The following is a 57,671-nucleotide window of genomic DNA, read 5'->3' on the forward strand; positions in this document are numbered from 1 at the left end:
CAGGCACATCGGGGCGAGCGCGCCCACGGAGACGAGGAGGACATCGGGCCTGTCGGTGTCGGCACGGCGCAGCACGTCCATGCCGCCGACCTTCGCGACGGCCTTGACGGCGGGGCCGACGGCGCCCTTGGAGTAGCGCACGACGGTCGGCGCGTCGTCGACCTCGACGGCCTCGCGGAGCTGGAGGCGGACCTGGTCGGCGTCGCGCGGGGCGGCGATCCGCACCCCCGGCACACACTGGAGGATCGACATGTCCCACATGCCGTTGTGCGAGGCGCCGTCCGTGCCGGTGACTCCGGCCCGGTCCAGGACGAAGGTGACGCCGCACTTGTGCAGGGCCACGTCCATCAGGAGCTGGTCGAAGGCCCGGTTGAGGAAGGTGGCGTACACGGCGAAGACGGGGTGCAGGCCGCCGGTGGCGAGGCCCGCCGCGCTCACCGCGGCGTGCTGCTCGGCGATGCCGACGTCGTAGACCCGGCCGGGGAACTCCTCGGCGAACTTCTTCAGGCCGACCGGCTGGAGCATCGCGGCGGTGATCGCGACGATGTCCTCGCGCTCCCGGCCGAGCTTGACCATCTCCTCGCCGAAGACGGACGTCCAGTCCATGCCGCCGGCGGCGATGGGCAGGCCGGTGTCGGGGTGGATCGGGCCGATGCCGTGGAAGTGGTCGGCCTCGTCCTCCTCGGCGGGCTGGTAGCCGCGGCCCTTCTCGGTGATGCAGTGCACGATGACCGGGCCGCCGAAGCGCTTGGCGCGCTGAAGGGCGGACTCCAGGGCCTCGATGTCGTGGCCGTCGATCGGCCCGACGTACTTCAGGCCGAGGTCCTCGAACATGCCCTGCGGGGCGATGAAGTCCTTCAGGCCCTTCTTGGCGCCGTGCAGCGTCTCGTACAGCGGCCTGCCGACGACCGGGGTGCGCTCCAGGATGTCCTTGCCGCGGGCCAGGAAGCGTTCGTAGCCGTCGGTGGTGCGCAGGGTCGCGAGGTGGTTGGCGAGGCCGCCGATGGTGGGGGCGTACGACCGCTCGTTGTCGTTGACCACGATGACCAGGGGGCGGTCCTTGGCGGCGGCGATGTTGTTCAGCGCCTCCCAGGCCATGCCGCCGGTGAGCGCGCCGTCACCGATGACGGCGACCACGTGGTCGTCCTTGCCGCGCACCTCGTTGGCCTTGGCGAGGCCGTCGGCCCAGCCGAGGACCGTGGAGGCGTGGCTGTTCTCGATCACGTCGTGGTCGGACTCGGCGCGCGCGGGGTAGCCGGACAGGCCGCCCTTGGCGCGCAGCGCGGAGAAGTCCTTGCGGCCGGTGAGCAGCTTGTGCACGTAGGCCTGGTGTCCGGTGTCCCAGAGGACCTTGTCCCTGGGCGACTCGAAGACGCGGTGCAGGGCGATGGTCAGCTCGACGACGCCGAGGTTGGGGCCGAGGTGGCCGCCGGTCTTGGCGACTGCGTCGACGAGGAAGCCGCGGATCTCGGTCGCCAGCTCGTTGAGCTGTTCCGGGCCGAGCGGGTCGAGATCGCGCGGTCCCGTGATGCGGGTCAGCAGCGGCACCCGTGCCTCCTTGCAGTAGAGCGTGTAGCGCTGTTCGAGCATTGCCGGGCCTGTCGATTCTAATGTTCCGCCGCTGACGGCGGAGTCCGGCCCGGGAGTCGTACGTCACGCGATCGGCTGTAAATCGACTGGTACGACCGGTAGGACCCACCAGTACCCGGCACACCAGGGGAACACACGTTCCTATTTTTGAACGGTCGCGGACGCGGCCGTGCCCGGCGCCGGGGGGACCGGTGCCGGGCACGGACCTGCGGGTTCAGGCGCGGCCCGCGGACTTCTGGGTGCGCCGGGAGACCGAGTCGATCACGACGGCGGCGAGCAGCACCGCACCGGTGATCATGTACTGGATCTCGCTGGCCATGCCCTCCAGGTTCAGGCCCTGCTGGATCGACTGGATCACGAGCATGCCGAGCATGGCGGACCAGATCTTGCCGCGGCCGCCGAAGAGGCTGGTGCCGCCGATGACGGCCGCCGCGATCACGATCATCAGGGTGTTGCCGCTGCCGAGGCTCTTGGTCGCGCCGCCGGACAGGCTCGCGATGAAGAGTCCGCCGAAGGCGGCGAGCATGCCGGAGATCGCGAACACGGTGATCCGCACCCGGTCGACGTTGATGCCCGCGCGGCGGGCCGCCTCCGCGTTGCCGCCGACCGCGAAGACCTGGCGGCCGAAGGTGGTGCGCCGGGCCACGAAGTCCGCGATCACCAGGACGGCCAGGAACAGGACCAGGGCGAGCGGCAGGCCGCGGGCGCCCTTGGGCTCGTTCAGGAAGTACGCGACCACGAAGGCGAGCACCGCGAGGACGCCGGTGCGCAGCAGGACCTCGCTGAGCGGGCGCGAGGGCAGCTCCGCTTCCTTGCGGCGCCGGGAGTCCCAGAGCTGGGAGCCCGCGTAGGCGAGCACCGCGACCAGGGCGAGCCCGTAGGCGGCGGCCTTGTCGGCGAAGAAGTGCGTGGTCAGGTCCTCGACGACGGAGCCGGTGGGCGTGTTGATGCTGCCCTCCTTGCCCATCATCCAGATCTGCAGACCGCTCCAGCCGAGGAAGCCCGCCAGGGTGACCACGAAGGCCGGTACGCCGATCTTGGCGAAGAAGAAGCCGTGCAGGACGCCGATCACCAGACCGGAGGCGATCGCCACGAACACCGACAGCCAGTCGCCCCAGCCGTGGTTGACGCTGAGTACCGCCCAGACGGCGGCGCCGACACCCGCCACGGAGCCGACGGACAGGTCGATCTCGCCGAGCAGCAGCACGAAGACGATGCCGACCGACATGATGCCGACGCCGGAGGTGAACACCGCGATGTTGGCGAGGCTGCTCGCGGACAGGAACTTGTCGTTCTGGAGCTGGAAGACCAGACCGATGACGATCAGGCCGATGACGACGGGCAGGGAGCCGAGCTCACCGCCGCGCACCTTGCGGACGAACTCCGTCCAGTACCCGGCGAAGCCCTGCTCGCGCACGAGCAGGCGCGGATCGACCGGCGCGGCGGCCGCCGCGGGGGCGGCGGACTGCTCGGCGTCCACGGCGTCGCCCGGGGCCGTGCGGTCCGTGCGGTCCGCGGGGCCCTTCGTGGGCTCGGGGGTCTTGGCGAGGTCGCTCACTTCGCGTCCTCCTTCAGTGCCGTGGCCGTGCGCGCCCTGCGGCGGGTGACGGCGTTGTCCGTGGCGCCGGTGATCGCGGCGATGACTTCCTCGGGCGAGGTCTGCGCGACGTCGAAGACGCCGTTGTTGCGGCCGAGCCGCAGGACCGCGACCCGGTCGGCGACGGCCTGCACGTCGGCCATGTTGTGGCTGATGAGGATCACGCCGTGGCCGCGCTCGCGCAACCGCTCCACGAGGTCGAGGACCTGCGCGGTCTGCTCGACGCCGAGGGCGGCGGTGGGCTCGTCGAGGATGACGACCTTGGGGTCGCCGACCAGGGCGCGGGCGATGGCGACGACCTGCCGCTGACCGCCGGAGAGCGCGGCGACGGGGATGCGGACGCTCGGGATGCGGATGGACAGGGTGTCCAGGAGCTCCCGGGCGCGCTTCTCCATCCTGATCTCGTCGAGGACGGAGGCGCTCCTCAGCTCGCTGCCGAGGAAGAGGTTGGCGACGACGTCGAGGTTGTCGCAGAGCGCGAGGTCCTGGTAGACGGTGGCGACGCCGAGGTTCTGGGCGTCGTGCGGCCGGCCGATGTCGACCTTGGTGCCCTCCCACTCGATGGCACCGTCGTCGATGGGGTGGACCCCGGAAATGGTCTTGACGAGCGTGGACTTTCCGGCGCCGTTGTCGCCGACGAGGGCGACCACCTCACCGGTGTGGATCTCGAGGTCTACGTCCGTGAGCGCCTGGACGGCACCGAATCGCTTGGAGACCCCGCGCAACGCCAGCACGGGCGTAGCGGACACGTGAATCATCTCCTTCGCCGCCTGGCCGGCGGGGATGGTGAAGAGCTGCGGGAGCAGGGGGGAACGGGCGGAGCGAGGTGGCCGGTGCCCGCCCTCCGGCTGCGGGGCGGGATGTGGCTCGGGCGGGCACCGGACCGCTGGGGAAGGTGTCTCGCGGCTCTCGGGCCGCGTCAACACCCGGGCAGGGCGGGAGTTACTTGATCCCGGCCTCTTCGCAGGCCTTCTTGAACTCCTTGGTGCAGATCTCGCTGACCTTGTACACCTTGTCCTTGACGATGGTGTCGGCCACCTCGTCCTTGGTGATCGCCTGCGCGTCGTACAGCTTCGCGGGGATGCCCTTGTAGTCGCCGCTGAGCGAGTTCACCTTGCGGTCGGTGATGTCGTCGATCTTCTTGCCCTTGAGGAGGCGGACCGCGATCTCGGCGGTGGTCTCGGCCTCGGGCTTGATCTGCTTGTAGATCGTGAAGGCCTGGTCGCCGGTCAGCAGGCGCTGAAGGCCCGCGAGCTCCGCGTCCTGGCCGCCGACGGGGACGTCGATGCCGCGCTGCTTGAGGGCGGTGATGATGCCGCCCGCCATGCCGTCGTTGGCGGAGTAGACGCCGTCGATGCCGTCCTTGCCGAGCTTGTCGATGGCGGTGGCCATCTTCTTGTTGGCCTCGTCCGGGGACCAGTCCGGGATGTCCTGCTCGTACGCGATCTTCTTGACGTTCTTGTCGAGCACCGAGTGGGCGCCCTTCTTGAAGAAGGGGGCGTTCGGGTCGGTCGGCGAACCATTGATCATGACAACGTTGGCGCTCTTGGCCTTCGAGCCGAGCGCCTTGACCAGGGCGCCGCCCTGGAGCCGGCCGATCTTCTCGTTGTCGTAGCTGACGTAGGCCGACAGCGGGCCCTCGGCGAGCCGGTCGTACGCGACGACCTGCACGCCCTCCTTCTTGGCGCGCTCGACCCAGCCCTTGGTGGACTTGTAGTCCACCGAGTCCAGGATGATCACCTTGACGCCCTGCGTGATCAGGGCGTCGAACTGCTTCTTCTGCGTCTCGATGTCCTGCGCGGCGTTGTTGTACTTGACCTCGCAGTCGCCGCAGAGCGACTCGATCTTCGACTCCATGATGGGACGGTCGAAGGTCTCGTAGCGCGTGGTCTTGTTCTCCGGCAGCAGCAGACCGATGGTCTTGCCGTCGCCGCCGCCGCCCTTGTCCTCGCCGTCACCGGCTTCGCCGCACGCGGCCAAGGCCAGCGCCATGGAAACGGTGACGGTGCCTATGCCGACGCGGCGCGTCAATGCGTTCATTGGGGGTGCCTCCCTGACGTGGCCGCGTCGTTGCGGCCGAGGTGCTCGAAGTCAACTCGGCCGCTTGACACGCGTCAAGGAGTAAATCCTTAACGAGATGACAACGGTGCCATGCGTTATCTAAGTGAAGGCGGGCGTGGCGGAAGGCAGGCTTCCATCCAAAAGGGTTGAATCCCCCATCTCGCTGAGCGCGAGGGCGAGCGCCCCGAGCACCTCGGCGCGCGAGCCGAGTGCCCCCGGCAGAACGGACAGTTGGCGCGCGGCGCTCGGGATCGCGTACCGCCCCACCGACTCCCTGATCGGGCCGAGCACCAGCTCCCCGGCCTCCGCCAGGGCGCCGCCGAGGACCACCCTGCTCGGGTTGAGCAGGTTGCACAGGTTCGCGACACCGCTGCCGATGTGCCGCCCGACGTCGGCGATCACCCGGCGGCAGCCCGGGTCCCCGTCCCTGGCGAGGGCGACCACGCGCTCCATGGTCAGGTCGCTGCCGTGGCTGGAGTGGAGCAGCGGCAGGACGTAGCGGGCGGCGGCGAAGGTCTCCAGGCAGCCGCGGTTGCCGCAGCGGCAGACGGGCCCCGACTCGTCCAGGGTGATGTGCCCGATCTCCCCCGCCGTGCCGCCGGGGCCCCGGTAGATCCGGCCGCTGATCACGAGTCCGGCGCCGACACCGCTCGCGACCTTGATGTACGCGAGGTCCCTGACCCCGCGCCCGCCGCCCCAGACCAGCTCGCCGAGCGCGCCCAGGTTGGCGTCGTTGTCGACGTGCACGGGCACCCCGAGCCGGTCCTTCATCTCCTCGGCGGGCCTGGTGCCCGTCCAGCCCGGCAGGATGGACGTGGAGCCGAGCGTGCCGGACTCCACGTCGATGGGCCCCGGTACGCCGAGGCCGACGCCCGCGACCTTGGCGCGGTCCACGCCGGCGGCCTCGATCAGGCGTCCGACCAGGCGTTCCGCGCGGTCGAAGCCCTGTGCCGCGGAGGCGTCCACGTCCAGCGGCTCGGACTCCTCCGCGAGCACCTTGTGGGCCAGGTTGCCGAGCGCGACGCGCAGGTGGGTATGGCCGAAATCGATGCCGATGACCATGCCCGCGTCACCGCTCAGGGAGACGCTGCGGGCCCGGCGGCCGCCCGCGGACGTGGGGGTGACCTCGACGGTGCCGCCGTCCTTCAGCTCCCGGACGATGTTGGATACCGTCGCGGCGGACAGGCCCGTCGTCCTGGCGATCTCCGCCTGCGTGAGCGAACCGGCGAGCCGTACCGCGCGCACGACCCGCTCCAGATTTGCTCGGTGCAGTGACGACTGCGACCCCGGAGTCTCCATCGACTCATCCACTCCCGCCTATGGCGGGCGGCGTCGTCGCCGCCCGTACAAGTTGTGAACTCCAAGCTCTGCTGAAGGGGTTGCCGCAGTCAAGTCCTTGACGGAAATCCAGGCCGCCGCACCGCACACACGAAACGCCCCGCGTACGGGGCGCTTCCTGTGGGTGATCGCGTTCGACTACTTGATCGTGTCCACGTCTACTTGATCGTGTCCACTTCTTGATCGTTACCGTCGATACCGTCGTTACTTGATCGTGGCCGCCGTGAGACCGGACTGGACCTGCCGCTGGAAGGACAGGTACACCACGAGCACCGGGATCATGGAGATGGTCATGCCCGCGTACAGGGCGGGCAGGTCCGTCTCGTAGTTCCCCTGGTTCATCAGGCTGACCAGGCCCTGGGCGAGCATGGAGCGGTCCGCGTCGCCGCCGCTCTGCTTCTGCATCAGGGTGAGCGGCAGGATGTACTGGTTCCACTGGCCCAGGACGTTGAAGATTCCCACGCTGATCAGGCCCGGCTTCGCCATCGGCACCATGATCTGGAAGAACACCCGGGTGTGCGACGCACCGTCGATCACGGCGGCCTCGTGCACGGCCGTGGGCAGCGTCCGGAAGAACGAGTGCAGATAGAACACGGTGAACGGCAGCGAGTACGCCACGTACACCAGGATCAACCCTTGATAGGTGTTGAGCATGCCGAGCCGGTCGACCATGAAGTACAGCGGCACGAGCGCGAGGAACACCGGGAACATCGCCCCGGCGACGAAGAAGTAGTACACGAACCGGTTGCCGACGAAGTCGTAGCGGGCCAGGACGTAGGCCGCCATGGCGCCGAGCAGCATCGTCAGGGGCACCGAGACGACCATGACGATCAGGGTGTTGAGCAGATAGTCGCCCACGCCCTTCTCCCAGCCGCGCTGGAAGGCGTCGAAGGTCCACTCGGTCGGCCAGGTCCAGGCGCTGGACTTGATCTGGGAGTCGGTCTTGAAGTTGCCGAGCAGGATCCAGATCAGGGGCAGCACGATCATGACCGCCCACAGCACCAGGAAGCCGTGCGAGAAGGCGTTGAGGGTCTTGCCCTCCATGCCGTCCCGGCCGGGGCCGCTGCCGACGCCGCGCCGGGGCGGCTCCTTGGCCGGGGTGAGCGGCGGTTGAGTCGCGGGAGCCGTCATCGCTCGCGCCTCCCTCAGTACTCGATGCGGTCACGGCGGCTGAGCCGCAGCGTGACGATGGACACGATCAGGGTGAGCAGCAGCATCACCACACCCATGGCGCAGGCGTACCCGCTCTTGCTGTACGTCTGGAAGTTGCGCATCAGGTACGTCGAGATGACCTCGCTGCTGTGGTCGGGGCCACCGCCGAAGTCCTGCGACGTGAGGGTGGAGATGAGCAGGAACGCGTCCATGGAGAGGATGGCCAGGAACACCCAGGCCGTCTGGATCGTCTCCCAGAGCAGCGGCAGCGTGACCCGGAAGAAGGTCTGGAACCGCCCGGCGCCGTCCAGCAGCGCCGCCTCGTAGACGTCCCTCGGGATGGACTGCATGGCGGCGGAGAACAGCACCATGTAGAAGCCCGCCCCGGCCCAGATCATCACGAAGACGATGCACCAGAGCACCAGGTCCGGGTCGTTCAGCCACTCCGTGGGGTGGTTCTTGTCCCCGAGGCCGACGGCCTGGAGCGTGCCGTTGATCAGGCCGGAGTCGTCGCCGCGGTAGACCGCCTTGAAGAGGATGGCGAGGATGGCGATGGACAGGACCTGCGGGAAGAAGAAGATCACGCGGTAGAAACCGGAACCCTTGACGCCGGACACTCCGCCGGCTCCGCCGCGGCCGCCGACATTCACCATGAAGGCGAAGAACAGCGAGAGCAGAATGGTCAGGGTCGGCACCAGGACAAGCAGCAGGGCATTGTGCTGCAGCGCCTTGACGAAGACGTCGTCTTTCGCCAGGTCCTTGTAGTTGTCGAGGCCGACGAAATTGAAGTTCTGGGAGGCGCCGCTCCAGTCGGTGAAGGAGTAGCTGATGGTCTGGATGTAGGGCCAGATGACCAGCAATACATAGAGCCCGACGGGAAGAATGAGGAATCCCGCGATGAACGGGTACTTTTTCCGATGCATAACACCCTGCTCCTGGCCTTGCCGTGGCCGTGCCGCGGCCGCGCCGCACCGCCGGCCGGCCCCTGGGCGGAGCCGGGCCCGGCCGCGCCGCCCGGTCCCGGCCGGCGGATGACGACGACTAGTTCCGCTTCTTGTCGGGGTTCTTCGCGGCTTCCTTGTCGACTGCCTTCTGGCAGCGCTGGAGCCACTGCTTGGGCGTGATGCGCTTGGCCATCAGCTCACCGGTGGCGTTCTGGATCTCGACGTCCAGCTCGCCGTACCACTCCGAGTAGCGGAAGTTGAAGCGCTCGTCGACCGGGCACGCGCCGACGGCGGCGAGGGCCGTCTTGATGCCGGGGCGCAGTTCGACGCTGCTGTCGACGTACTCGGGGCCGAGCACGGACAGCGAGCTGGCCTCCTTGGCGAAGGCGGTGGCGCCCTCCTTGGAGAGCATCCGGCGCAGGAACTCCAGGCCGCCGGGCACGTTCTTGGCCTTGGACGGCACGATGAAGGGCTCGTCGGCGCCGGTGCGCACGGCGTGCAGCTTCATCTTGGAGTCGGGCAGCAGGGGCAGCGGCAGGAACGTCATCTCGAAGTCGGCGGGCGTCTGCTTGGCCTGCTCGTTCTCCAGCCAGGAACCGGACGGGATGAAGACCGCCTTGTACTCGTTCCACTTGGTCTGGGCCTCGGTGTGCTCCAGGGAGTTGGTGCCCGGCATCAGCAGGCCCTTCTCCACGATCTCGTACACCGCCTCGATGGCGCGCTCGGCGGCCGGGTTGCCGACGAAGGCCTTCTTGTCGAGGTTGTCGATCGCCTTCACGGCGTCCATACCGCCGGTCTTGGCGATCAGGTCCATGATGACGATGTTCATGTAGTACGGGTACTTGCCCTGGTGGGCGAGGCCGCCGATGCCCTTGGACTTGGCGTCCTTCATGATGTCCAGGAGCTCGTCCCAGGTCTTCGGCACCTTCCAACCGTGCTTCTTGAAGAGCTTGTTGGAGTACCACAGACCCCACGCCGCGTAGACGTAGAACAGCGCGTGGAACTTGCCGCCGAAGGTGCCCTGCTCGATGGTGCCGGGCAGCATGATGTCGCGGATCTTCTTGCTCGGGTCGTCGATCGACGGCGCGTCGAGAAGCTGCGTGAGGTCGGTCAGATGACCTTCCTTGTGCAGGGTGTCCAGCTTCATCTTCTTGGAGCCGGAGTCGTCGACGACGTCCGGCGGGTTGCCCTTGTTGAAGCGGGGCTGGAGCTTGCCGGTGACGTCCTGCTCACCGCTGTGCGCGACCGAGCCGCCGTACTTCTTCTCGTACGACGACTCCCAGACCTTGGCGTACTCGTCGCCGTAGCCGCCCTTGAAGATGAAGACGTCGAGGTCGTTGTCCTTGGCCACGCCGAAGGGGTTCTCCTTCGACTTCTTGACCGTCTTGGCCTTGTCGTTGTCGTCACCGCCGCCGGAGGCGCAGGCCGACAGAAAACTCATCGTCGGTACGGAGATGATGCCGAGCGCGGCAGCACGCTTGATCAGGTCACGGCGGCCGACACCGCTCGCGTCGGGCCTGCCGGAGGTCCCAGGGGTGGATCCCATGCTCAAGTCCTCGCCTTCTTCCAGGACTCAGGCGGTGAACCGGATCCTCCCCGGCACCGCGGAGTTGTGAAGCTGGGGTCGTGCGATGGTGCGGGATGTGTCCGCCGCCGGTGAACGACCGAAACGGGCCCGCGGTCGGTCGTTCCGGGGGCTGGTCGATCCGGCTCAGTGCGGACGCCGACAGGTATAGTCCACTTGAGGTCTGGCAAGCAAGATCGAATGCAGGTTTGGGCTGCGGTCTTTTCCGAGTTGAGACCTCACGGAGGCGTGCCGCTTCCCCGTTCCGGCCGCGGTTACGGCGGTGGTTCCAGCCGTGGTTCCGGCCGTGGTTCCGGCGCCATATAAGTCCGTACCAATGCGGAATCGGACCGGGCCATTTCAAGCGCCCTCGGCCCCGCTCGCCTTTCCGGGCAGTCCACCTTCGGGGCGCTCCGCCTTCCGGGCCCTCCGCCTTCCGGGACACGCCGCCTTCCGATCCCTTCACCTTCCGGGTACTTCGGCGAACTTCGCTCGCAGAACAGCCGGTTCGGGCACCATGAGCGGTATGCCGCTGACAATCGGTCACCGTGGCTGATTCGTCGTGGCGCATGGGGGGGCTCATGCTGCTGACCGACAACCCGATCCCGGACGCGGACGGGGACCGCTTCGGGTTCCGGGCACACGCCGACGTACTCTGCGAGGCCATCGCCGCCACCGAGGACCTGCCGCTCACCGTCGGGGTCTTCGGACCCTGGGGCATGGGCAAGTCCAGCTTCATGAAGGTCTGCCAGGACCTCCTTGCCAAGCGCGGCCTGCCGACCGTCTGGTTCAACCCGTGGAAGTACGACCAGAAGGACGAGATCTGGCACGCCCTGATCCAGAGCGTGCTCACCGAGATCGCCCAGAAGCTGGAGGAGCGGCGCCTCGCCGGCGACCTCGCCCTGCGCGAGCGGATGGCCGGCGCCCTGGACACCGTCCGCCGCCTCAGCCAGGCCGCCGCCTGGCTCCTGGCCCGCCGGGCCGCCGGGCCGCTCACCGCGGGCATCCTCACCGCCGACGACGTGAACGCCGCGCAGGACGCCCTCACCGAACCGGGCACGGAGACATATCTGCACGTCAACCGCTTCGAGCAGGACTTCGCCGAGGTGGTCGGCACCTACACCGACGGCGGCCGGCTCGTGCTGTTCGTCGACGACCTCGACCGCTGCACCCCGGACGCGGCCATCACCGTCCTCGACTCCCTCAAACTGTTCCTCGGCGAGGCGTCCTGCGTGTTCGTCCTGGCCATGGACTACCAGGTGGTCGCGGAGGCCGCCGCCCGGCGGTTCAACGCCGAGCACCCGGACGAGGCGCGTGGCCGTCAGTACCTGGAAAAACTCATCCACTTCCCGTACCACCTGCCAGGTGTCTCCTTCGAGGCCATCGTCCGCCACCTCCAGGGAAAGATCACCGACTCCCAGCTCTCGGGCTCGCGCGAACTGTGGGAGCTGATCGAGGTCGCCTTCGAGGCCAACCCGCGCCGCGTCCGCCGCTTCGTCAACGGGCTGAACCTGACGGCCGTGACCCTGCGCCTCAACCCCGACGACCCGCCCTCGCGCCGTCTCCTGCTGCACGCGGGCACCCTGCTCGCGCTGCGCATGAAGCACCCGGGATTCTTCGCCGCGCTGCGGGCCGACCCCGGGGTCTGGCGGCGCTACGACGACGCCGAGTTCTACAAGTCGGACCTCAGCGGCCAGGATGCCGCCCTCTCCCAGGAGAACCCGGGGGTGCGGCGGCTGCTCGCGGCCGTCGCCCACCGACGCGAGGGCTTCGACTTCCCCGACCCGCCGACCCCGACCGAGATCAGACTGCTCACGCAGGTGCTCACGGTCACGGGCGGCCCGCCGAACGGCGGTGCGGCGCCCGCCCCGGCCTTCACGCCCGCAGGCGCCACCGGAGAGGGACAGGGCCAGTGACGGAGGCCATGGAACACGCGGACGGCACGGAGCACACCGGCGGCACGGAGCACACGGGCGACACGGGACGCACGGACGACATGGAACGCGACGTCCGGTACGCGGTCGGCCTCGACCTCGGAGACGGCGAGAGCTCCCTGTGCTGGCTGCCGACGGCCGGGCGCGACCAGGCGGAGGTGCACCGCCGCGGCACCGAGGGACCCTCGGTCGTCACCGCGCTCGGGCGCGTGCCCGCGCCGGACCTCGGCCAGAGCGTCCACACCGTCGTCATCGGCGAGGACGCCGTCCTCGCCAGGAACTGCGTGCACTTCAGCGTCAACTTCAAGAACCGCCACGGCCACACCGACCTCCAGGCGGTGCAGTTCGCCCAGGTGTTCCTCGCGGAGTTCTTCGCCGCCCACCCCGAGGTCCGCGAGGACTGCGTCCTGTACGTCGGCCACCCCGCGGGCTGGGACCGGGCCTCCGTACGGGCCTACCAGCGCCAGCTCGGCGTCATGGACGTGCCGGTGCGCCTGGTGGCCGAGTCCCAGTCGGCCCTGGTGCACGTCCGGGACCGCAGGGCGGAGCGCAGGGACCGGACCGGGCTCGACCGTGTCCTCGTCGTCGACGTGGGCTCCTCCACCACCGACCTCACCGTCGTGGAGGACCTGATCCCGAAGAACCTGCCCGTGGGCGCCGAACTGGGCTGCCGGGAGATCGACGCCACCCTGGCCGGGCTGCTGCGCAGGGACTTCGCACAGGACCCGGAGTTCACCAGGGCCCTGAAGCGGGACGGCGGCGCCGACATGCTGGCGCTGGTCTGCCGCCGCGCGAAGGAGGCCCAGTTCACCGGCAAGGACCTGCGGCTTCAGGAACTGCGGTCCGGCTGCGCCCCCGAACTGGTCGCCCTGGTCTCCCTCAGCGTGGAGCGCCTGCGGCAGATCGACGTCCGCGAGCGCGTCGTCAGGGCGCCCGGCGGCTGGGCGGACCGCTTCGCGGCGATGCTCACGGAGGTGCGCGGCCACCTCGGGCCGCCGGGGCCCGAGCTGGTCGTCCTCACCGGCGGCGGCTCCCGCATGCCCGTGGTCCGCGAGTTGTGCGCCGCGGCGTTCCCCGAGGCCACCGTGGAGAACGACACGGAGCCCTCCCTGTCGGTGACCCGGGGGCTCGCCAGCATCGGGCGGCACAGCGTCAACGTGGCCCGGTTCCGCCGCGACATCCTCGCGCTGAAGGACCGCACGGAGTTCGAGGAGGCCATCCGCGCGGGGCTGCTCACCGCGTTCGACCAGGCCAAGGGCACCCTCCTCGCGCACCTCCTGGAGCGGGCGGCGCGCGAGGACACGGGCGGCGAGCAGAATCTGGACGAGCTCATCCGCGAACTCACCGGTATGGACTCGGTCCTGGCCGATCTGCGCGGCACGCTGGAGGAGACGCTGATCCCGCTCGTGCTCGGCATCTGCCGCTCGTACGGCATCCGTGACGACCAGTTCACGCTGGACATCACCCTGCCCGAGATCATCGGTACGACCATCAGCCGCCGCATCCGGGCCCTGTGGATCATGCTGCGCGGCTCCCAGACGGTGCTCGCCGCGGCCACGCGGGTGCCGCAGGTCGGCATGATGTTCCTCAAGCGCATGCTGCGCGGCGGCGTGACCCCGGCGAAGGTGGGCACCGCCGCGGCCACGGCGGCCGTCGCCCTCGCCCTCCCCAAGGGCGCCGAACTCGGCGCCCGCCAGCTCATCAAGACCACCCTGCACCACGCGGCCCTCGACCCCGCCGACGTCGACCGCCTCGTCACGGACGTCGCCGAGGGGATCGCGAAGCAGATGGACCAGCGCGCGCAGGAGGTGGAGCGCTTCCTGGTCTGACCGTGTCGCATCAGTCATCGGGCACCAGGCACCGAGCACCGAGCACCGAGCACCGAGCACCGAGCATCAAGCGTCAGACATCGGGCGGCGCGGGCTTCGGTTCCGGAGAACGTGACGGGTTAACGCCTTCTCAACCTCTCAGTCTGCTCAGAGGATGACCCCCGTCAAACCTCTTCCGTCGAACCCCTTCGGAAGGGCAGACGACGTCCACGGAGCGGAGCAACGATGCTGAAGCAGTTGATGGCGAGTGCGACCGTCATCGTGACGGCCGCTCTGGGGCCGGCCGTGGGGCCGACGGCTGCCGACGCGGCCGCGGAACCGTGTCCCCCCGGGAACCTGTGCGCGTACACGGAGCGCGGTTACGGAGGCAAGCCCGGTCTGGCCGACCGGAACATGGAGGATCTGCTGCGCATCCACGAGTTCGCCAACGCGGTCTCGGTGTACAACTCAGGCACCCATTGCGCCGTGACCCTCTACACCAAGAAGCACTACACCGGACCCTCCCTGACCCTCCAGCCCGGTCACGGGATCGGCGACCTCACAAGTCCCGTTCCACAAGAACGTGGCCTCTGCCCGGCGGTGCTGAGCGAGGTGGCCAGTTATTGGCTGGCGCATGGCTGCTGCTTTGCCCATGATTGCCCTGTTCTGTCCGCCAGCCGGGCCGGAAGCCCGGTGGAAGACGGGAGAAGGAGCATGCTCAAGAAGCTGACGGCGAGCGGAGCCGCGATCGCTGCGGTCGCCATGGGCCTGGCCGTGGGATCGGCCACGCCGGCCACCGCCGACCCGTGCCCCTCGGGTGCGCTCTGCGCGTACCTGAGCACGAACTATTCCGGTGACCCGGGCACGGTGTACGGCAACAACAACAACCTGCTCCAGTACAACAAGTTCAACAACGCGGTGTCGGTGTCCAACAGCGGCACCCAGTGCACCGTGACGATCTACAGCGGCCTCGGCAGGTCCGGCAGCGACGTGGACATCCGCCGCGGCTACGGAATCGGCAACCTCTCCGGGACCCCGTACTACAAGAACGTCGCCTCCAACCACTGGTGTTGAGCACGTGCGCGCCCAGCCGGCGGTCGTGATCGCTCTGTGTCTGCTGGTGGTGGGCGGGTGCTCCCGAGCACCCGCCCACCGGGGCGACGACCCGCCACCCGCGCCGTTCGACGGAGCGACCGTGGTCCCCGCGGAGCAGGCGAAGTCCCTGCACGCCTCCGAGGAGCGCGCCGTCGCCGCCTGCATGCGGCAGCGGGGCTTCGCCTACCGTCCGGTCCCCGCCGGTCGCACGGTGGCGGAGAGCCCGTACGGACTGCTGAGCGAGACGCAGGCCGCAGCGGACGGGTACGGCCTCACCGCCGACCTTCTGGCCGGGCCGCCCGACGATCCCAACGCGCGTGTCCTCGCCCGCCTGGACCCCGAACGCCGCGGCGCCTGGCGCGCAGCGCTGACGGGAACAGGCAGGCACGAGCGCATCCTCAGGGCGCCGGGCAGTCCCGACCTGCGCATCAACACGGACGGCTGCGTCCACCTCGGACGGCGTGTGCTGTACGGCAGTGCGTGGGAGCAGACCGAACTCACCGTCGCGGGACTGACCGCACGAGTGATCGACCGAGTCCTCGCCGATCCGGCGTTCCGCGGCGCGCAGCGGACGTGGGCCGACTGCCTGCGGGCCAAGGGCGAGCCGTTCGCGACCCTTCAGGATGCGCGCGGCGCCGTCCAAAGGGCCGCGCACAAGGCCGGAGACGACCGTGCGGCCCTCCGGGCCGTCGGCCGCCGCGAACTCCAGCTCGCCCGGCGGGACGCCGCCTGCCAGCGGCAGAGCGGTCTCGCCGAGGCCGTGCGCGCCGCCCAGGGACGAGTCGAGGCGGCCTTGCCCGCGTCGTCCCGCCGCCAGGTGACGACATTGACCGATCTGCGGAAGCGAGCACTCGACGCCTCCTCGTGAACCCCCTCACCATGAGGCCCTCCGGCTATGGCCGTCACGCTCTCCCCCTGTGCTCGCCCTGCCACCGGGCGACGCGGCATTCGGCCTCCGTCAACCCCCTTGACACCACGGCCCACTTAAAGCCCTACTGGACCCTGCGCAACCGCTGACAACGTTGTCCAGATCGTTGCTTGGAGGGGACTCAGGGGATGGCACACAGACCTCGACACAGAGGCCGAGGGGTGAATCGGCACGGCGGCCGGGCGGGGGCGGGGCGCCGCGCCCCGGTCGCCGTCGGCCTCACCGCGCTCGCGGTGCTCGCGGCCTCGCAGGGCGTCGCCGTGGCCGGGCCGGAGCGGACTCCGAAGGCGGAGCGGGAGTTCAGTTCCTCGTTCGAGAAGGACGACGCGCAGCCGGACTGGCTGAGCACGGTCGAGACGGGGCCCGACGGCAGGAAGAAGGCCGCCGGGGTCAACGGCGGCTTCTCCTCCGGGATTCCGGGGAGCGTCAACGACCACGTCGTGGACGTGCGGGCGAGCGGTGAGAACGCCGGTGCCGGGGAGACCAAGGAGATGCTGGTCGACGGCGAGCAGTCGACGAAGTGGCTCACCTTCAAGCCCACCGGCTGGGTGGAGTTCGAGCTCGACGCGCCCGCGAAGGTGGTGCGGTACGCGCTGACCTCCGCCAACGACCACCCGGAGCGCGACCCGAAGGATTTCAAGCTCCAGGGGTCGAGCGACGGCAAGGACTGGAAGGACCTCGACAGCCGTACGGGCGAGAAGTTCGCCAGCCCCTTCACGACGAAGAAGTACGAGTTCGACAACGCGACGGCCTACCGGCACTACCGCCTGGAGATCACCGCCAACAACGGCGCGGGCGACGCCCTGCAACTCGCCGACGTGCAGCTCTCCATAGGCGGCAGCGACACCCCGGCCCCGCCGGACGACATGCTGAGCCTGATCGACCGCGGCCCCGCAGGGTCCCCGACGGCCAAGGCGCGCGCCGGGTTCACCGGCAGGCAGGCGCTGCGGTACGCGGGCACGCACACCGCCGAGCAGCGTGGCTACTCGTACAACAAGGTCTTCGACGTGAACGTCGACGTGCGGCGCGACACGGAGCTGTCGTACCGCGTGTTCCCGTCGATGGCGGACGGTGACCTCGACTACGACGCCACGAACGTCGCCGTCGACCTGGCGTTTACGGACGGCACCTATCTGAGCGACCTCAAGGCCACCGACCAGCACGGCTTCCCGCTGACGCCGCGCGGGCAGGGCGACGCGAAGGTCCTGTACGTCAACCAGTGGAACGACGTCGCCGGACGCATCGGTGAGGTCGCCGCGGGCAGGACGGTGGACCGGATCCTGGTCGGCTACGACTCCCCCAAGGGCCCGGCGAAGTTCCGCGGCTGGCTGGACGACGTGTCGCTGAAGGAGACCCCGCCCGCGAAGCCGAAGGCGCGCCCCTCCGACTACGCCTCGACGACACGCGGCACGAACTCCAGCGGCGGCTTCTCGCGCGGCAACACCTTCCCGGCGACGGCGGTCCCGCACGGCTTCAACTTCTGGACGCCGGTGACCAACGCGGGCTCCGTCAGCTGGCTGTACGACTACGCGCGCGGCAACAACGACGACAACCTGCCCACGGTGCAGGCGTTCAGCGCGAGCCACGAGCCGAGCCCGTGGATGGGCGACCGACAGACCTTCCAGGTGATGCCGTCGGCGGCGAAGGGCACCCCGGACGCGGACCGCGCCAAGCGGGCGCTGCCGTTCCGGCACGAGAAGGAGACGGCGAGGCCGCACTACTACGGCGTGACGTTCGAGAACGGCCTGAAGGCCGAGATGACGCCGACCGATCACGCGGCCATGTTCAAGTTCACCTATCCCGGTGACGACGCGAGCATGATTTTCGACAACATCGAGGTCACGGGCAACACCAAGCACGACGTCGGCCTGACCCTGGACAAGGAGAGGGGGGTCGTGACGGGCTACTCCGACGTGAAGTCGGGTCTGTCCACGGGCGCGACGCGCATGTTCGTGTACGGCACCTTCGACCGCCCGGTCACGGACGGCGGCAAGCTGAAGGGCGGCGGCACCACCGACGCCACCGGCTATCTCCGCTTCTCCCCCGGTGCGGACCGCAGCGTCTCGCTGCGCCTGGCGACCTCGCTGATCAGCGTCGACCAGGCGAAGGCCAACCTGGACGCGGAGATACCCGCGGGCACGTCCTTCGGCCGGGTCGAGGAGCGGGCGCAGGACAAGTGGGACGACATCCTCGGCCGGGTGGAGGTGGAGGGCGCGAGCGAGAGCCAGAAGACGTCCCTGTACTCCAGCCTGTACCGCCTCTACCTCTACCCCAACTCGGGTTTCGAGAAGGTCGGCTCGACGTACAAGTACGCGTCGCCGTTCTCCCCGGCGACCGGCGCCGACACCCCCACCCGCACCGGCGCGAAGATCGTCGAGGGCAAGCCGTACGTGAACAACGGCTTCTGGGACACCTACCGCACGACGTGGCCCGCGTACTCGCTCCTCACCCCGGAGAAGGCGGGTGAGCTGGTCGACGGCTTCGTGCAGCACTACAAGGACGGCGGCTGGACGTCGCGCTGGTCCTCGCCCGGCTATGCGGACCTGATGACCGGCACGTCCTCCGACGTGGCGTTCGCCGACGCGTACGTGAAGGGCGTCAAGGGCTTCGACGCGAAGGCCGCGTACGACGCGGCGGTGAAGAACGCGACGGTCGCGCCCGACAAGTCGGGCTACGGCCGCAAGGGCATGGGAACGTCGCCGTTCCTCGGCTACACGCCGTCCGAGACCCACGAAGGCCTGTCGTGGGCGCTTGAGGGCTACCTCAACGACTACGGCATCGCGAAGATGGGCGAGGCCCTCCACAAGAAGACGGGCAAGAAGCGCTACAAGGAGGAGGCCTCCTACTTCCTGAACCGCGCCCGCGACTACGTCAACCTCTTCGACGCCAAGGCCGGTTTCTTCCAGGGCAGGAACAAGAAGGGCGACTGGCGCGTCCCCTCGGAGAAGTTCGACCCGCGCGTCTGGGGCCACGACTACACCGAGACCAACGCGTGGGGCTACGCCTTCACCGCGCCGCAGGACTCGCGTGGCCTCGCCAACCTGTACGGGGGCCGGAAGGGCCTGGCGAAGAAGCTCGACACGTACTTCGCGACTCCGGAGACGGCTTCCCCCGAGTTCGCCGGTTCCTACAACGGCGTCATCCACGAGATGACGGAGGCCCGTGACGTCCGGATGGGCATGTACGGCCACTCCAACCAGGTCGCGCACCACGCCGCGTACATGTACGACGCGGCCGGGCAGCCCCACAAGACGCAGGAGAAGGTCCGCGAGGTCCTCTCCCGCCTCTACACCGGCAGCGAGATCGGCCAGGGCTACCACGGCGACGAGGACAACGGCGAGCAGTCCGCCTGGTACCTCTTCTCGTCCCTCGGCTTCTACCCGCTGGTCATGGGCAGCGGCGAGTACGCGATCGGCTCGCCGCAGTTCAAGAAGATGACCGTGCACCTGGACAACGGCCGGGACCTGGTCGTGAGGGCTCCCAAGAACAGCGCGAAGAACGTGTACGTCCAGGGCCTGAAGGTCAACGGCAAGAAGTGGAACTCCACCGCCCTGCCGCACAGTGCCATCGCCAAGGGCGGGGTCCTCGAATTCGACATGGGGCCGAAGCCGTCCGCTTGGGGCGCGGGGCCCGGAGCCCAGCCCGTCTCCGTCACGGACGACGACAAGGTGCCGTCTCCTCGCGTGGACGCGACGCGGGTGGAGGGGGAGCTGTTCGACAACTCATCCGCCACGTACGCCGACGCGGCCTCCGTCGTCCTGCCGGTCGAGGGCCGCACCAAGGCCGTGCAGTACACCCTCACGTCGGCCGACAAGGCGTCCGCGCCGCGCGGGTGGGTCCTCCAGGGTTCCCGCGACGGCGAGGAGTGGTCGACCGTCGACAAGCGGTCCGGCGAGTCGTTCGCCTGGGACAGGCAGACCCGCCCGTTCACGGTGGGCAAGCCCGGCTCGTTCAAGAAGTACCGGCTTGTGTTCACCGGGGGCCGGGCGACCCTTGCGGAGGTGGAGCTGCTCCGGTGACCTGGGCGAACTCGGCCCACACGACCTTTCCCGGGTCGCGTGGTTCGACGCCCCACTTGTCGGCGAGCGCCGACACGATGAGCAGGCCGCGCCCCGACTCGCCCACTCCCCCCTTGGCGGGCCGGGGCCGGCCGCCGCCGCTGTCGTGCACCTCCACACGTACGGCGGCACCGTCCCGCCGGAGCCGCAGCAGGAAGCCGCGGCCCGGCGGGACTCCGTGCGTCAGGGCGTTTGTCGTCAGCTCGCTGACCGCCAGGAGGATGTCCGCTGCGGCGGGGCCGGTGACGCCCCAGCCGCAGAGGGCCATCTGCGCGTAGGCGCGGGCTGCGGGGACGGAGCGGCGTTCCCGCTGGTAGAACCGGGCGTAGGCGAGTTCGGGGGAAGTTTCGTCGTTCACGTGATGAGGGTCACAATATGTGCCCAAGATGGTGCAGTAAGTGAGGTCGTACGGACCTGCTGTACGGGCTCACACCGGTGGATGGACCAGTTCCGGTGGGGAGTTGTACTCGCATGATCGGCTCGCGACGACGGCCACAGAAGAACGCTTCGGCGCGAAAGCTGGTGGGGGCGCTACTGGCCCTCCACCGGGAGGCGGCGGGGTTCACGCAGAGAACCTTGGCTGATCGCGTCGCCGCCAGCGAGGACCACATCGCTTCCATCGAACAGGGGCGGCGCGCCCTGAAGATGGATATGGCGGTGCTGCTGGACGAAATCCTGAGCACCCGCCGGACGTTGGAGACTGCGGTCGACAATATGCCGGAGGTCGATCTGGTACCCAGGTTCGCTGAGGAGTACCTGGACCGGGAGAGAGAAGCCCTCTCGATTTCCTGGTACGAAGCCTTCGTCGTGCCCGGACTGCTGCAAACGGAAGCGTATGCCCGGGCTGTGTTCCGCAGCCGCGTGCCGGTGTACGACGAGGACAGCATCGAGCAGCTTGTCGCGATGCGCATCGAGCGACGGGAGATCCTGCATCGCAAGCAGCCGCCGATGGCGAACTTCGTGATCTGGGAAGCAATGCTGTCCGACCGATTGGGTGGCCCCAACGTGCACGTTGAGCAAGTACGCCATCTGCGCAAGTGTGCCGACCTTCCCGGCGTCTCCCTGCAGATCCTGCCTCTGGGCCGCACCACGCACGCCGCCCTCGATGGCCCGTTCATCCTGCTGGAGACACCTGACCATCAGCGGCTCGCCTACACCGAGACTCAGCGCGGCAGCCATCTGATCGCCGACCTCGACGAGGTGGCGATCCTGAATCAGAAGTATGCGATGCTGCGGACCCATGCCCGAGATCCCGAGGAGACCAAGGGCCTGTTGGACCGACTGCTAGGAGAGTAATGGGTGGCAGCACCGCACTTGATTGGTACAAGTCCAGCTACAGCGGCAGCGAGGGCGGCGCCTGCCTGGAAGCCGCTTACCAGTGGCATAAGTCGAGCTACAGCAGCGGCGAAGGCGGCGCCTGCTTGGAGGTCACGCGCAACTGTCGCAAGTCCAGCCACAGTGGCAGCGACGGCGGCAACTGTGTGCAGGTAGCGGCAACCGTCGCCACCGTGCACATCCGCGACTCCAAGAACCCGCGCGGAGCGCACCTCATCATCTCCCCCGCCACCTGGACCGCGTTCCTCACGCTTCCCCAGGAAACTCGCGGCTGACCTCACTGCGTGCGCAACCGCTCTGCGATGCCTCGCCATGTCGTCGTAAGCCACCTCATCGCCGGCCCCGACGATGTGGCGATCCTGACCTACAGGTATGGGAGGCTGCGGTCCATGACCCCTACCGCTCACAACTCAGCAGGGAATACGCGCCTGTTGACTGTTGCCAGGAGAGAGATGGGTAACGGCACCGCGCCCGAGTGGTTCAAGTCCAGCTACAGCGACGACGAAGGGCAGGCCTGCCTGGAGATAGCCGAAGCCCCCGCCGTCGTCCACATCCGGGACTCCAAAACCCCAGAGGCCCCGCACCTCACTGTCACGTGCACCGCCTGGACCGCCTTCCTGGCGCACCGGCAAGCCTGACCGGCACATGCGCTACTACATCTACCTCTCCACCGCCAAGGTGGACATGCTGTACGAGCAGATCCCGCCCAAGCTGCTCAAACGCCTCGCCGTCGAGGCCAAGGTCGACCTGAAGGTGCTCAGCCTCGCCGTACAGTCCCCGCGCACCGAGGCGACCATGTACGACCGGCTGAACATCGTCGAGTCGTACCTGGAGCGGGAGTTCGACGTCAGCTGGATGTCGGAGCCCACCGCCTGGTTCCGAGGGGACCTCGGGCTGCGCGTCGCCGGGTACGGCAGCGTGGCGAGCCCGACGTTCATGGCGGGCCGCGACGGTGACACGCTCGTCGCGCTGATCGGGTCGGCCCACCACCTGATCGGGTACGAGCCCGCACCGGACATGCACCGGGTCGGCTGGTCCGGGCTGCCCGCGATGTTCCAGCTTCTTCAGGAGGACGCGGGTCGGCGCGAGGAACACCCAGGTCGACACACCGTGTTCGACGAGGTCCTCTACTTCTCCGAGAAAATGGAGGTGCCGCCCGTGTACTGCGAGTTCCTCGCGCGTCGGCTGATGCACGGTGCCTTGACGTTGGACGACGGCCGGGAGCTGACCATCGTCATCGGCACGCCGCTCTACGTGGCGATGGCGGACGGACATGGATGAGTTCCCGCCGGTCGGTGAGCTGATGGACATGCGCCTTGACGGGGATGTGGCGGGCCTGTGCCGGGTGGCACGGGCCGAGGACCACCGTCGCGCCGTACAGGCCGTGGATCTGCTGGGCGGCATGGCGGCTCCCGAAGCGGCGGACGCGCTGATCGACTGCTGCGGACGGGAGGGTGAACGGTACCGGGGGGTGCGGATGTCGGCCGTGCGCGCCCTGGGGAAGCGGGGCGAGCGCCGCGCGGTGCCCGTACTGGTCGGGCTCCTGAACCGGGGGCGGCCGGTCGACGATCCCCACACCAACCGCAGCCTGTACCGGGCCTTGACGACCATCGGCGGCCCGGAAGCCGTGGCCGGACTCCTCGACGCCCTGGAGGCATCGCAGACGGACGGCCACCGAGCGGAGCAGATCGTCGACGCTCTCGCCGACCTGCGGTCACCCGAGGCCGTCCCAGGGCTCCTCGCCGCGCTCTGGCAGTTCCTGCCGATCGACCCCCTGCCCGTGGTCCGGGCACTCGGCGCGATCGGCGACCCGCGTGCGGGGGCCGCGCTGCTGGTCGTGGCGGACGCCGCCGGAACACGACCGGACGTGCGCCGTGCCGCTGTCGAGGCCCTGCACTTGCTGCCGTGGCCGCCACCCGTCCAGACGACGGTCCCCGAGAGGCTGCTGAGCCGGGCCCTTCGCGACCAGGACCCCGGCACAGTGCACCTCGCGGCCGAGCTGCTCTCCCAGACCTTCGAGGGTCGGACCCACTTGTTCGTAGTCCTGAAGAGGGCTGCCGAGCAACCACATCACCCCGAGTGTCCACCCCACACCGTCGTCGCCGCTTGCGACCGGGTGGCGGAACTCCCCACGGGCTTCGCCTACGACGAGCAACACCTGAAGTACCCCTACGTCTCCCTGCTCACCTCCCATCTGCGGGAGTCCGCCGTCCCGGCCGTGCGCCGGGCGGCGGCCCACGCGCTGGGTGCCCTCGCGGGCGGGACCGCGACCGCCGACCTCCTCGACGCACTGGACGACCCGCAGGCCACCGAGGCCGTGGCGCACGTCCTCGCAGGCCTCCCCGAACCACCCGTCCACGATTTGCTGGCGCGGCTCACCGATGCCACCCGGAGCGTCCCTCAACGCCGGGGGTCCGCGCTGGCGCTGAGCCTCACCGGTCCCCCCGAGGCCGCCGCCCCACTCCTGGCCGTCCTGGCGGACGACGCGGCCCCGACGGCGGTGCGCGCGTCCGCCGCCGACGCACTGGGCACCCTGCGGCACACGGGGGCCGCCGGGTCCCTCGCGGCTGTCACCGCCGACGAGGAGCAGCCCGGCGCACTGCGCGCCCGCGCCGTACGCGCCCTGGGCCTGATCGGCGCACCGGACACGCTGCCGCTCGTCCTTGCCTGCGTCCGGTCGCCGCACGAGACGGTAAGGGAACGGGCCGTGCAGGCACTGGGCTCGTTCCCCGTGCCCGAGGCCGCCGCCGCACTAGGGGAGCTCGTCGACTCCCGTGACTCCCGTACGGAGGACGACGACGGTGTCGCGCTGGCCGCGCTGTATGCCCTGGACCGGATGGGCGGCCCCGCACTGCCCGTCCTGACAGCCCTGGTCGACCGCGTGCCCCCGGACCTCGCCGGCTACCTCGTCGGGGCACTCGCCGACCGCCCCGAACCCGAGGCGACCGCCGCCCTGGGGCGGCTGGCCACGACCCGTGCGCGCGAGACGTACCCATCCCAGGTGTATGCCGCCGAGGCACTGAGCGAGCGCCGTTCCCCGGAGGCCGTCGCATCCCTGCGGGCACTCGTCGTCAACGACGGCTACTACGGACCGACCTACGCTGCCGGGCTCCGCGGACTGACAGCGATCGGCACCGAGGAGGCCGTCGAGCACGTCCTGGCGTACTGCCGCGAGGCGCGGTACCTGCACGAGGGGCATCTCGACGCGCTGACCGCCATCGCCAACGCCCGCGCCGCCGCCCGCGCCGAGAAGGACGTCTCCTGACCTCATGCGCTACTACCTCTACGTCTCGTCCGCCAAAGTGGACATGCTGTACGAGCAGATCCCGCCCAAGCTGCTCAAACGCCTCGCCGTCGAGGCGAAGGTCGACCTGAAGGTGCTCAGCCTCGCCGTACAGTCCCCGCGTACCGAAGCGACCACGTACGACCGGCTGAACATCGTCGAGTCGTACCTGGAGCGGGAGTTCGACGTCAGCTGGATGTCGGAGCCCACCGCCTGGTTCCGAGGGGACCTCGGGCTGCGCGTCGCCGGGTACGGCGAGGTGAACAGGCCGACGCTGATGACGGGCCAGGACGGGGACACGGTCGTCGCGCTCATCGGGTCCGCGCACCACCTGGTGGGCTATCAGGCGCCGCCGGAGATGGGCCGCATCGGCTTCTCCGGGCTGCCGTCGCTCTTCCGGCTGTTGCGGGACACGCCTCCGGAGTGGGAGGACCACTTCAACGTGCGCTCGCGCGGCGGCCGGATGCCGAGTCGGGGTGGCGTCGCCCAGGATGTGCTGCGGGCCGCCGAGACGCTGACGGTGCCGCCGATGTACTGCGAGTTCCTGGCGCGGCAGTTGATGTGTTCCACGGTGACGCGGGAGGACGGCAAGGAGCTGACGATTCTCGTCGGGACACCGCTGTACGTGGCGATGTCAGACGAGGCGCACGTGGTCGAGGGGGTCTGAGTGGCGGCGGCGGAGGCTGCGTCGGTCGCCGATCTGGTGCGGATGCGGATGGACGGTGATGTCCAGGGGCTGTGCCGGGCCACGCGGTCCGGGGAGCATGCGGTCCGGCTGCACGCCACCGAACTGCTCGGCAGCAGCACGGGTTCGCCGGAAGTCGTCGAGACGCTGCTCACGTGCCTGCGGCGGCGGGGCGACCCCTATCCCGGGGTGCGCTGGCAGGCGGCCAGGGCGCTGGGGCGGCTGCGGGTGCGCCGGGCGGTGCCCGAGCTGCTGGTGCTGCTCGGCGAGTCACGCGACGACCGCGATCAGCTGGACGGGCCCGTGGTCGAGGCCCTGGTCGCCATCGGCGGGCCGGAGGCCGTGCGGGGACTCGTCGGGCTGTGCGGCGAGTTGGCGACCGGCCATGGGTACTGGACGATACGTGTGCTGGACGCGCTGGCCGTGCTGCGGCCGCCGGAGGCCGTGCACCCGCTGCTCGTCGCGCTCTGGGAGTACCTGCCCGAGCGGGCGGAGCCCGTGGTGCGGACGCTCGGCGCGATCGGGGACCCGCGCGCCACCTCCGCCCTCCTGAACCTCGCGCACACCCCCTCCCCCGGTACCCATCTGCGACTCGCCGCCGTCAGGGCGCTGCACGCGCTGCCCGACATCGACTGGCCGTCGGCTCACTGGTGGCCGCCCGCCGAGACCCTGCTGCACGCCCCGCAGCGCGACCCGGACCCGGAGACGGCCCGCCTCGCGACGGCGCTCCTTTCCAGGACGGAGGACGGCAGGGCCCATCTGTGGGACGTGCTCCGCCGAGCGGCGGGGTCGCGGGACCCCGAGTGCCCGCCCCACGCCGTGGCCGCGGCCTGCGACGGCATCGCGGCGGAGCCCGCCCTCTTCGCCGTACCGGAACGGGACGAACACATCGCCCTGCTGCGGCACCACCTGCGCGAGGCGCCGGCACCGCCCGTGCGCCGGGCCGCCGCCGAGGCCCTCGCCGCGTACGCGGGAACGGAGGCGGCCGGTCCACTCCTGGCGGCGCTGGGGGACGCGCATATCGGTGACGCGGTGGCGGACCTGGTCGCAGGCCTGCCGGGGCCGCTGCCCGAGCTGGTGGACCTGTGCACCCGGCCGGACGGGCCCGCAGCTCGACGGGCGGGCGCGGCACGGGTGTCGGGCCTGCGCGGGTGCGCGGACGCCGCCCCGGCCCTCCTGTCCGTCCTGACGGACGACACGGCCCCGACCCGGGTCCGCGCGTCCGCCGCCGACGCGCTCGGTGCTCTGCGGTACGCGCGGGCGGCCACGCCCCTCGCCGCCCTGGCCGCGGACGAGGAGCAGCCCGGCACGCTGCGTGCCCACGCCGTGCGGGCGCTCGGCCGGATCGGCGCGCCGGACACACTGCCGACCGTGCTCGCCTGCGCACGCTCACCGCACGAGGCGGTGCGGGGGCGGGCGGTCGCGGCCCTGGGCGGGTTCCCGGTGCCGGAGGCCGTCCGCGCGCTCGGGGCCTCGGTGACCCCGGACACCGAGCCGGACCTCGCCCGCACCGCCCTGCGGGCCCTGGTGCGGATCGGCACCCCGGCCCTGCCCGTCCTCCTCGCGCTCACGGACGACGTGGACGCCCTGCCCGAGGACCTGGGCGAGCGCCTCGTCGCAGCTCTCGCCGCCCACCCCGAGGACGAGGCGACCGCCGCCCTGTCACGGATCGCGGCGGCACCGGCTCCGGACCGGGGGACCTTGTACGCCACGGCGGGCGAGGGACGGCTCACCACGGCGCGCCCGGCACACGAAGCCGCGTCCCTGGCCCTGCCCGCCCGGGCCACAGCCGGGGACCTCACCCCCGCGACGGCACTCCTCGCCCCCGACACCTGGACCGGCGCCCACGAGCCCGCCGCACACGCCCTGCTGAAGATCGGCACAAAGGAGGCCCACGACCACGTCCTCACCCACTGCCTCACCGGGACGTACCTGCGCGACTGGCAGGTAGCAGCCCTGGACGCGATCGCCGAGGCCCGCGGGGTCCGGCTCGGGCCGTAGCCGGACGACAGCACCCAGGGGGGAAGCGATGACCGCACACCGGCAAGGCCTGGCCACCGAAGAGACCTGGATGCTTCCGCCGGCCGACGGTTGGACCTTCGACCAGGTCGAGCACCTGGAACTGCCCTGCGGCTGGGAACTCGTGGACGGAGTGATTGCGCCTCGTGGGCAGACCAGGTTCTGGCACAACCGAGTACGGGACGGCATCGCGGACGCGTTGAAGGCAGCTCGCTGCGAGCCGTACTCCGTGGTCCTGGAGCAGTGCGTCATGGTCGACGACCAGAACGTCCCGAAGCCCGACGTGATCGTGTTCGACCCCCGGGGACTCGACTTCTTCGAGGTCGAGTGCGTGCCGGTCGACCGGGTCTCCCTGGTCGTCGAGGTGGTCTCTCCGGGCTCACGTCAGGACGACCGCGTCCGCAAGCCCGCGCTGTTCGCCGAGGCCGAGGTGGCGTGCTACTGGCGCGTGGAACTGGACCGGGACAACCGTCTCGGCGTGCACGAGTACTGGCAGCACGCCGAGACCCGGGCATACATCCCCGCCCCCATGCACCCCGTGCACCACGACAAGCTGAGCACCGAGCTGCCCTTCCCCGTCGAGATCGACCTCGCGGCGCTGCTGGAGTTCTGAGGCGCGGCGGCTCGACCGAGGTGTCACGGCTCCTCGGACGGCTCCTCGGGGCGTTCCGGCCAGGTGAGGCCGGAGACCAGTGCGCGGAAAGCCGTGCGGTAGGTGGTGGGGCTGGTGCCCGTCGCGCGCTGGAAGTGGTGGCGCAGGTTCGCGGGGGTGCCGAGGCCGCTGCGGGCCGCGATGCGTTCCACCGGGTCGTCGGTGCGCTCCAGGAGCCGCTGGGCGCGCTGGATGCGCGTGCGGAGCAGGTACTGGAGCGGAGTGAGGCCCGTCTCGGCGCGGAAGCGGCGGGTCAGGCTGCGGATGCCGAGCCGCGCCCGGCCCGCGATGTCGTCGAGGGTGAGCGGGCGGTGGAGGTTGTCCTCCATCCACCGCGTCACCGGTTCGAGGCCGCTGCCGGGTGGGGTGACGGCGTTGTACGCGGCCTCGGCGGCGGCGCCCCGGTCGGAGCGCGAGCCGTCCCGGGGCGGTGTCCCGCCGGTGTCCTCCGGTTCCGCGTGGAGGTGCAGGAAGAGCTGTCGTTCCGTCTCGATGGCCACGGATTCGCCGTGGTCCAGGGTGATCAGGTGCAGACACAGGTCGACGCCCCCGAGCACCCCGGCCGCGCTGTGGAAGGGGGCGTCGGCCACCGCGGCCCCTTCGGGGTCCACGTCGACGCGCGGGTGCAGGCGCGCCAGTTCCCGCGTGTGCCGCCGGCTGGTGGCCGCCCGGCGTCCGTCCAGGAGGCCGGTGGCCGCGAGGGTGAACGTGCCGGTGCCGACGGCGCCGATGCGGGCCCCGCGTGCCGCCGCGGCCAGCAGGGCGTCCACGACGCCGGGCGGGGGCGCGGCACGGAAGCCCTCGTGTCCGGGCAGGAGCACCGTGTCGGCGTCGTCGAGACCCTCCAGGCCCCAGGGCGTGTCGATCCCGAAGGGCGCGGGCCCGCCCGTGCCGCGGAACCCCAGCCCCGCGCAGACCCGCACCTCGTACGCGACCGGGTGGTGGTGCCTGGCGGCCGTGGCGAAGGCCAGTCCGGGGGCGGTGAGCTGGTGCCCCGGGACCCCGTCGAGGGCGAGGACGGCGATCACTGACATGTCCAGAATTTAGCCCAGGGTGACATCACAGCCGCTGTTGGCGGAGGCCGCCCGCGAAGGAGGATCGCAGGGCGGAGGGACGAAGGCGGACAGACGCCTCACCCCCCGCGCAGCACCGCCACTCTCTGCGAACTTTGCGAAAGGCACGTTCATGCACGTCACGGACACCTCTCCCGTCCCCGGGACCCCTTCTTCCGACCTCGCCGCCCCCTCCCGGCGGAGCTCGCGCCGACTGCTCGCCCGGGGCGCCGCGGCGCTCGGCGCGACCGCGCTTCTCGGCGTCACGGTCATGACAGGCAGCGCGAGCGCCATCGTCAACGGAGAGGACGCCACGCAGCACTACTCGTACATGGCGACGGTGCCGGTCAAGGAGTTCGGCGCCCAGTGCGGGGCGACACTGGTCGACTCCCGGTGGGTCCTCACGGCAGCGCACTGCGTCAACCCCGAGCTGGCCACGTTGACCGGCAAGATCCGCGTCGGCAGCGACCACCGGACGACCGGTGGGTCCGTCCGGAACATCGACAAGATCGTCACCGCGCCCGGCTATGTGCAGGACATGACGGGCACCACGCACAACAAGAACGACCTCGCGCTGATCCGCCTGGACCGTCCCGTCTCCCAGAAGCCCGTCCGCATCGCCGACAAGGCGGGGCCGGTCGGCACGCCGACCCGCATCCTCGGCTACGGCACGGTCGTCGAGGCGCCGTCCCTGGAGGACGCGAAGTTCCCGAACCGCCTCCAGCAACTGGACACGCGCCGGGGCGCGGCGAGCGAGTGCGCCCCCGGCTGGGCGGACAAGACGCGGCTGTGCACCATCAGCCAGAAGCCGAAGGCCATGGCGTGCAACGGCGACTCCGGCGGCCCGCAGCTCCAACGCGCGAAGAACGGCCGCTGGGAGCTGATCGGTGCCACGTCCGGTCCCGGCAGCCCCCGCGAGGGCTGCGCGACGGGGCCGGGCCTCTACTCCAACGTGCCCGCCTTCAAGAGCTGGATCCACAAGACGATCCACAAGGACGGCTGACCGGCCGACTGCCGACACCGGCCGGTGTCCCGGATGGTTGGATTCCCGACATGTCAGTGATCGCGGTCCTCGCGCTCGACGGGGCCCCGGGCCATCACCTCACCACGCCCGGCCTCGTCCTCGGTACCGCCTGTCGCGGGTTCCCCGAGGTGTCCTACGAGGTCAGGCTCTGCACGGCACCCGGGTTCCGGGGGACCGGCGGCCCGGGTCCCGCGCTCGCCCTCCGTCCGCCGTACGGCCTTGACGGAGTGGCGGACGCCGACGTCGTCCTGGTTCCCGGGCACGGCGGCCCCCGTGCCGGGCAGCCCCCCGAGGGCGTCACCGCCGCGCTGCGTGCGGTGGCGGCCCGGGGCGGCCGTCTCGCCGCCGTCGGCACCGGTACGTTCACGCTCGCGGCCACCGGCCTCCTCGACGGCCGCCGGGCCACGACCGGCTGGCGGCACGTGGAGGAACTGGCCGCGCTGTACCCGCGTATCGACGTCGATCCGGTCGGTACGGTCGTCGAGGACGGGCCGTTCTGCACGGCGGCCGGGGTCTTCGGGGGCATGGACGTCTGTCTGCGGCTGCTGGCCCGCGACCACGGCCGACGGGTCGCCGGGGAGACGTCACGGGAACTGATCACTCCGCTGCACGGGGACGCGGACAGCGTCCAGGAGGCCATCGACCGCACAGTCGCCGAGAGCGCGGGACTCGACCCGACCCTGCGGTGGATCGACACGCGTCTGCACCTCCCCCTCACGCTCCCCGAGATCGCCGCCCACGCGCGCACGAGCACCAGCGGCGTGACGCGCCGCTTCCGCGCCCACACCGGGCTCAGCCCGCTCCAGTACGTGCTGCGGGCGCGCCTGCACGAGGCGATGCGGCTGCTGCGGGAGACGGACACCCCCGTCGAAGGTGTCGCGGACGCCACGGGCTTCACCTCGCCCGCCGCCCTGCGCCGCCACTTCCGCGCACTCACCGGGACCACCCCCAGCGCCTACCGGCGATCCCACACCCCGTGAGCGGGCCCGAGGCGCAGGAAGTCTCCGGCTGGCGGAGGAACGGCATCGCTCACTAAGATCCCGGCAGCATCGCGTGCCGGTCACCGTCCGGGTGAGGCATGGAGGTGCGGGAGATGCCCTCGGAGGCATTCCTTGGCAGTACAGCTCAATCACACGATCGTCCACGCCCGGGACAACCGGGAGTCCGCCGCCTTCTTCGCGGAGCTCCTGGGAGTCGTTGTCACCGCCGAATGGGGCCCGTTCATCGCGGTCGAACTCGCGAACGGCGTCACGCTCGACTTCGCCACCATCCCCGCGGACAGGATCACGCCGCAGCACTACGCCTTCCTCGTGTCCGAGGAGGAGTTCGACGCTGCGTACGAGAAGATCACGGCGCGCGGCACCGAACACTGGGCCGACCCGCACATGAAGCAGCCCGGACAGATCAACCGCAATGACGGCGGCAAGGGGGTCTACTTCACGGACCCCGCGGGCCACTACTTGGAGTTGATCACCGTGCCGTACGGCGGCTGGCCGGAGCGGTAGCGGGCACGGGCGGGTTGCACTCCCCCCACAGGTAGTGCAACCCCCCGGCTCCTCGCCCTCCCATCCCTCACAAAAGGGCGAGGGGATCGATGGGGACTCCGAAGAGTACGAGTCCGAGTCCGTCGCCGAGCTTAGGCGGAGCCTCGCATGCTCCGGTATGACCGTCCGGACAAGCGTTATGCCGCCGCGCGGGGGCGATCGGGGCAAGGAGCCGGGCCGCCCGCTCGCGCCGGGCCCCGTCAACACACCAGCACGCCGCTGGGCCGCATCCGGTTTCCGACGGCACCACTTTTTAGATTGTGTCTCGTTTAGGTAAAGGTCTCGGATGAGGTGAGCACCCGCCGCGATCCGCCCCGTATGACACGGCGAACGGTCAACTGACCCTGAAAACAAGGAGATTGACATGGCTCGCAAGACCAGCGACAGCACCCGCCGGGGCGCCACCTCTCTGTTCGTCACCCTCGTCGCGGCGAGCGTGCTCGCCGTGCCCGCGGTGGCCTCCGCGGCGCAGCCGGGCGGTGCGGATGCTTCCGGCGAGCGGGTGGGGAGCGGACAGCGGGGCGCCACGGCCAGCGCCGTCCTCTTCGACGACCGGAACTTCTCGGACAACGGCCCCTCCCAGGGCGTCGCGGGCCCGGGCTGCCAGAACGTGGCGCGTCCGAAGGTGACGTCCTCGATCCGCACCAGCAACAAGCTCAAGGTCTGGGCGGGCCGCAACTGCTCCGGTGCCTCCAAGGTCATCAACGGTGACATCGCGAACCTGGCCACGATCGGCTTCGACAACCGGATCGTCTCCCTGCGCTTCCTCTGACGAGTACCCGCTGCGCCAACGCGACGTGCCCCGCACGGCCCGTGCCGTGCGGGGCACCCTCACAGCTGCCGCCGGCAGGTCATGCCCGAGCCGAAGCCCGACTCCGGCGGCAGGCACTCCCGCTCACAGTTCGCCGCCCGTCACCTTCCGCCGGGCCAGGTAGCCGACCCCCCAGATGGCGGCGAAGAGCGCCACAAGGCCGAGGCCCGCCGGTTTCCCGGCGAAGGTCAGGGCCAGACCGACGCCCGCGCCGCACACCAGGAGCACCGTGGCGAGCGTGAAGAGCAGGGAGGACGTCTTCTTTCTCCCGAAGTAGTCATCCGGCATGTTCCGCACTCCTCCGCTTGCTGGTTCTCGCCGCCCGGCCCCGTGGTCCCGGTCAGCCGACGGCGGAGTTGAAGGTGTTGGAGGCCACCTGTCCGGCGGCCCACGATCCGGCGAAGCACACGGCCTGGCCCCCGACGGCCGAAGCCCCGGCCGTCGCCACGGAACCGCCCAGCATGACGGACTCGCACGCGAGACCGAAGCCTGCGCCCGCCACGAACCCGACGACGTCGCCCCAGAGCCCCTTGGTGTCGCCCTGGAGCACCTTCGCTCCGGCGCCTATGACGTCACCGACGGCTCCCAGGCTGTCCCACGGTGCCAGGCCGCTCGGGTCGATCCGGTTGACCGGGTCGCCCTCCGCGTACAGGTACGGGTTCTTCTCCTGGCCCGAGGGATCGGGCTGGGTGAAGCGGCCGATGTTCGGGTCGTAGTAGCGGGCCGCGAAGTGGTACAGGCCCGTCGGGTCCTGGTAGCCGCCCGCGAAGCGGTAGGGCTGGGAGACCTTCTCGGACGTGCCCGCGCGCTCCACTCCACGGGGGCTGTAGCTGTAGGAGTTGACCCTCGTACCCGACTCGTCGGCGAGCGCGACGACCGAACCGAGCGCGTCGGTGAGGTAGTAGTACGCCTTGCCCCCGGTCGTCATGGAGTTCAGGGTGCCCCCGGGCTCCCGGTTGAATCCCGTGTCGACGCCGGCCGTGCTCTTCGCCGAGAGGCCCAGCGGGCCGTTGTGGAAGAAGGTGTCCCCCAGGCGGACGCGTTCGCTCTGGTCGGTGGAACCGTACTGCCCGTCGTAGGTCTTGCCGCCCACGGTCAGGGACGTCAACTGGCTGAAGTCCGACCAGGTTTCCTTCGTGCGGGTGCCCTCCGGGGTCGAGGCCGCGGCGGTCTCGTTGCCGGACGCGTCGTAGGACCAGTTGGTGGAGTCACCGTTCTTCGCGGTGATCTCCTGGGCGTCGTTGACGGTGTATGTCGTGCCGCGCGGGCACCCTTCCTCCACACCTTGCGAGGTGAGGTTCCCGGCCTGGTCGTAGCAGTACTGCCAGGAGGATGTGAGCGTGGAACCCTTCTCTTCCTTGGCGTAGGAGAAGCGGCCCGCGCTGTCGTAGGTGTAGCTGGTCCTCAGACCGGCGACCGCGTCCGTGCGGGTGCGAATCTTCGTGCTGTCCTTGCCCGCGTTCTTGTAGTCGTAGGTCAGGTCGACCAGGGTGCCCTTGGGCGAGGTGGCTTTGATCTTCTCGGGGCGGCTGGACTTGTCCGGCGTGACCGTCTGCACCGTGCCGCCGGGGTAGGTGGTCCTGGTGCGGATGTCGTTGTTGTCGTACTCGTACGCCGTGGTCCTGCCCGTCGGGTCCTTCAGCTTGGTCAGCTTGTTGACCTTGTTCCAGGTGTAGTCCGTGACCCCGGCCGGGTCCTGGTAGGTGTCCACGTTGCCCGCGGGGGTGTAGGTGAGCTTGGTCTGGGAGCCGTTCTGGAGCGTGCGGACGGTCTCGCGGGACAGCGGGTCGAAGGCGTACTTGATCACGCCGGTGCCGTCCGAGCGCTGGGTGAGGTTGCCGTCGCCGTCGTAGGAGTACGTCACCGTCGTCGCCGGCGCGGACACCTTCACGATCCGGTCCCGCTCGTCGTACGCGTACACCGACTTGACTCCACGCCCGTCCGTGACCGCCACCGGGCGGCCGAGGGCGTCGTAGGTGTACGTGGTGGGCTTGAGCGGGGCGGGCGGGGTGGCCTTGAGCAGGTTGCCCTTGTCGTCGTAACGGAACGACGTGGACACCGACTTGGTGTCGCTCATCGTCGTCGTGACCTTGCAGCGCTGGCCCTCGAAGCCGCCGCACTCCGGGCTCGCGCCGTTGTAGTCGTAGCTGCGCTTGCCGCCGCCGGTGCCGGTGACCGCGACGGACTTGGTGTTGCCCGCCGTGTCGTAGGTGAAGTCGGTCTTCTCGTCGTCCGCGCTGGTGAAGGACTTCGGCAGGTCCGTGCCCGCGATGGTCTGGTAGCCCGACAGGGACGCCGTCGCGCCGGTGGGCAGCTTGGCGGATGTCGGGTTGTTGCGGCCGTCCCAGCCGTAGGCGGTCACGTTCCCGGCGCCGCCGCCCACGCCCATCGCGTCCGTCGCCGTGTCGACGTTGTGGTTCGCGTCGAACGTCCGCGAACGGGAGTGGCCGAGCGCGTCGGTGACCTTGGTGACCCCGCCGTCGCCGTTGTGCTCGTACTTCGTGGCGTGCTGCTCGGGGTCGGTGACCGTCGTCGTCCCGGCGGCGTTCGGGCCCTCGGCGGAGTAGGCGTAGGTGTACGTGGGGCCCGTGTGGCCGGAGCCGCCCAGTTCCGTGGCGCGGAGCATGGACGTGACGCGGTTCTCGCCGTCATAGGTGAAGACCGTGACCCGGCCCTGGGGGGTGGTGACCTTCGTCAGGCGGCGCGAGGAGTCGTACCCGAAGCGGGTCGTCTTGCCCTCCGTGTCGGTCGTCTTCGCCAGATCGCCCGCCTCGTTCAGGTCGAAGACGGCCGTGCGGCCGGTGTGGTCCTTCGCCTGCCACTGGTTGCCGTACGCCTTGACCAGGTCGATCCAGCGGCCCGAGCGCGTCTCGGTCAGCTTGAAGCCCTTGTGCTCCTCGCCCTCGTCGTGCTGGTCGACGGTGATGGTGCCCTTGTTCTTGTCGGCCACCTTGGTCAGGGTGCCGTTGCCGTCGTAGGTGTCCTTCACGCCCGACTTGCGGCTCGTGAGGGTGTAGGTGCCGTCGGCGTTCTTCTTCAGGTCCTTGGAGTAGCCCTTGGGCGTGGTGAAGGTCCCGTCGGCCTTCTCGGCGAAACGCACCGCGTCACCGGTGGCGTCGTACACCACCACCTCGCTCGTGAACACGTGCAGATAGCGCTCGTACTCCTGCCACCACCGCTGGGACACCTTGCCGTACGGCGCGTCCAGCGAGTTGTACGTGCGGGCCAGACGCAGCTTCTGGCCCACCCCGGCGACGTCGAAGTCCGTCGCGGCGAGCATCAGGTTGCCGTTGGACAGATTGACCCGCGCCACCAGGGAGTCGGTGACGCGGAAGTCGGATATCTCGTGCCAGGGCACCGCGCCCTGCCCCTCGGGTACATGGACGCGGCTGTCCGCGCGGGACTTGGGGGCCTTCGCCGTCGTCTCGCCGGTGCGCGCCCGCTCCTTCTGCCCGGCCCGCCACGCCGCCTGCTCCGGCGTGGGCTCCGCCTCGGCGACCGGTGCCACCGGATCGGTCACGCCCACCTTCACCGGCGGGACGTCGAAGGGCTTCTTCGGCTTGCCCCACACCGAAGTGGGCCCGGGATCCGGTGCGTCCGGGGCCGCGAGGGCCGCCGTTCCCGACGCGGCGAGCGCCAGCGCCGCCACCGCTGCCACCAGGCCGTATCGGGTCGATCTGCGGGCACGCCGAAGGGGCGTGCCCGAGGCACGTCTGGACATGTCTTCCCCCACAAGAAGAGACGTCACAGTGACCACAGCGATCACTGGAGGCGCACACGCTGCCACAGTCCCTTCACAGAACGGTGGGCCGTTCCCCTGAATTTGCACGCTATGCACACAGAAACTGGTCAAGTATTGGATTGTTTGCCAGGTGCGGATGGGTGACGCCCGAGAGCTTCTCGCGCCCGGCGCAGGGCTGTTGTACTGGTCTTTCTGCCGCAAGCGGCGTGGTCCGCCCCGGCCGGGGGCGGTGGCGTGCCGGTGTCCGCTACGCACCGCACAAGCGGAATGGCGCAAACGCACGCCCTTGGATGCGGGCGCAAACAGTGGCAAAGCCCTTGCGTCAATCCCCCAGATCTCGGGATACCGGCCGCCCGCCCGGCCCTGCGAACTTTGCAGCACGATCCACTACAGCGGGAGGACCACGACATGGGGCGATGGACGGCCAGACGCGTGGCGGGACCGGTGCTCACCGTCGTACTCGGTGCGGGTGCCTTCGTGGGCACGGGCGACCCGGCTTCGGCGGAGGGGACCACGGGCGGCGCCGCGGCCTCCGGGTATCTGAACCTGCACCAGTGCTCGTACTACGCGAGCACCCTCGACGACCACTTCAGTACGTTCGTGACCCCGAGTGCCGACAACCGGTACGCCACCGGCACCAAGCGCTCCGACTCCGCCGACACCACGGCCAGTTGTGGGCCCGGCAACGGCAATCACGTACCGATCCCGATCCTGCACGGCGTGAAGGCGCTGAACCTCGGCTCCGGCCGCTACCTCAACCTCCAGCAGTGCGACTACTACCGGAGCGCGAGCACCGACCGCTTCACCACCCTGGTGACGCCGAGCGGTGACGGCAGGTACTCGACCGGGACGAAGGTCTCCAACTCCCCCGAGACCAGCCCCACCTGCGGGCCCGGCAACGGCAGCCACGTGCCCAACCCCGGGCTCTCGGGCGTCAAGGCCCTCGACCTGAACGCGGGACGCTACCTCAACCTGCACCAGTGCGTGTACTACTCGGAGCGGCTCAAGAGCCACCTCACGAGCGTGGTGACGGCTCCCGACACCCGGTACTCGACCGGGACGAAGGTCTCCGCCACCGCCGACACCAGGCCCGTCTGCGGGCCCGGCAACGGCGACTACGTGCAGATCCCGATCCTGTCGGGCGTCAGGAGCGTGCCGCTCGGCTGACGGCCCGCACGGCCGAGGGCCGCACCCCTGCCCCGGGGTGCGGCCCTCCTCTGCTGCCTGTGCTGCCTGTACTGCCTGTGCTGCCGGCCTCGCGGCCTCGCGGCTACTTGCGGATCAGCGAGCGCAGCACGTACTGCATGATGCCGCCGTTGCGGTAGTAGTCCGCCTCACCGGGGGTGTCGATGCGGACGACCGCGTCGAACTCCACACCGGTGTCGGTGGTGACCTTGACGGTGCGCGGCGTGGTGCCGTTGTTCAGCTCCTCGACACCGGTGAAGGAGAAGGTCTCCTCGCCGGTCAGACCGAGGGACTCGGCGGACGCGCCCTCGGGGAACTGCAGCGGCAGGACGCCCATGCCGATGAGGTTCGAGCGGTGGATGCGCTCGTACGACTCGGTGATGACGGCCTTGACGCCGAGGAGCGCGGTGCCCTTGGCGGCCCAGTCGCGGGACGATCCGGAGCCGTACTCCTTGCCGCCCAGGATGACCAGCGGGGTGCCCTGCTCGATGTAGTTGCGCGAGGCGTCGTAGATGAAGGAGACGGGCGCGTCCTCCTTCGTGAAGTCGCGGGTGTAGCCGCCCTCGGTGCCCGGCGCCAGCTGGTTGCGCAGGCGGATGTTGGCGAACGTGCCGCGGATCATGACCTCGTGGTTGCCGCGGCGCGAGCCGTAGCTGTTGAAGTCGCGGCGGGCGACGCCGTGCTCCGTGAGGTACTGGCCGGCCGGGGTGTCGGCCTTGATGGCACCGGCCGGGGAGATGTGGTCGGTGGTGACCGAGTCGCCCAGCTTGGCCAGGACGCGGGCGCCCGTGATGTCGGAGACCGGGGAGGTCTCCATCGTCATGCCCTCGAAGTACGGGGGCTTGCGGACGTAGGTGGACTCGCTGTCCCACTCGAAGGTGTTGCCGGTCGGGATCGGCAGGGCCTGCCACTGGGCGTCGCCCGCGAACACGTCCTGGTAGGACTTGTTGAACATGTCCTCGCCGATGGCGTTCGCCACGACGTCGTTGACCTCGGCCTCGGTCGGCCAGATGTCCTTCAGGTACACCGGCTTGCCGTCCTGGTCGATGCCCAGGGCCTCGGTGGTGATGTCCACCTTCATGGAACCGGCGAGAGCGTACGCGACGACCAGCGGCGGGGACGCCAGGTAGTTCATCTTGACGTCGGGGTTGATGCGGCCCTCGAAGTTCCGGTTGCCGGAGAGGACCGAGGTGACCGCGAGGTCGTGGTCGTTGACGGCCTTCGAGACCTCCTCGGGCAGCGGGCCCGAGTTGCCGATGCAGGTGGTGCAGCCGTAGCCGACGAGGTTGAAGCCGACCTTGTCCAGGTACGGGGTGAGACCCGCCTTGTCGAAGTAGTCGGTGACGACCTTCGACCCCGGGGCGAGGGTGGTCTTGACCCACGGCTTGCGGGACAGGCCCTTCTCGACGGCCTTCTTCGCGACGAGCGCGGCGGCGACCATCACGTACGGGTTCGACGTGTTGGTGCAGGAGGTGATGGCGGCGACGGTGACGGCGCCGTGGTCGAGCTCGTACGTCGAGCCGTCGGGGGCGGTCACGGTGACCGGGTTCGACGGGGCGCCGTTCGGCGCGACGGCCGGGGCGTCGGAGGCCGGGAAGGACTCCTTGCCCGCCTCGTCCACGACGTCGACGTAGTTGAGGACGTCCTGCTTGAACTGCTCGGCGGCGTTCGCGAGGACGATGCGGTCCTGCGGGCGCTTGGGGCCGGCGATCGACGGCACGACCGTGGAGAGGTCCAGCTCCAGCTTCTCGGAGAAGTCGGGCTCGGCGGCCGGGTCCAGCCAGAGGCCCTGCTCCTTGGCGTACGCCTCGACGAGCGCGACCTGCTGCTCGGAGCGGCCGGTCAGCTTCAGGTAGTTCAGGGTCTCGCCGTCGATCGGGAAGATCGCGGCGGTGGAGCCGAACTCCGGCGACATGTTGCCGATGGTGGCGCGGTTGGCGAGGCTCGTGGCGGCGACGCCCTCGCCGTAGAACTCGACGAACTTGCCGACGACGCCGTGCTTGCGCAGCATCTCGGTGATCGTGAGCACGAGGTCCGTGGCGGTCGTGCCCGGCTTCAGCTCGCCGGTCAGCTTGAAGCCGACGACGCGCGGGATCAGCATGGAGACGGGCTGGCCGAGCATCGCGGCCTCGGCCTCGATGCCGCCGACGCCCCAGCCGAGCACACCGAGGCCGTTGACCATCGTGGTGTGCGAGTCGGTGCCGACGAGGGTGTCGGGGTAGGCCTGGCCGTTCCGGACCATGACCGTGCGGGCCAGGTGCTCGATGTTGACCTGGTGGACGATGCCGGTGCCCGGGGGGACGACCTTGAACTCGTCGAAGGCGGTCTGGCCCCAGCGCAGGAACTGGTAGCGCTCCTTGTTGCGGCCGTACTCCAGCTCCACGTTCTGCGTGAAGGCGTCGTTCGTGCCGAACTTGTCGGCGATCACGGAGTGGTCGATGACCAGCTCGGCGGGGGCCAGCGGGTTGATCTTCGCCGGGTCGCCGCCGAGCTCCTTCACGGCCTCACGCATCGTGGCGAGGTCCACGACGCAGGGGACGCCGGTGAAGTCCTGCATGATCACGCGGGCCGGCGTGAACTGGATCTCCTGGCTGGGCTGGGCCTGCGAGTCCCAGTTGCCGAGGGCACGGATGTGGTCGGCGGTGATGTTCGCGCCGTCCTCGGTGCGGAGCAGGTTCTCCAGGAGGACCTTCAGGCTGTAGGGAAGGCGTGCGGAGCCCTCGACCTTGTCCAGCTTGAAGATCTCGTACGACTCGTCGCCCACGCTCAGCGTGGTGCGGGCGTCGAAGCTGTTCGCCGACACGACAGTCTCCTTCATATATGTGCGCGTTCCACCGCATCCTGCCGTCACGACTTCCGGCCGATCCGCTAAGGTAAGGCTAAGTTAGGTAACCCTTACCGCCGGATTGGCGATGCGTACGGCTGCGGTGCGCCTCGGCAGATATCTCGATGTCGAGATAACTCTAGTACATCACCACGCGTCGCGACGAGGCGCGCCTGTGCTGTACGCCATATCGCCGCGCCCGCGTGCCCGCCTTCGTCGGGTACCCCTCCAGCATGTGCCGTACCGGCGCGGGCGGCGAACCGTCGGATGTTCCGCGTCCGGTTCGCCGGATGGCCGAATACCGACGCTCCGGGAATGCGTCACGCTCCGGGCGGATGCACAGTGGAGCGCGGCGCCGACGCGTCGGCGAGGCAGCGCGGCGCCGCCCGGGTGACGCGGGCGGCGCGCGCCGCGAGCGAACTCCCGCGTGCGCGGGGGCGCCTGAGGCGCACTCGGGTTGAACGCGCGGGACTGGAACCGGTCACTCCACCAATGGCCTACCCCAGCGCGTGCGTCATCTCATATCTGAGATAGCCTGCGCCCATGGCAGACGACTACCTCGTACGTATCGGCAAGCTCATCCGTGACGCCCGGCAGCACCGTGGCTGGACCCAGTCGCAGCTGGCCGAGGCGCTCAACACCAGCCAGAGCGCCGTCAATCGCATCGAGCGCGGCAACCAGAACATCAGCCTTGAGATGATCGCCCGGATCGGCGAGGCGCTCGACAGCGAGATCGTCTCGCTCGGTTACGCAGGTCCGATGCATCTGCGGGTCGTCGGTGGCCGTCGGCTCTCCGGCTCCATCGACGTCAAGACGAGCAAGAACGCGTGCGTGGCGCTGCTGTGCGCGTCGCTGCTCAACAAGGGCCGCACGGTGCTGCGGCGCGTCGCCCGCATCGAGGAGGTCTACCGCCTCCTGGAGGTGCTCAACTCCATCGGCGTGCGCACCCGCTGGATCAACGACGGCGTCGACCTGGAGATCGTGCCGCCCGCCCGGCTCGACATGGACGCCATGGACGCGGAGGCCGCCCGCCGCACCCGCTCGATCATCATGTTCCTCGGCCCGCTCCTGCACCGCCTGGACCACTTCCGGCTGCCCTACGCGGGCGGCTGCGACCTCGGCACCCGCACGATCGAGCCACACATGATCGCGCTGCGCCGCTTCGGCCTGGACATCGCCGCCACCGAGGGCCTCTACCACGCGGAGGTCGCCCGCGACGTCACGCCCGACCGCCCGATCGTGCTGACCGAGCGCGGCGACACGGTGACGGAGAACGCCCTGCTGGCCGCCGCGCGCAGCGCCGGCACGACGGTCATCCGCAACGCCTCCTCGAACTACATGGTCCAGGACCTGTGCTTCTTCCTGGAGGCGCTCGGCGTCGAGGTCGAGGGCATCGGCACCACGACGCTGACCGTGCACGGCGTGCCGACCATCGACGTGGACGTGGACTACTCGCCGTCCGAGGACCCGGTCGAGGCGATGAGCCTGCTGGCCGCCGCCGTCGTCACCGAGTCCGAACTGACCGTCAAGCGGGTGCCGATCGAGTTCTTGGAGATCGAGCTGGCGGTCCTGGAGGAGATGGGCCTCGACCACGACCGCACGCCCGAGTACGCGGCGGACAACGGCCGGACCCGGCTCATCGACCTCACCGTGCGCCCCTCCAAGCTGGAGGCGCCCATCGACAAGATCCACCCGATGCCGTTCCCGGGCCTGAACATCGACAACGTCCCGTTCTTCGCGGCGATCGCCGCGGCGGCCCAGGGCAAGACCCTCATCCACGACTGGGTCTACGACAACCGCGCGATCTACCTCACGGACCTCAACCGCCTCGGCGGCCGCCTCCAGCTCCTGGACCCGCACCGCGTCCTGGTGGAGGGCCCGACCCGCTGGCGCGCCGCCGAGATGATGTGCCCGCCGGCCCTGCGGCCCGCCGTGGTCGTCCTGCTCGCGATGATGGCGGCCGAGGGCACCTCCGTGCTGCGCAACGTCTACGTCATCAACCGCGGTTACGAGGACCTGGCGGAGCGGCTCAACTCCGTGGGGGCGCAGATCGAGACGTTCCGGGACATCTAGGTCCGACCGGGCCGGCCGGGTCCGCTCCGGCCCGGTCGGCCCGGACGAACGGTTCTCACGGCAGCACCGCGAACCCGTCCAGTTCCACCAGGCACTCCTCGTCCCACAGCCGCACCGTGCCGATCACCGCCATCGCGGGATAGTCGCGGCCCGCGAGGTCCTTCCAGATACGGCCGAGGTCCCGGGCGTGGGTGCGGTAGTCGGCGACGTCGGTGGCGTAGACGGTGACACGGGCGAGATCCGCCGGGGTGCCGCCCGCCGCGTGCAGGGCGGCGAGGAGATTGGTCAGGGCCTTCTCGAACTGCTCGGGCAGAGTGGCGCCGACGACCTTGCCGTCGGTGTCCAGGGCGGTCTGCCCGGCGAGGAAGACCAGGCGCCCACCGGTGGCGACGACGGCGTGCGAGAAGCCGGTGGGCGGGGAGAGGTCGGCGGGGTTGAGACGGTCGAGGCTCATGCGGAGGGGGTTCCCTTCTCCAGGTTCTCCTGGTTCTCGTGGTTCTCGTGGTTCTCGTGGTTCTCCTGGTGCGGCTCCTTGGCCGGTGCCGTGGACGACTCCTGGGCCTTGTACAGCTCTTTGGCGATGACGGTCCGCTGGACCTCGCTCGCGCCCTCGTAGATGCGCGGCGCCCGCACCTCGCGGTAGAGGTGCTCCAGGAGGTGCCCGTGCAGCAGGCCCCGGGCGCCGTGCAGCTGGACCGCGGTGTCGACGACGAACTGGGCGGTCTCCGTCGCGAACAGCTTCGCCATCGCCGCGCGCCCGGCGATGTCCGGCTCGCCGCGGTCGTACGCCGCCGCGGCCGCGTACACGAGCAGGCGGGCCGCCTCCGTGCGCGTGGCCATCTCCGCCACCTGGTGGGACACCGCCTGGAGGTCCTTCAGCTTGCCGCCGAAGGCGTCCCGGGCCGCTGTGTGGGCGAGGGTCGCGTCCAGGGCGGCCTGCGCCATGCCGACGGCGAAGGCGCCGACGCTCGGGCGGAAGCGGTTGAGGGTCGTCATGGCGACCCGGAAGCCGCGGTCGACCTCGCCGAGGACGTCGTCGGCGCCGACGCGGACGCCGTCGAAGGAGAGCGTCCCGATGGGGTGCGGCGAGAGCATCGCGAGGGGCGCGCCCGTGAGGCCCGCGCGGTCGGCGGGCACCAGGAAGGCAGTGACGCCGCGGGCGCCCGCGTCCGGTGAGGTGCGGGCGAAGACGGTGTAGAAGTCGGCCTCCGGCGCGTTCGAGATCCAGGACTTCTCGCCCGTCAGGCGCCACGCGGAGGGCCCGTCCGGGGCGGCGCTCAGGGCCAGGGCCGCCGCGTCGGACCCGGCGCCCGGCTCGGACAGCGCGAAGGCGGCGACCGCGCGCCCCGCCCCCACGGCCGGCAGCCAGCGCCCGCGCTGCGCGGGGGTGCCGTACGCGTGCACGGGATGCCCGCCGAGGCCCTGAAGGGCGAGGGCGGTCTCGGCCTCCGTGCAGACCCGGGCGAGGGACTCGCGCATCAGGCAGAGGTCGAGGGCGCCGGAGGTGAACAGGTCCTCCAGGAGGCCGAGTTCGCCGAGGGCGGCGACCAGCGGCCGGTTCACACGCGCGGCTCCCGGGAGCCCCTCCGCCCCCGCCACCCCCTTCTCGGCCAAGGGCCGCAACCGCTCCGCGGCCTGTTCCCGCAGCCGGTCGCAACGGGCGATCTGTTCAGGATTGAGCGAGAATGCCGTCATCCCGGGCCTCTTCCCTCGTGCGGGTTTATCGCGCACCGTTGACTGTCGTCACCATCACGATACGCTCGTCGGGCCGGCCATCACCACGCCCGACCGGCGCGTACGCCCGACCGGCGAGGGGGCGAAGCACCATGGAGCGTTCAGGTCACGTCGACACCTTCGCGCGCGACCATCTCCCACCCCGCGAGCAGTGGCCGGTGATGGTGCGCGACCGGCCCGAGCTGCACTATCCGGACCGCCTGAACTGCGGCGGCGAACTGCTCGACCGCTCGGCGGACCGGTTCGGCACGGACCGGCCGGCGTTCCGCGCGGGCGACGGCGGCGTCTGGACGTACGGCGGGCTCCAGGAGCGGGTCGACCGGATCGCGCACGTGCTGACCGGCGAGCTCGGCGTGGTCCCCGGCAACCGCGTGCTGCTGCGCGGCGCCACCTCGCCCTGGCTCGCGGCCTGCTGGCTCGCGGTGATGAAGGCGGGCGCGGTCGCCGTGACCGTCCTGGCCCAGCAGCGCACCCAGGAGCTGGCCACCATCTGCGAGATCGCGCAGGTCTCGCACGCGCTGTGCGACGCCCGCGCGGTCGACGACCTGACCAAGGCCGGGGTGCCGGGGCTGCGCGTGACGACGTACGGGGGCGAGGGCCCCGACGACCTGTCCGCCCGTACGCGGACGGCTCCGAAGGACGCGTACGAGGCCGTGGACACGGCGGCCGACGACGTCGCGCTGATCGCGTTCACCTCGGGCACGACGGGCCGCCCCAAGGGCTGTATGCACTTCCACCGGGACGTGCTCGCGATCGCGGACACCTTCGGGCGGCACGTCCTCAAGGCGGGCCCGGACGACGTGTTCGCGGGCAGTCCCCCGCTGGGCTTCACGTTCGGCCTCGGCGGTCTGGTCGTCTTCCCGCTGCGGGTGGGCGCTTCCTCGCTGCTCCTCGAACAGGCCGGGCCCAAGCAGCTGCTGCCCGCGATCGCCGAGCACGGTGTGAGCGTGCTGTTCACGGCGCCGACCGCGTACCGGGCGATCCTCGACGCCCTGGAGCGGTCCGCGCCCGCCCCGGACATCTCCTCGCTGCGGCGCTGCGTCTCCGCGGGCGAGAACCTGCCCGCGGCGACCTGGCAGGCCTGGCACGACCGGACGGGTCTGCGCGTCATCAACGGCATCGGCGCGACGGAGCTCCTGCACATCTTCATCTCCGCCGCCGACGACGCGATCCGCCCCGGCACGACCGGCCTGCCCGTACCCGGCTGGCACGCGCGCGTGGTCGACGGATCCGGCGCGCCGGTGCCGGACGGCGAGCCCGGTCTGCTCGCGGTGCGCGGGCCGATCGGCTGCCGGTACCTGGCCGACCCGCGGCAGCGGGAGTACGTACGCCACGGCTGGAACATGACCGGCGACACCTACGTACGGGACGCCGACGGCTACTTCCGCTATCTGGCGCGCGCCGACGACATGATCATCTCGGCGGGGTACAACATCGCGGGCCCGGAGGTGGAGGAGGCCCTGCTCCGCCACCCGGACGTGGTGGAGACGGCCGTCGTGGGCCGCCCCGACGAGCGGCGGGGGCAGGTGGCGGTGGCGTACGTGGTGCTGCGCGCGGGCGCGGTGGCGGACGCCGAGCGGCTGCGGGAGTTCGTCAAGGCGGAGCTGGTGCCGTACAAGTGCCCGCGCGAGGTGGTGTTCCTGAAGGCGCTGCCGCGGACGGCGACGGGCAAGCTCCAGCGGTTCCGGCTGCGGGAGCCGGGGCCCGCCGCGGGGGCCTAGAGTGATCACGTGTCCGAGCAGCACACGCAGCACACTCCCAGGTCCCTGATCGTCAGTTTCTACGGCGCGTACGGGCGGGCCGCGCCCGGCCCCGTCGCGGTGGCCGAACTCGTCCGCCTCCTCGCGCCGGTGGGCGTGGACGCGCCGTCCGTGCGCTCGTCGGTGTCGCGGCTCAAGCGCAGGGGGCTGCTGCTTCCGGCACGCACGGCGACGGGCGGCGCGGGGTACGCCCTGTCCGGCGAGGCCCGCAAGGTCCTCCAGGACGGCGACCGCCGCATCTACGCCCCGCGCGCGGACCGGCCGGAGTCCGGCTGGGTCCTCGCCGTCTTCTCGGTGCCCGAGGCCGAACGCAGCAAGCGGCACGTCCTGCGCTCCCGCCTCGCGGGCCTCGGCTTCGGCTCGGCGGCGCCGGGCGTGTGGATCGCCCCCGCCCACCTGTACGAGGAGACCCGCCACACCCTGGACCGGCTGCGCCTTGCCCCCTACGTCGACCTGTTCCGCGGCGAGCACCTGGGCTTCACCCCCACCTCCGAGGCCGTCGCCCGCTGGTGGGACCTCGCCGCCCTCGCCAAGCAGCACGAGGCCTTCCTCGACCGCCACGAACCGGCCCTGCGCGCCTGGCAGTCCCGCTCCGACACCCCGCCCGAAGAGGCCTACCGCGACCACCTCCTGGCCCTGGACTCCTGGCGCCACCTCCCCTACGCCGACCCCGGCCTGCCCGCGGCGCTGCTGCCGGAGGGGTGGCCGGGGGCGCGGGCGGCGGAGGTGTTCCGGGGGCTCGACGGGCGGTTGCGGGAGGCGGCCGGAATCTTTGTGACGTCGGCGTGAGGTCTCAGCCCGTCCGGCGTTTGAGGACGAGGCGCGGAGCGCCGATAAGCGGGGGTCCAGGGGGCGGCAGCCCCCTGGTTACGGGGAAGGGGCGGGCCTGGGGCGCCCCGCGAGGGCCCGGCCCTCACCCTCCCAGCGAGAGCCGGGGCTTGGGCCCGTCCGTGCGGCCCGTCTGCGGCCGCCGGCTCCCGGCCCGGTACTGGACGGGCCAGGAGACCCCAGGGCCCGCATAGCCCTGCTCCGCCGCCGCGTGCAGCGTCCAGTGCGGGTCGTACAGGTGCGGACGGGCGAGCGCGCAGAGGTCCGTGCGGCCCGCCAGGATCAGGGAGTTGACGTCGTCCCAGGAGGAGATGGCGCCGACGGCGACGACGGGGACGTGCGTCTCGTTGCGGATGCGGTCGGCGAACGGGGTCTGGTAGGAGCGGCCGTGGGCGGGGCGTTCGCCGGGGACGACCTGGCCGGTGGAGACGTCGATGGCGTCGGCGCCGTGCGCGGCGAAGGCACGGGCCACGGCGACCGCGTCGTCCGCCGTGGTGCCGCCTTCCGCCCAGTCCGTCGCGGAGATCCGGACGGTCATGGGGCGGGACGCGGGCCACACGTCGCGTACGGCGTCGAAGACCTCCAGGGGGAAGCGGAGCCGGGCGTCGAGCGAGCCGCCGTAGGCGTCGGTGCGGTGGTTGGTGAGCGGGGAGAGGAAGCTGGAGAGGAGATAGCCGTGGGCGCAGTGGAGTTCGAGGAGGTCGAAGCCGCAGTCTGCGGCCCGCCGGGCCGCGGCGGTGAACTCCTCGCGCACGGCGGCGAGCCCGGCCGCGTCCAGGGCCTCGGGGATCTGGCTCGTGGGCCCGTACGGGAGGGCCGAGGGGGCGACGAGCGGCCAGTTGCCGGTGGGCAGGGGCTCGTCGATGCCGTCCCACATCAGCTTCGTGGAACCCTTGCGGCCGGAGTGGCCGAGCTGGACGCCGAGGGCCGTGCCGGGCGCCCGGGTGTGTGCGAAGTCGACGATCCGGGTCCAGGCGGCGGCCTGTTCGTCGGTGTAGAGGCCCGCGCAGCCGGGGGTGATGCGGCCGTGGCTGCTCACGCAGACCATCTCCGTCATGACGAGGCCCGCCCCGCCGAGTGCCCGCGCGCCCAGGTGCACCAGGTGGAAGTCGCCGGGCACGCCGTCCTCGGCGGAGTACATGTCCATGGGGGACACGACGACGCGGTTGCGCAGTTCCAGGTCGCGCAGGCGGAAGGGCGTGAACATGGGGGGCGTCCCGGGCAGGCAGCCGAAGTCCCGCTCCACGGCTTCGGTGAAGTGCGCGTCGCGCAGGCGCAGGTTGTCGTGCGTGACCCGGCGGCTGCGGGTGAGCAGGTTGAACGCGAACTGCCGGGGCGGCTGGTCCAGGTACAGCGGGAGTTCCTCGAACCACTGGAGGCTGGCGTGGGCCGCGCGCTGCGTGGAGGCGACGACGGGGCGGCGCTCGGCCTCGTACGCGGTGATGGCCGCGGGCAGGTCCGGCTGCTCCTGGAGGCAGGCGACGAGGGCGAGGGCGTCCTCCACGGCGAGCTTGGTGCCGGAGCCGATGGAGAAGTGCGCGGTGTGGGCGGCGTCGCCAAGCAGGACGGTGTTGCCGTGCGACCAGCGGTCGTTGACGACCGTGCGGAAGGTGAGCCAGGAGGAGTTGTTGGAGCGCAGCGGACGGCCGCCGAGGGTGTCCGTGAAGAGTTTGGCGCAGCGCTCCACGGACTGCGCGGGGTCCAGGTCCGCGAACCCGGCCGCCCGCCACACCTCCTCGCGCATCTCGACGATGACGGTGGACGCGCCGGGGCCGGCTTCCGTGGCCGCCTCGTACGGGTAGCCGTGCAGCTGCATCACGCCGTGCTCGGTCTCGGCGATCTCGAAGCGGAAGGCGTCGAAGGCGAAGTCCGCGGCGAGCCAGATGTAGCGGCAGCGGTGCGGGGTGACGGTGGGGCCGAAGACGTCGGCGTGCGTCCCGCGGGTCGCGCTGTGCACGCCGTCCGCGGCGATCACCAGGTCGTACGCCGTGGCCAGTTCGGCGGCGGGCGGGGCCTCGGTGCGGAAGCGGAGGTCGACGCCGAGGTCGCGGCAGCGCTCGTGCAGTACCGCGAGCAGGGTGCGCCGCCCGAGCGCGGCGAAGCCGTGGCCGCCCGATGTGTGGCGGGTGCCGCGGTGCACGATGTCGATGTCGTCCCAGCGGACGAACTCCCGGCGCAGCGCGGCGTACACCACCGGGTCGGCGTGCTCGATGCCGCCGAGGGTCTCGTCGGAGAGGACCACGCCGAAGCCGAAGGTGTCGTCGGGGGCGTTCCGCTCCCAGACGGTGACCTCCCGCTCCGGGCCGAGCCGCTTGAGCAGGGCGGCGGCGTACAGCCCGCCGGGTCCGCCCCCGATGACGGCGACGCGGCGGGCGGCCCGCTCCGCGCCCGGCTCGGCGCGACCTTCCGCACCCGGCTCGGGGCGGCGCTCCCCGCCCGGCTCGGGGCGGCGCTCCCCGCCCGGCTCGGCGCGGTTCCCCGCACTCGGCTCGGCGTGCAGACCGGCACCGGACTCGGCGCGACGACCGCCGCCCGGCGCGGCGCGACGACCGGCACCGGACTCGGCGCGACGACCGACACCAGGCGCGGCGCGACGCCCAGCGCCGGGCTCGGCGCGACGCTCAGCACCCGACTCGGCCCCACGGCCGACACCAGGCTCGGCGCGGTCCCCCGCACTCGGCTCGGCGTGCAGACCGGCACCGGACTCGGCGCGACGACCGCCGCCCGGCGCGGCGCGACGACCGGCACCGGACTCGGCGCGACGGCCAACACCCGACTCGGCCCCACGGCCGACACCAGGCTCGGCGCGACGCTCAGCACCCGACTCGGCGCCACGGCCGACACCAGGCTCGGCGCGACGCCCCGCGTCCACGCTCACCGCCCCCGCCACTTCGGCGCTCGCTTGGCGGTGAACGCCGCGTGGAACTCGGCGTAGTCCTCGCCGTTCATCAGGAGCGCCTGGGTGGCGGCGTCCATCTCGACGGCCGCCGCGAGCGGCATGTCGAGTTCGGCGGTGAGCAGTGCCTTGGTCTGGGCGTACGCGAGGGCGGGGCCCTGGGCGAGGCGGCGGGCCAGGGCGGCGGCGGACTCGGCCGCCCTGCCCTCGTCCGTCAGCTCGCTGATCAGGCCGATCCGCTCGGCCTCGGGCGCCCGCACCGGCTCCCCGAGCATCAGAAGCCGGGTGGCGTGACCGAGCCCGACGACGCGCGGCAGCAGATAGGCGGCGCCCATGTCGCCGCCGGAGAGCCCGACCTTCGTGAACAGGAACGCGAACCGCGCCGAGGGGTCGGCGACCCGGAAGTCCGCGGCGAGCGCGAGGACCGCGCCCGCGCCCGCGGCCACCCCGTGCACCGCGGCCACCACCGGGAACGGGCACTCGCGCAGGGCCCGCACGACCTGCCCCGTCATCCGGTTGAAGTCGAGCAGCCGCGCGGTGTCCATGGCGAGCGTCGCGCCGATGATCTCGTCCACGTCCCCGCCGGAGCAGAAGCCGCGCCCCTCGCCGCCGAGGACGAGCGCCCGCACGGACCGCTCCCGCGACAGCTCGGCGAGCAGGTCGCGCAGGTCGGCGTACGCGCCGAAGGTGAGCGCGTTCAGTTTCTCGGGGCGGGCGAGGGTGACGGTCGCGACGCCGTCGTCGACCGTCAGGTCCAGATGTCGCCACTCGGGGGTGCGGGCGGCGGAGCCGGTGAAGGGACTCATACGTGCGGCCTCCTCGGGCGGGGGCGGCGGTGCCGACGGGGACGGAGCCGTACGCCCCGCCTCCCCCATGAAGTTATCACCCATCCATGACTGTCGTCATGAGTGCGCGATACGCCCGGTTCCCAGAGGCACAAGTCACCTCATTCGGCCGCATCGGCCGCGAAACCGGCCGCCGGTGGTCCCTGTTCCCGCTCCGCTTAGGATTTGTACGGTTGAAAGCAGGACCGCAGGACCGCAGGACCACACAGGAACCCCTGCCGGACCGCCTGCCCGCTGAACGGACCCGCCTTGCCCGAAGCCCACTCCCCCGCCTCGTGGCGCATCACCCTGCCGCACACCACGGCAGCGGTGCCGATCGCCCGCGCCCTGGTCCGCACGGCCCTCACGGACATCGGCTCCACGGCGGACACCGACACCGCGGAGTTGCTCACCGCCGAACTCGTCGCCAACGCCGTCGAGCACACGGCGGGCCACGACCCGATAGAGCTGGTCATCGAGTTGCTGCCGACGCTCTGCCAGGTCGAGGTGCGCGACTCCAGCCCCGTACCGCCGTACGACCTGACCGACCCGGCGACGGACGGCGCGCCGGACCCCTGGCAGGAGCACGGGCGCGGCCTGCTCCTGATCCGCACCCTCAGCTCGTCCTGCGGGCACCGCCCCACCGAGTCCGGCAAGGCGGTCTGGTTCACCCTCTCCGCGCCGGCGGACCGCTGAGCGCCACCACCGCCGCCGGCTCACCGGCGCCCTCGGTGACCTCGGTGACCTCGGTGTCCTCGGTGTCCTGGGTGTCCTGAGCGCCCTGCTCGCGCCCGAGCCGCGAGTGCCCCCGCCCGTACAGCGCGTACACGCCCGCCCCCACCGCGAGGAACACCGCGAACTGCGTCCAGGTGGACCAGCCCGTACCCCAGATCAGGTAGAGGCAGAAGCCCACGCCGAGGAGCGGGCTCAGCGGGTACAGCGGCACCCGGAACGTCCGCTTGAGCCCGGGGTGCGCACGCCGCAGCGCGAGCACCGCCACATTGACCACGGCCATGACCGCGAGCGTGCCGATGGTGGTCAGGCCGACGACCACGTCCAGGGACGAGAAGGCGGCAGGGACGGCGACGGCGGCCGCCACGATCCAGGTGCCCGCGGCGGGCGTCGCGGTCCGCGGCGAGACCCGTTCGAAGACCCGCGGCATCAGGCCGTCCCGGGACATCGACATCAGGATGCGGGTCTGGCCGTACATGACCGCGAGGACCACGGACGCGATCGCCACGACCGCGCCGAAGGCGATGACGCCGCCGCCCACGGCGGACCCGGTGACCTGGTCGACGATCAGGGAGAGCGCCGCGGGCCGGGCGGCGACCTCACCGGCGCCGAGCGCGCCGACGGCCGCGAGCGCCACGGCGACGTACAGCAGGGTCACCACGCCGATGCAGATCAGAATGGCGAGGGGGATGTTCCTGCGCGGCTCGCGCACCTCCTCGCCCGCCGTCGTCACCGCGTCGAAGCCGATGAACGAGAAGAACGCGAGCGAGGCGCCCGCCGTGACGCCGGAGGCTCCGGCGCCCGCGAACGGCGTGAGGTTGCCGTCCCGGAACGCCGTGAAGGCGACGGCGAGGAACAGCAGCAGGATGCCGATCTTCAGGACCGCCATGGCGGCGGTGGCCCGCGCGCTCTCCCGCACCCCGCGCGCGAGCAGCACCGCGGCGAGGAGGATCACCACGACCGCCGGGAGGTTGACGGCGCCGCCCTCGCCGGGGCCCGCGGACAGGGCCGCGGGGAGCCGCCATCCGGTGAGGCTGTCGAGGAGTTCGTTCAGGTACTGGCTCCAGCCGACCGCCACGGCCGACACCGAGACCCCGTACTCCAGGAGCAGGCACCAGCCGACGAGGAACGCGGTGCGTTCGCCGAGTGCCGCGTACGCGAACGAGTACGAGCTGCCCGACACGGGGATCGCACCGCCCAGCTCCGCGAACGAGAACGCGGTGAAGACGCAGGTCACGGCCGCGAGGACGTAGGAGACGGCGACCGCGGGACCGGCTTCGGCGACGCTGTCGGACAGGCCGACGAAGATGCCGGTGCCGACGATCGCGCCGACACCGAAGCAGACGAGCTGGAACAGGCCCATCGTGCGCTTGAGGCCGTGCCCCTCCAGGTCCGCGCCGGAATCGGCGACGAGGCGGGCGGGGGACTTGAGGCGGCGTCCCGGGAGGGAGCGGGAGACGGCCGGCGGGCGGTTGGGGCCCATGGGGTGGTACTCGATTCTGGTGGTGCAGGCGGTGCAGGCGGTGCGAGGTCACGCGGGTGACGCGGGTGACGCGGGTGACGCGGGTGACGCGGGTGACGCGGGAGGAGGCTAGGCGAGTGTCGCCACGAGGACCGCCTTGATCGTGTGCATCCGGTTCTCCGCCTCGTCGAAGACGACCGAGTACTCCGACTCGAAGACCTCGTCGGTCACCTCCAGGGAGGACAGGCCGTGGCGCTCGCAGACCTCGCGGCCCACCTGGGTGGACAGGTCGTGGAAGGCGGGCAGGCAGTGCAGGAACTTCACGTCGGTGTTGCCGGTGGCGCGCAGCACGTCCATCGTCACCGCGTACGGCGCGAGGTCCGCGACGCGCTCGTCCCACACCTCGGCGGGCTCCCCCATCGACACCCAGACGTCGGTGGCGACGAAGTCGGCACCCACGACGCCTTCGGAGATGTCCTCGGTGAGCGTGATCCGCGCCCCGCTGGCCTCGGCGAGCGCGCGGGCGCGGGCCACGACGCCCTCGGCGGGCCAGTACGCGCGGGGCGCCACGATCCGGACGTCCATGCCGAGCAGGGCGCCGGTGACCAGGTAGGAGTTGCCCATGTTCAGCCGGGCGTCGCCGAGGTAGGCGAAGGCGATGCGCTCCAGGGGCTCGGCGCAGTGCTCGGTCATCGTCAGGATGTCGGCGAGCATCTGCGTGGGGTGCCAGTCGTCGGTCAGGCCGTTGTAGACGGGCACCCCGGCGTGGGCGGCGAGCGCCTCGACGGTCGTGTGGGCGTCCCCGCGGAACTGGATGGCGTCGAACATCCGGCCGAGCACCCGGGCGGTGTCCCGTACGGACTCCTTCTTGCCGATGTGTGCCCCGGTGGGGTCGATGTACGTCGTGGTGGCACCCTGGTCGGCGGCGGCCACCTCGAAGGAGCAGCGGGTGCGGGTGGAGGCCTTCTCGAAGATCAGCGCGATGTTCCGCCCGCTCAGGCGCCGTGTCTCCGTGCCGGCCCGCTTGGCCGCCTTCAGCTCGGCGGCCAGGGCGAGCAGGCCGCGGAACTCTTCGGCGGTGAAGTCCAGCTCCTTGAGGAAGTGGCGGCCGGTGAGGCCGGTCGTGGCAGTCGCCATCATGGGGCGCTCCTGAGGTACACATGCGGAGAGGCGGGCGGGGGAACCCTTGAAAGTCTATACGACCTTTCACATTTATATGCAGACCTCATCCGTCCCGTATCCCGCCGGACCTCACCCGGCCGTATCCCGTATCCCGTATCCCACCGGACCTCACCCGGGCCGTATCCCGTCCCGTATCCCTCTCAGCCGACCGGCCCCCGCTCCACCGGGCAGCTCATGCACCTGGGCCCGCCCCGGCCGCGGCCCAGCTCGCTGCCGGGGATCTCGATCACTTCGAGGCCCTGCTTGCGCAGATAGGTGTTGGTGGTCGCGTTCCGCTCGTAGGCGACGACCACGCCCGGCTCGACGGCGAGCACGTTGCAGCCGTCGTCCCACTGCTCGCGCTCGGCGGCGTGCACGTCCTGGGTGGCCGTGAGGACGCGGATGCCGCCGAGGCCGAGCGCGGCGGCGATGGCGCGGTGCATGTGCTCCGGCGGGTGGTCGGTGACCTTCAACTCGCGCTCGTCGACGCCCGGCTCGATGGTGTACGAGCGCAGCATGCCGAGGCCCGCGTACTGCGTGAACGTGTCGCCGTCGACCATCGTCATGACCGTGTCCAGGTGCATGAAGGCGCGGCGCTTGGGCATGTCCAGGGCCACGATCGAGGTCGCGGACCCGGCGGCGAACAGCTTGTGCGCCAGCATCTCGACGGCCTGCGGCGTGGTGCGCTCGCTCATGCCGATGAGCACCGCGCCGTTGCCGAGGACCAGGACGTCGCCGCCCTCGATGGTGGAGGGGTAGTCGGACTGGCCCTGCGACCAGAGGTGGAAGCCCTGGCCGTGGAAGAGCGGGTGGTGCTGGTAGATCGCCTCGAAGTGGACGGTCTCGCGCTGCCGCGCCGGCCAGCGCATGGCGTTGATGGACACGCCGTCGTAGATCCACGCGGAGGTGTCCCGTGTGAACAGGTGGTTGGGCAGCGGGCGGAGCAGGAAGTCGTCCATGTCCATGCAGTGGAAGCGCACGGACGTCGGCTCGGGGTGCCGGTCCAGGTACTCGCGCTTCGTCATGCCGCCGATCAGCGCCTCGGCGAGCTCCGCCGACGGCAGCGGGTCGAAGGAGGCCCGCAGGTGGTCGGTGGCCAGCGGGCCGTACTCCTTCTCGTCGAAGACGCGGTCGAGGACCAGGAGCCGGGCCGCCGGCACGTCCAGGGCCTCGGCGAGCAGATCACCGAAGAGGTGCACCGTGACGCCGCGGTCGCGCAGCACGTCGGCGAAGCCGTCGTGCTCCTGTCTCGCCCTGCGCACCCACAGGACGTCGTCGAAGAGCAGCGCGTCCTTGTTGGTGGGCGTGAGCCGTTTCAGCTCCAGATCGGGGCGGTGCAGTATGACGCGGCGCAGCCGCCCGGCCTCGGAGTCGACGTGGAATGCCATGCCTCCATCCTCACCTGCCCGGGGCCCCGGCACGCGTGGAACTCCGACAAGTGGCGGCCGAGTGACGCCCCGCACGCGTCGTGCGGGGCGCCCCGGGCGGCGAGCGCACCGGGCCGCGGCCGTCCTGCCCGCCGGGACAGGCCCTCGGGACGGGCCCGGGAGCAGGACGGCCGCACGACCTCAGAGCCTCGGAGACCTCAGAGCCGCGGATCCACCGGCTCCGACTCCAGGGCGAGGACCGCGAACACCGCCTCGTGCACCCGCCACAGCGGCTCCCCGTCCGCGAGCCGGTCGAGGGCCTCCAGGCCGAGCGCGTACTCCCGCACGGCGAGCGAGCGCTTGTGGCCGAGGGAACGCCCGCGGAGCTTCTCCAGGTTCTCCGGCCGGGTGTACTCCGGGCCGTAGATGATCCGCAGGTACTCGCGGCCCCGGCACTTGATGCCGGGCTGTACGAGGCGTCCCTTGCCGTCGCGCACCAGCGCGCCGACGGGCTTGACGACCATGCCCTCGCCGCCGCGCCCGGTCATCTCCAGCCACCAGTCGACACCGGCGCGCACCGACTCCTCGTCGCCGGTGTCGACGTACAGGCGGCGCGTGGTGCGAAGCAGGCCCGAGCCGTCGTGCTCCACCATGCGGTCGATCAACGCCAGTTGCTCGTCGTGCGGCAGCGCGGCGAGGCTCCTGCCCTGGGCCGCGAGGATCTGGAACGGCGCGAGGTGCACGCCGTCGAGACCGTCCGTCGGCCAGCAGTAGCGGCGGTAGGCGTCGGTGAACGCGGACGCGTCCGCGGCACGTTCCCGCTGCTTGTCGAGCAGGTCCTGGACGTCGACGCCCCGCGCCGCGGCGGCCTCCAGGGCGGCGAGCGCCCCCGGGAAGACCGTGCGGGCTGCGGCGCCCACGGCGGCGTACTGCGTGCGCAGCAGGCCCTTGGCCTTCAGGGACCACGGCATCAGCTCGGCGTCGAGCAGCAGCCAGTCGGTGCCGAGTTCCGCCCACAGCCCGGCCGCGTCGACGGCGGCCCGCACCCGGGCGAGCACCTCGTCGGTGAGCGCCGCATCGTCGAGGAAGGGGCGTCCGGTGCGGGTGCAGAGCGCACCCGTGGGGCCGTCCACGCCGAAGCGGGTCCGGGCCGCGTCCGCGTCCTTGCACACCAGGACCACGGCGCGGGAGCCCATGTGCTTCTCCTCGCACACGACGCGCTCCACGCCGTCCGCCCGGTACTGCGCGAAGGCCTCCTCCGGGTGCTCCAGATAGCCCTCGCGCCGGGACGTGGCCGTCGGTGCCATGGTCGGCGGCAGATACGGCACGAGGCGCGGGTCGGCGGCGAAGCGGCTCATGACCTCCAGGGCCGCCGCCGCGTTCTCCTCGCGGACGGTGACGCGTCCGGCGTGCCGGGTCTCCACGACGCGGCGGCCGTGCACGTCGCCGAGGTCGAGCGGGCGGCCGTCGTGACCGCCGGGCGCGTCCGAGCGCAGCGGCTTCACCGGTTCGTACCAGACGCGCTCCGCGGGGACGTCGACGAGCTCGCGCTCCGGCCAGCGCAGCGCGGTCAGCCTGCCGCCGAAGACGGCGCCGGTGTCCAGGCAGATGGTGTTGTTCAGCCAGGTCGCCGCGGGCACCGGCGTGTGGCCGTAGACCACGGCGGCCTTGCCGCGGTAGTCCTCGGCCCACGGGTAGCGCACGGGCAGGCCGAACTCGTCGGTCTCGCCGGTGGTGTCGCCGTACAGGGCGTGCGAGCGCACCCGGCCCGACGTGCGGCCGTGGTACTTCTCGGGCAGGCCCGCGTGGCACACCACCAGCCTGCCGCCGTCGAGGACGTAGTGGCTGACGAGCCCGTCCACGAACTCCCGCACCCGGGTGCGGAAGTCCGGGTCGCGGGCGTCCTCCGCCTCCAGCTGCGCGATGGTCTCGGCGAGGCCGTGGGTGGGCTGGACGCCGCGGCCCTTCAGATAGCGGCCGAGCTTGTTCTCGTGGTTGCCCGGTACGCACAGGGCGGTGCCGTTCGCGACCATGCTCATGACGCGGCGCAGGACGCCGGGGCTGTCCGGGCCGCGGTCGACGAGGTCGCCGACGAACACGGCGGTGCGGCCCTCGGGGTGCGCCCCGTCGACGTAGCCGAGCTTGCCGAGCAGGGTCTCCAGCTCGCTCGCGCAGCCGTGGATGTCGCCGACGATGTCGAAGGGGCCGGTGAGGTGTCTGAGGTCGTTGTGGCGCCGTTCGGTGACGATCTCGGCGCGGTCGATCTCGGCGACGCCCCGCAGGACGTGCACCTTGCGGAAGCCCTCGCGCTCCAGGTGCTTGAGGGAGCGGCGCAGTTCGCGCTGGTGGCGCTGGATGACGCGGCGCGGCAGGCCCGCGCGGTCGGGGCGCGCGGCGTTCCGCTCGGCGCACACCTCCTCGGGCACGTCGAGGACGATGGCGACGGGCAGCACGTCGTGCCGCCTGGCCAGCTCGATGAGCTGCTTGCGGCTGTCGGACTGCACGCTGGTCGCGTCGACGACGGTGCGGCGCCCGGCGGCGAGCCGCTTGCCCGCGATGTAGTTGAGGACGTCGAAGGCGTCGCCGCTCGCGCCCTGGTCGTTCTCGTC

At 70.9% G+C, this 57,671-nt stretch carries 44 protein-coding genes (2 of these 44 running past the window's edge); 23 read left to right on the forward strand and 21 right to left on the reverse strand.

Annotated features, from left to right (window positions below; translation table 11 throughout):
• The 8 genes from dxs to ngcE form a co-directional block, all read right to left on the reverse strand.
• Window positions 1-1,548: the 5' portion of a 1-deoxy-D-xylulose-5-phosphate synthase gene (gene dxs / locus GPA10_RS16900; protein WP_343041003.1), read on the reverse strand. The gene continues 381 nt to the left of window position 1, outside the view; 1,548 of the gene's 1,929 nt are visible here — the first part of the coding sequence; its start codon is at window positions 1,546-1,548; its stop codon lies beyond the left edge, outside the window.
• Window positions 1,549-1,804: 256 nt separating this feature from the next.
• On the reverse strand, window positions 1,805-3,148 hold the full coding sequence (locus tag GPA10_RS16905) for a sugar ABC transporter permease (protein ID WP_425505761.1): 1,344 nt from the start codon (window positions 3,146-3,148) through the stop codon (window positions 1,805-1,807).
• Complete coding sequence (locus tag GPA10_RS16910; protein ID WP_079086580.1) at window positions 3,145-3,945, reverse strand: ATP-binding cassette domain-containing protein; 801 nt, start codon at window positions 3,943-3,945, stop codon at window positions 3,145-3,147. Before GPA10_RS16910 ends, GPA10_RS16905 begins: the two co-directional genes overlap by 4 nt.
• 184 nt (window positions 3,946-4,129) lie before the next feature.
• Window positions 4,130-5,227: a substrate-binding domain-containing protein gene (locus GPA10_RS16915; RefSeq protein ID WP_246259231.1), complete on the reverse strand. Its 1,098-nt coding sequence runs from the start codon at window positions 5,225-5,227 to the stop codon at window positions 4,130-4,132.
• A 120-nt stretch (window positions 5,228-5,347) separates the two neighbouring features.
• Window positions 5,348-6,547, reverse strand: coding sequence for an ROK family transcriptional regulator (locus GPA10_RS16920; protein ID WP_157166222.1), 1,200 nt, complete (start codon window positions 6,545-6,547; stop codon window positions 5,348-5,350).
• A gap of 243 nt (window positions 6,548-6,790) precedes the next feature.
• A complete protein-coding gene (locus GPA10_RS16925) occupies window positions 6,791-7,717 on the reverse strand; it encodes a carbohydrate ABC transporter permease (RefSeq protein ID WP_058849383.1) in 927 nt (308 codons plus the stop codon).
• Between the two features lie 14 nt (window positions 7,718-7,731).
• Window positions 7,732-8,661: a carbohydrate ABC transporter permease gene (locus GPA10_RS16930; RefSeq protein WP_058849384.1), complete on the reverse strand. Its 930-nt coding sequence runs from the start codon at window positions 8,659-8,661 to the stop codon at window positions 7,732-7,734.
• 118 nt (window positions 8,662-8,779) lie between these two features.
• The gene (ngcE, locus tag GPA10_RS16935; protein WP_058849385.1) at window positions 8,780-10,228 is read right to left on the reverse strand and encodes an N-acetylglucosamine/diacetylchitobiose ABC transporter substrate-binding protein; all 1,449 of its coding nucleotides are present in this window, start codon (window positions 10,226-10,228) and stop codon (window positions 8,780-8,782) included.
• Between the two features lie 566 nt (window positions 10,229-10,794).
• Between ngcE and GPA10_RS16940 the strand changes: the two genes are divergently transcribed.
• The 5 genes from GPA10_RS16940 to GPA10_RS16960 all read left to right on the forward strand — a co-directional run bounded on the left by GPA10_RS16940 (window position 10,795) and on the right by GPA10_RS16960 (window position 20,030).
• A complete protein-coding gene (locus GPA10_RS16940) occupies window positions 10,795-12,162 on the forward strand; it encodes a P-loop NTPase fold protein (RefSeq protein ID WP_157166223.1) in 1,368 nt (455 codons plus the stop codon).
• An 8-nt stretch (window positions 12,163-12,170) separates the two neighbouring features.
• Entirely contained in the window at window positions 12,171-14,009 is a 1,839-nt protein-coding gene (locus GPA10_RS16945; RefSeq protein WP_157166224.1) for an Hsp70 family protein, read from the forward strand.
• 225 nt (window positions 14,010-14,234) lie between these two features.
• Entirely contained in the window at window positions 14,235-15,062 is an 828-nt protein-coding gene (locus tag GPA10_RS16950; protein ID WP_157166225.1) for a peptidase inhibitor family I36 protein, read from the forward strand.
• A 4-nt stretch (window positions 15,063-15,066) separates the two neighbouring features.
• A complete protein-coding gene (locus tag GPA10_RS16955; protein ID WP_157166226.1) occupies window positions 15,067-15,951 on the forward strand; it encodes a hypothetical protein in 885 nt (294 codons plus the stop codon).
• Window positions 15,952-16,139: 188 nt separating this feature from the next.
• A complete protein-coding gene (locus GPA10_RS16960; protein WP_157166227.1) occupies window positions 16,140-20,030 on the forward strand; it encodes a GH92 family glycosyl hydrolase in 3,891 nt (1,296 codons plus the stop codon).
• Here GPA10_RS16960 and GPA10_RS16965 read toward each other — a convergent pair.
• Entirely contained in the window at window positions 19,984-20,427 is a 444-nt protein-coding gene (locus GPA10_RS16965; RefSeq protein ID WP_343040986.1) for an ATP-binding protein, read from the reverse strand. The two genes, GPA10_RS16960 and GPA10_RS16965, sit on opposite strands and share 47 nt — an antisense overlap.
• Window positions 20,428-20,543: 116 nt before the next feature.
• On the opposite strand from GPA10_RS16965, the gene GPA10_RS16970 reads away from it, so the two are divergent.
• The 8 genes from GPA10_RS16970 (at window position 20,544) to GPA10_RS17005 (ending at window position 28,004) form a co-directional block, all read left to right on the forward strand.
• Window positions 20,544-21,365, forward strand: coding sequence for a helix-turn-helix domain-containing protein (locus GPA10_RS16970; RefSeq protein WP_425505763.1), 822 nt, complete (start codon window positions 20,544-20,546; stop codon window positions 21,363-21,365).
• Window positions 21,365-21,679: a DUF397 domain-containing protein gene (locus tag GPA10_RS16975; RefSeq protein WP_157166230.1), complete on the forward strand. Its 315-nt coding sequence runs from the start codon at window positions 21,365-21,367 to the stop codon at window positions 21,677-21,679. Before GPA10_RS16970 ends, GPA10_RS16975 begins: the two co-directional genes overlap by 1 nt.
• Window positions 21,680-21,856: 177 nt before the next feature.
• Window positions 21,857-22,042, forward strand: a complete 186-nt coding sequence (locus tag GPA10_RS16980; protein WP_157166231.1) for a DUF397 domain-containing protein — start codon at window positions 21,857-21,859, stop codon at window positions 22,040-22,042.
• A gap of 7 nt (window positions 22,043-22,049) precedes the next feature.
• Window positions 22,050-22,685 carry a DUF7019 family protein gene (locus tag GPA10_RS16985; protein WP_157166232.1) on the forward strand — a complete coding sequence of 212 codons (636 nt, stop codon included), beginning with the start codon at window positions 22,050-22,052 and terminating at the stop codon, window positions 22,683-22,685.
• Window positions 22,678-24,669, forward strand: coding sequence for a HEAT repeat domain-containing protein (locus tag GPA10_RS16990; protein WP_157166233.1), 1,992 nt, complete (start codon window positions 22,678-22,680; stop codon window positions 24,667-24,669). Before GPA10_RS16985 ends, GPA10_RS16990 begins: the two co-directional genes overlap by 8 nt.
• Before the next feature lie 4 nt (window positions 24,670-24,673).
• The gene (locus GPA10_RS16995) at window positions 24,674-25,354 is read left to right on the forward strand and encodes a DUF7019 family protein (protein WP_157166234.1); all 681 of its coding nucleotides are present in this window, start codon (window positions 24,674-24,676) and stop codon (window positions 25,352-25,354) included.
• Window positions 25,355-27,373: a HEAT repeat domain-containing protein gene (locus GPA10_RS17000; RefSeq protein ID WP_157166235.1), complete on the forward strand. Its 2,019-nt coding sequence runs from the start codon at window positions 25,355-25,357 to the stop codon at window positions 27,371-27,373.
• Between the two features lie 28 nt (window positions 27,374-27,401).
• On the forward strand, window positions 27,402-28,004 hold the full coding sequence (locus GPA10_RS17005; RefSeq protein ID WP_157166236.1) for a Uma2 family endonuclease: 603 nt from the start codon (window positions 27,402-27,404) through the stop codon (window positions 28,002-28,004).
• Window positions 28,005-28,027: 23 nt separating this feature from the next.
• Here the strand turns inward: GPA10_RS17005 and GPA10_RS17010 are convergent, their stop codons facing one another.
• Entirely contained in the window at window positions 28,028-29,077 is a 1,050-nt protein-coding gene (locus GPA10_RS17010) for a GlxA family transcriptional regulator (RefSeq protein WP_157166237.1), read from the reverse strand.
• Between the two features lie 151 nt (window positions 29,078-29,228).
• Here GPA10_RS17010 and GPA10_RS17015 point away from each other — a divergent pair, with 151 nt between their 5' ends.
• From GPA10_RS17015 to GPA10_RS17030, 4 genes are all read left to right on the forward strand, one after another.
• Window positions 29,229-30,098, forward strand: a complete 870-nt coding sequence (locus GPA10_RS17015) for a S1 family peptidase (protein ID WP_157166238.1) — start codon at window positions 29,229-29,231, stop codon at window positions 30,096-30,098.
• A gap of 50 nt (window positions 30,099-30,148) precedes the next feature.
• Window positions 30,149-31,099, forward strand: a complete 951-nt coding sequence (locus GPA10_RS17020; RefSeq protein ID WP_157166239.1) for a GlxA family transcriptional regulator — start codon at window positions 30,149-30,151, stop codon at window positions 31,097-31,099.
• 132 nt (window positions 31,100-31,231) lie between these two features.
• The gene (locus GPA10_RS17025; RefSeq protein WP_157166240.1) at window positions 31,232-31,624 is read left to right on the forward strand and encodes a VOC family protein; all 393 of its coding nucleotides are present in this window, start codon (window positions 31,232-31,234) and stop codon (window positions 31,622-31,624) included.
• A 403-nt stretch (window positions 31,625-32,027) separates the two neighbouring features.
• Complete coding sequence (locus GPA10_RS17030; protein ID WP_157166241.1) at window positions 32,028-32,435, forward strand: hypothetical protein; 408 nt, start codon at window positions 32,028-32,030, stop codon at window positions 32,433-32,435.
• A 123-nt stretch (window positions 32,436-32,558) separates the two neighbouring features.
• Here GPA10_RS17030 and GPA10_RS17035 read toward each other — a convergent pair whose 3' ends face one another.
• Window positions 32,559-32,762 (reverse strand): hypothetical protein, encoded by a 204-nt coding sequence (locus GPA10_RS17035; protein ID WP_157166242.1) that lies wholly within the window; start codon window positions 32,760-32,762, stop codon window positions 32,559-32,561.
• Between the two features lie 52 nt (window positions 32,763-32,814).
• Entirely contained in the window at window positions 32,815-36,195 is a 3,381-nt protein-coding gene (locus GPA10_RS17040) for an RHS repeat-associated core domain-containing protein (protein WP_157166243.1), read from the reverse strand.
• A 429-nt stretch (window positions 36,196-36,624) separates the two neighbouring features.
• Between GPA10_RS17040 and GPA10_RS17045 the strand changes: the two genes are divergently transcribed.
• Window positions 36,625-37,383: a hypothetical protein gene (locus tag GPA10_RS17045; RefSeq protein ID WP_157166244.1), complete on the forward strand. Its 759-nt coding sequence runs from the start codon at window positions 36,625-36,627 to the stop codon at window positions 37,381-37,383.
• A 103-nt stretch (window positions 37,384-37,486) separates the two neighbouring features.
• Here GPA10_RS17045 and acnA read toward each other — a convergent pair whose 3' ends face one another.
• Window positions 37,487-40,204 (reverse strand): aconitate hydratase AcnA, encoded by a 2,718-nt coding sequence (acnA, locus tag GPA10_RS17050; RefSeq protein WP_058849484.1) that lies wholly within the window; start codon window positions 40,202-40,204, stop codon window positions 37,487-37,489.
• Between the two features lie 564 nt (window positions 40,205-40,768).
• Between acnA and GPA10_RS17055 the strand changes: the two genes are divergently transcribed.
• A complete protein-coding gene (locus GPA10_RS17055) occupies window positions 40,769-42,298 on the forward strand; it encodes a helix-turn-helix domain-containing protein (protein ID WP_058849407.1) in 1,530 nt (509 codons plus the stop codon).
• Between the two features lie 55 nt (window positions 42,299-42,353).
• Here the strand turns inward: GPA10_RS17055 and GPA10_RS17060 are convergent, their stop codons facing one another.
• Together GPA10_RS17060 and GPA10_RS17065 are read right to left on the reverse strand one after the other, a co-directional pair.
• A complete protein-coding gene (locus GPA10_RS17060) occupies window positions 42,354-42,752 on the reverse strand; it encodes a RidA family protein (protein WP_058849408.1) in 399 nt (132 codons plus the stop codon).
• Window positions 42,749-43,993 (reverse strand): acyl-CoA dehydrogenase family protein, encoded by a 1,245-nt coding sequence (locus GPA10_RS17065; protein ID WP_157166246.1) that lies wholly within the window; start codon window positions 43,991-43,993, stop codon window positions 42,749-42,751. Before GPA10_RS17065 ends, GPA10_RS17060 begins: the two co-directional genes overlap by 4 nt.
• Window positions 43,994-44,124: 131 nt before the next feature.
• Here GPA10_RS17065 and GPA10_RS17070 point away from each other — a divergent pair, with 131 nt between their 5' ends.
• The gene (locus GPA10_RS17070; protein WP_157166247.1) at window positions 44,125-45,753 is read left to right on the forward strand and encodes an AMP-binding protein; all 1,629 of its coding nucleotides are present in this window, start codon (window positions 44,125-44,127) and stop codon (window positions 45,751-45,753) included.
• 9 nt (window positions 45,754-45,762) lie between these two features.
• Window positions 45,763-46,581 (forward strand): PaaX family transcriptional regulator, encoded by an 819-nt coding sequence (locus tag GPA10_RS17075; RefSeq protein WP_343040988.1) that lies wholly within the window; start codon window positions 45,763-45,765, stop codon window positions 46,579-46,581.
• 124 nt (window positions 46,582-46,705) lie between these two features.
• Here the strand turns inward: GPA10_RS17075 and GPA10_RS17080 are convergent, their stop codons facing one another.
• Window positions 46,706-48,940, reverse strand: a complete 2,235-nt coding sequence (locus GPA10_RS17080) for a bifunctional salicylyl-CoA 5-hydroxylase/oxidoreductase (RefSeq protein ID WP_343041007.1) — start codon at window positions 48,938-48,940, stop codon at window positions 46,706-46,708.
• Here GPA10_RS17080 and GPA10_RS43700 point away from each other — a divergent pair.
• Window positions 48,824-49,555: a hypothetical protein gene (locus GPA10_RS43700; protein ID WP_343041008.1), complete on the forward strand. Its 732-nt coding sequence runs from the start codon at window positions 48,824-48,826 to the stop codon at window positions 49,553-49,555. The two genes, GPA10_RS17080 and GPA10_RS43700, sit on opposite strands and share 117 nt — an antisense overlap.
• On the opposite strand, the gene GPA10_RS17085 is transcribed toward GPA10_RS43700, so the two are convergent.
• The gene (locus tag GPA10_RS17085) at window positions 49,495-50,322 is read right to left on the reverse strand and encodes an enoyl-CoA hydratase family protein (RefSeq protein WP_058849412.1); all 828 of its coding nucleotides are present in this window, start codon (window positions 50,320-50,322) and stop codon (window positions 49,495-49,497) included. The two genes, GPA10_RS43700 and GPA10_RS17085, sit on opposite strands and share 61 nt — an antisense overlap.
• Before the next feature lie 273 nt (window positions 50,323-50,595).
• On the opposite strand from GPA10_RS17085, the gene GPA10_RS17090 reads away from it, so the two are divergent.
• The gene (locus GPA10_RS17090) at window positions 50,596-51,036 is read left to right on the forward strand and encodes an ATP-binding protein (protein ID WP_198351627.1); all 441 of its coding nucleotides are present in this window, start codon (window positions 50,596-50,598) and stop codon (window positions 51,034-51,036) included.
• Here GPA10_RS17090 and GPA10_RS17095 read toward each other — a convergent pair.
• From GPA10_RS17095 to GPA10_RS17110, 4 genes are all read right to left on the reverse strand, one after another.
• Window positions 51,008-52,555: an amino acid permease gene (locus tag GPA10_RS17095; RefSeq protein ID WP_157166248.1), complete on the reverse strand. Its 1,548-nt coding sequence runs from the start codon at window positions 52,553-52,555 to the stop codon at window positions 51,008-51,010. The genes GPA10_RS17090 and GPA10_RS17095 overlap by 29 nt on opposite strands.
• A 108-nt stretch (window positions 52,556-52,663) precedes the next feature.
• The gene (gene argF / locus GPA10_RS17100; RefSeq protein ID WP_157166324.1) at window positions 52,664-53,671 is read right to left on the reverse strand and encodes an ornithine carbamoyltransferase; all 1,008 of its coding nucleotides are present in this window, start codon (window positions 53,669-53,671) and stop codon (window positions 52,664-52,666) included.
• Window positions 53,672-53,856: 185 nt separating this feature from the next.
• A complete protein-coding gene (locus GPA10_RS17105) occupies window positions 53,857-55,083 on the reverse strand; it encodes an arginine deiminase (protein WP_058849415.1) in 1,227 nt (408 codons plus the stop codon).
• Between the two features lie 197 nt (window positions 55,084-55,280).
• Window positions 55,281-57,671: the 3' portion of a polynucleotide kinase-phosphatase gene (locus GPA10_RS17110; RefSeq protein WP_246259233.1), read on the reverse strand. 336 nt of this gene lie beyond the right edge of the window; only the last 2,391 of its 2,727 coding nucleotides appear in the window; its start codon lies beyond the right edge, outside the window; its stop codon occupies window positions 55,281-55,283.

Origin of the sequence: Streptomyces typhae (genome assembly GCF_009755605.1) — a bacterium.
In the GTDB taxonomy this organism is placed as follows: domain Bacteria; phylum Actinomycetota; class Actinomycetes; order Streptomycetales; family Streptomycetaceae; genus Streptomyces; species Streptomyces typhae.

What these genes read in the sequence shown, in the direction of transcription:
- GPA10_RS16910 (WP_079086580.1), bottom strand. Translation starts at nt 3,945, where the DNA reads ATGATTCACGTGTCCGCTACGCCCGTGCTGGCGTTGCGCGGGGTCTCC.
- GPA10_RS16915 (WP_246259231.1), bottom strand. Translation starts at nt 5,227, where the DNA reads ATGAACGCATTGACGCGCCGCGTCGGCATAGGCACCGTCACCGTTTCC.
- GPA10_RS16920 (WP_157166222.1), bottom strand. Translation starts at nt 6,547, where the DNA reads ATGGAGACTCCGGGGTCGCAGTCGTCACTGCACCGAGCAAATCTGGAG.
- GPA10_RS16925 (WP_058849383.1), bottom strand. Translation starts at nt 7,717, where the DNA reads ATGACGGCTCCCGCGACTCAACCGCCGCTCACCCCGGCCAAGGAGCCG.
- GPA10_RS16930 (WP_058849384.1), bottom strand. Translation starts at nt 8,661, where the DNA reads ATGCATCGGAAAAAGTACCCGTTCATCGCGGGATTCCTCATTCTTCCC.
- ngcE (WP_058849385.1), bottom strand. Translation starts at nt 10,228, where the DNA reads ATGGGATCCACCCCTGGGACCTCCGGCAGGCCCGACGCGAGCGGTGTC.
- GPA10_RS16945 (WP_157166224.1), top strand. Translation starts at nt 12,171, where the DNA reads ATGGAACACGCGGACGGCACGGAGCACACCGGCGGCACGGAGCACACG.
- GPA10_RS16950 (WP_157166225.1), top strand. Translation starts at nt 14,235, where the DNA reads ATGCTGAAGCAGTTGATGGCGAGTGCGACCGTCATCGTGACGGCCGCT.
- GPA10_RS16960 (WP_157166227.1), top strand. Translation starts at nt 16,140, where the DNA reads ATGGCACACAGACCTCGACACAGAGGCCGAGGGGTGAATCGGCACGGC.
- GPA10_RS16975 (WP_157166230.1), top strand. Translation starts at nt 21,365, where the DNA reads ATGGGTGGCAGCACCGCACTTGATTGGTACAAGTCCAGCTACAGCGGC.
- GPA10_RS16980 (WP_157166231.1), top strand. Translation starts at nt 21,857, where the DNA reads ATGGGTAACGGCACCGCGCCCGAGTGGTTCAAGTCCAGCTACAGCGAC.
- GPA10_RS16985 (WP_157166232.1), top strand. Translation starts at nt 22,050, where the DNA reads ATGCGCTACTACATCTACCTCTCCACCGCCAAGGTGGACATGCTGTAC.
- GPA10_RS16990 (WP_157166233.1), top strand. Translation starts at nt 22,678, where the DNA reads ATGGATGAGTTCCCGCCGGTCGGTGAGCTGATGGACATGCGCCTTGAC.
- GPA10_RS16995 (WP_157166234.1), top strand. Translation starts at nt 24,674, where the DNA reads ATGCGCTACTACCTCTACGTCTCGTCCGCCAAAGTGGACATGCTGTAC.
- GPA10_RS17005 (WP_157166236.1), top strand. Translation starts at nt 27,402, where the DNA reads ATGACCGCACACCGGCAAGGCCTGGCCACCGAAGAGACCTGGATGCTT.
- GPA10_RS17010 (WP_157166237.1), bottom strand. Translation starts at nt 29,077, where the DNA reads ATGTCAGTGATCGCCGTCCTCGCCCTCGACGGGGTCCCGGGGCACCAG.
- GPA10_RS17015 (WP_157166238.1), top strand. Translation starts at nt 29,229, where the DNA reads ATGCACGTCACGGACACCTCTCCCGTCCCCGGGACCCCTTCTTCCGAC.
- GPA10_RS17020 (WP_157166239.1), top strand. Translation starts at nt 30,149, where the DNA reads ATGTCAGTGATCGCGGTCCTCGCGCTCGACGGGGCCCCGGGCCATCAC.
- GPA10_RS17030 (WP_157166241.1), top strand. Translation starts at nt 32,028, where the DNA reads ATGGCTCGCAAGACCAGCGACAGCACCCGCCGGGGCGCCACCTCTCTG.
- GPA10_RS17035 (WP_157166242.1), bottom strand. Translation starts at nt 32,762, where the DNA reads ATGCCGGATGACTACTTCGGGAGAAAGAAGACGTCCTCCCTGCTCTTC.
- GPA10_RS17040 (WP_157166243.1), bottom strand. Translation starts at nt 36,195, where the DNA reads ATGTCCAGACGTGCCTCGGGCACGCCCCTTCGGCGTGCCCGCAGATCG.
- GPA10_RS17045 (WP_157166244.1), top strand. Translation starts at nt 36,625, where the DNA reads ATGGGGCGATGGACGGCCAGACGCGTGGCGGGACCGGTGCTCACCGTC.
- GPA10_RS17055 (WP_058849407.1), top strand. Translation starts at nt 40,769, where the DNA reads ATGGCAGACGACTACCTCGTACGTATCGGCAAGCTCATCCGTGACGCC.
- GPA10_RS17060 (WP_058849408.1), bottom strand. Translation starts at nt 42,752, where the DNA reads ATGAGCCTCGACCGTCTCAACCCCGCCGACCTCTCCCCGCCCACCGGC.
- GPA10_RS17065 (WP_157166246.1), bottom strand. Translation starts at nt 43,993, where the DNA reads ATGACGGCATTCTCGCTCAATCCTGAACAGATCGCCCGTTGCGACCGG.
- GPA10_RS17070 (WP_157166247.1), top strand. Translation starts at nt 44,125, where the DNA reads ATGGAGCGTTCAGGTCACGTCGACACCTTCGCGCGCGACCATCTCCCA.
- GPA10_RS17085 (WP_058849412.1), bottom strand. Translation starts at nt 50,322, where the DNA reads ATGAGTCCCTTCACCGGCTCCGCCGCCCGCACCCCCGAGTGGCGACAT.
- GPA10_RS17095 (WP_157166248.1), bottom strand. Translation starts at nt 52,555, where the DNA reads ATGGGCCCCAACCGCCCGCCGGCCGTCTCCCGCTCCCTCCCGGGACGC.
- argF (WP_157166324.1), bottom strand. Translation starts at nt 53,671, where the DNA reads ATGGCGACTGCCACGACCGGCCTCACCGGCCGCCACTTCCTCAAGGAG.
- GPA10_RS17105 (WP_058849415.1), bottom strand. Translation starts at nt 55,083, where the DNA reads ATGGCATTCCACGTCGACTCCGAGGCCGGGCGGCTGCGCCGCGTCATA.